Source organism: Klebsiella sp. EMBS2024 (genome assembly GCF_036233805.1).
GTDB lineage: Bacteria > Pseudomonadota > Gammaproteobacteria > Enterobacterales > Enterobacteriaceae > Klebsiella > Klebsiella pneumoniae.
Map to the genome: position 1 here is coordinate 2,298,884 of NZ_JAZARW010000001.1, position 49,414 is coordinate 2,348,297.

General features: G+C 61.8%; 49 protein-coding genes and 3 pseudogenes. 13 read left to right on the forward strand and 39 right to left on the reverse strand.

Features of this window, described 5'->3' with window-relative positions:
- Nucleotides 1-167 precede the first annotated feature (167 nt).
- From VZP09_RS10570 to VZP09_RS10605, 8 genes and pseudogenes are all read right to left on the reverse strand, one after another.
- Complete coding sequence (locus VZP09_RS10570) at nucleotides 168-890, reverse strand: amino acid ABC transporter ATP-binding protein (RefSeq protein WP_002908374.1); 723 nt, start codon at nucleotides 888-890, stop codon at nucleotides 168-170.
- Nucleotides 877-1,641, reverse strand: coding sequence for an amino acid ABC transporter permease (locus VZP09_RS10575; protein ID WP_004151161.1), 765 nt, complete (start codon nucleotides 1,639-1,641; stop codon nucleotides 877-879). Before VZP09_RS10575 ends, VZP09_RS10570 begins: the two co-directional genes overlap by 14 nt.
- A 63-nt stretch (nucleotides 1,642-1,704) precedes the next feature.
- Complete coding sequence (locus tag VZP09_RS10580; protein WP_032421441.1) at nucleotides 1,705-2,472, reverse strand: basic amino acid ABC transporter substrate-binding protein; 768 nt, start codon at nucleotides 2,470-2,472, stop codon at nucleotides 1,705-1,707.
- Between the two features lie 92 nt (nucleotides 2,473-2,564).
- Nucleotides 2,565-3,498: pseudogene (locus tag VZP09_RS10585) on the reverse strand (MurR/RpiR family transcriptional regulator).
- Nucleotides 3,464-4,441 carry an ABC transporter substrate-binding protein gene (locus tag VZP09_RS10590; protein WP_073557710.1) on the reverse strand — a complete coding sequence of 326 codons (978 nt, stop codon included), beginning with the start codon at nucleotides 4,439-4,441 and terminating at the stop codon, nucleotides 3,464-3,466. The pseudogene VZP09_RS10585 and the gene VZP09_RS10590 overlap by 35 nt, the downstream one beginning before the upstream one ends.
- Nucleotides 4,431-5,483, reverse strand: a complete 1,053-nt coding sequence (locus VZP09_RS10595) for a FecCD family ABC transporter permease (protein ID WP_004175715.1) — start codon at nucleotides 5,481-5,483, stop codon at nucleotides 4,431-4,433. Before VZP09_RS10595 ends, VZP09_RS10590 begins: the two co-directional genes overlap by 11 nt.
- The gene (locus tag VZP09_RS10600; protein ID WP_019705831.1) at nucleotides 5,480-6,505 is read right to left on the reverse strand and encodes a FecCD family ABC transporter permease; all 1,026 of its coding nucleotides are present in this window, start codon (nucleotides 6,503-6,505) and stop codon (nucleotides 5,480-5,482) included. The genes VZP09_RS10595 and VZP09_RS10600 overlap by 4 nt, the downstream gene beginning before the upstream one ends.
- Nucleotides 6,502-7,323: an ABC transporter ATP-binding protein gene (locus VZP09_RS10605; RefSeq protein WP_080851153.1), complete on the reverse strand. Its 822-nt coding sequence runs from the start codon at nucleotides 7,321-7,323 to the stop codon at nucleotides 6,502-6,504. Before VZP09_RS10605 ends, VZP09_RS10600 begins: the two co-directional genes overlap by 4 nt.
- A gap of 505 nt (nucleotides 7,324-7,828) precedes the next feature.
- On the opposite strand from VZP09_RS10605, the gene VZP09_RS10610 reads away from it, so the two are divergent.
- Nucleotides 7,829-9,901 (forward strand): TonB-dependent siderophore receptor, encoded by a 2,073-nt coding sequence (locus VZP09_RS10610; RefSeq protein WP_004891261.1) that lies wholly within the window; start codon nucleotides 7,829-7,831, stop codon nucleotides 9,899-9,901.
- Between the two features lie 108 nt (nucleotides 9,902-10,009).
- Here VZP09_RS10610 and VZP09_RS10615 read toward each other — a convergent pair whose 3' ends face one another.
- From VZP09_RS10615 to VZP09_RS10645, 7 genes and pseudogenes are all read right to left on the reverse strand, one after another.
- Nucleotides 10,010-10,783, reverse strand: coding sequence for an ABC transporter ATP-binding protein (locus tag VZP09_RS10615; RefSeq protein ID WP_328795114.1), 774 nt, complete (start codon nucleotides 10,781-10,783; stop codon nucleotides 10,010-10,012).
- Nucleotides 10,777-11,772, reverse strand: coding sequence for an ABC transporter permease (locus VZP09_RS10620; RefSeq protein WP_040225811.1), 996 nt, complete (start codon nucleotides 11,770-11,772; stop codon nucleotides 10,777-10,779). The genes VZP09_RS10615 and VZP09_RS10620 overlap by 7 nt, the downstream gene beginning before the upstream one ends.
- Entirely contained in the window at nucleotides 11,753-12,790 is a 1,038-nt protein-coding gene (locus VZP09_RS10625; protein WP_328795115.1) for an ABC transporter substrate-binding protein, read from the reverse strand. Before VZP09_RS10625 ends, VZP09_RS10620 begins: the two co-directional genes overlap by 20 nt.
- The gene (locus VZP09_RS10630; protein ID WP_328795116.1) at nucleotides 12,787-13,749 is read right to left on the reverse strand and encodes an ABC transporter substrate-binding protein; all 963 of its coding nucleotides are present in this window, start codon (nucleotides 13,747-13,749) and stop codon (nucleotides 12,787-12,789) included. Before VZP09_RS10630 ends, VZP09_RS10625 begins: the two co-directional genes overlap by 4 nt.
- 5 nt (nucleotides 13,750-13,754) lie before the next feature.
- On the reverse strand, nucleotides 13,755-14,906 hold the full coding sequence (locus tag VZP09_RS10635; RefSeq protein WP_032434698.1) for an acyl-CoA dehydrogenase family protein: 1,152 nt from the start codon (nucleotides 14,904-14,906) through the stop codon (nucleotides 13,755-13,757).
- Nucleotides 14,893-15,988, reverse strand: a pseudogene (locus VZP09_RS10640) (LLM class flavin-dependent oxidoreductase). Before VZP09_RS10640 ends, VZP09_RS10635 begins: the two are co-directional and overlap by 14 nt.
- 144 nt (nucleotides 15,989-16,132) lie before the next feature.
- Entirely contained in the window at nucleotides 16,133-17,026 is an 894-nt protein-coding gene (locus tag VZP09_RS10645; protein ID WP_014907422.1) for a LysR family transcriptional regulator, read from the reverse strand.
- Nucleotides 17,027-17,132: 106 nt separating this feature from the next.
- Between VZP09_RS10645 and VZP09_RS10650 the strand changes: the two genes are divergently transcribed.
- Entirely contained in the window at nucleotides 17,133-17,735 is a 603-nt protein-coding gene (locus VZP09_RS10650) for a cysteine dioxygenase (RefSeq protein WP_002908526.1), read from the forward strand.
- A gap of 5 nt (nucleotides 17,736-17,740) precedes the next feature.
- Nucleotides 17,741-19,321 (forward strand): rhodanese homology domain-containing protein, encoded by a 1,581-nt coding sequence (locus VZP09_RS10655; RefSeq protein WP_328795117.1) that lies wholly within the window; start codon nucleotides 17,741-17,743, stop codon nucleotides 19,319-19,321.
- 12 nt (nucleotides 19,322-19,333) lie between these two features.
- Here the strand turns inward: VZP09_RS10655 and VZP09_RS10660 are convergent, their stop codons facing one another.
- The 8 genes from VZP09_RS10660 to VZP09_RS10695 form a co-directional block, all read right to left on the reverse strand.
- The gene (locus VZP09_RS10660) at nucleotides 19,334-20,059 is read right to left on the reverse strand and encodes a polyphenol oxidase family protein (RefSeq protein WP_328795118.1); all 726 of its coding nucleotides are present in this window, start codon (nucleotides 20,057-20,059) and stop codon (nucleotides 19,334-19,336) included.
- Between the two features lie 102 nt (nucleotides 20,060-20,161).
- Entirely contained in the window at nucleotides 20,162-21,358 is a 1,197-nt protein-coding gene (mhpT, locus tag VZP09_RS10665) for a 3-(3-hydroxy-phenyl)propionate transporter MhpT (RefSeq protein ID WP_004148691.1), read from the reverse strand.
- A 75-nt stretch (nucleotides 21,359-21,433) separates the two neighbouring features.
- Nucleotides 21,434-22,450, reverse strand: a complete 1,017-nt coding sequence (gene mhpE, locus VZP09_RS10670) for a 4-hydroxy-2-oxovalerate aldolase (RefSeq protein ID WP_328795119.1) — start codon at nucleotides 22,448-22,450, stop codon at nucleotides 21,434-21,436.
- The gene (gene mhpF, locus VZP09_RS10675) at nucleotides 22,447-23,397 is read right to left on the reverse strand and encodes an acetaldehyde dehydrogenase (protein WP_017879921.1); all 951 of its coding nucleotides are present in this window, start codon (nucleotides 23,395-23,397) and stop codon (nucleotides 22,447-22,449) included. Before mhpF ends, mhpE begins: the two co-directional genes overlap by 4 nt.
- On the reverse strand, nucleotides 23,390-24,196 hold the full coding sequence (gene mhpD, locus VZP09_RS10680; RefSeq protein ID WP_032443910.1) for a 2-keto-4-pentenoate hydratase: 807 nt from the start codon (nucleotides 24,194-24,196) through the stop codon (nucleotides 23,390-23,392). The genes mhpF and mhpD overlap by 8 nt, the downstream gene beginning before the upstream one ends.
- 10 nt (nucleotides 24,197-24,206) lie before the next feature.
- Complete coding sequence (gene mhpC / locus VZP09_RS10685) at nucleotides 24,207-25,073, reverse strand: 2-hydroxy-6-oxonona-2,4-dienedioate hydrolase (protein ID WP_328795121.1); 867 nt, start codon at nucleotides 25,071-25,073, stop codon at nucleotides 24,207-24,209.
- A gap of 17 nt (nucleotides 25,074-25,090) precedes the next feature.
- The gene (gene mhpB, locus VZP09_RS10690; RefSeq protein WP_004184402.1) at nucleotides 25,091-26,035 is read right to left on the reverse strand and encodes a 2,3-dihydroxyphenylpropionate/2,3-dihydroxicinnamic acid 1,2-dioxygenase; all 945 of its coding nucleotides are present in this window, start codon (nucleotides 26,033-26,035) and stop codon (nucleotides 25,091-25,093) included.
- A gap of 1 nt (nucleotide 26,036) precedes the next feature.
- On the reverse strand, nucleotides 26,037-27,701 hold the full coding sequence (locus VZP09_RS10695) for a bifunctional 3-(3-hydroxy-phenyl)propionate/3-hydroxycinnamic acid hydroxylase (protein WP_328795122.1): 1,665 nt from the start codon (nucleotides 27,699-27,701) through the stop codon (nucleotides 26,037-26,039).
- 177 nt (nucleotides 27,702-27,878) lie between these two features.
- Here VZP09_RS10695 and VZP09_RS10700 point away from each other — a divergent pair, with 177 nt between their 5' ends.
- The 4 genes from VZP09_RS10700 (at nucleotide 27,879) to VZP09_RS10715 (ending at nucleotide 31,593) form a co-directional block, all read left to right on the forward strand.
- Entirely contained in the window at nucleotides 27,879-28,691 is an 813-nt protein-coding gene (locus VZP09_RS10700) for a DNA-binding transcriptional regulator (protein ID WP_328795123.1), read from the forward strand.
- 91 nt (nucleotides 28,692-28,782) lie between these two features.
- Nucleotides 28,783-29,841 (forward strand): ABC transporter substrate-binding protein, encoded by a 1,059-nt coding sequence (locus tag VZP09_RS10705; RefSeq protein ID WP_064176862.1) that lies wholly within the window; start codon nucleotides 28,783-28,785, stop codon nucleotides 29,839-29,841.
- Nucleotides 29,831-30,838, forward strand: a complete 1,008-nt coding sequence (locus VZP09_RS10710; protein ID WP_004151840.1) for a FecCD family ABC transporter permease — start codon at nucleotides 29,831-29,833, stop codon at nucleotides 30,836-30,838. Before VZP09_RS10705 ends, VZP09_RS10710 begins: the two co-directional genes overlap by 11 nt.
- Nucleotides 30,835-31,593 (forward strand): ABC transporter ATP-binding protein, encoded by a 759-nt coding sequence (locus tag VZP09_RS10715; protein ID WP_223411798.1) that lies wholly within the window; start codon nucleotides 30,835-30,837, stop codon nucleotides 31,591-31,593. The genes VZP09_RS10710 and VZP09_RS10715 overlap by 4 nt, the downstream gene beginning before the upstream one ends.
- On the opposite strand, the gene VZP09_RS10720 is transcribed toward VZP09_RS10715, so the two are convergent.
- From VZP09_RS10720 to VZP09_RS10735, 4 genes are all read right to left on the reverse strand, one after another.
- Nucleotides 31,568-32,311 carry a substrate-binding domain-containing protein gene (locus tag VZP09_RS10720; protein ID WP_223411797.1) on the reverse strand — a complete coding sequence of 248 codons (744 nt, stop codon included), beginning with the start codon at nucleotides 32,309-32,311 and terminating at the stop codon, nucleotides 31,568-31,570. The two genes, VZP09_RS10715 and VZP09_RS10720, sit on opposite strands and share 26 nt — an antisense overlap.
- Before the next feature lie 56 nt (nucleotides 32,312-32,367).
- Entirely contained in the window at nucleotides 32,368-33,204 is an 837-nt protein-coding gene (locus VZP09_RS10725; RefSeq protein WP_004215272.1) for a shikimate dehydrogenase family protein, read from the reverse strand.
- A gap of 15 nt (nucleotides 33,205-33,219) precedes the next feature.
- Nucleotides 33,220-34,542 carry an MFS transporter gene (locus tag VZP09_RS10730; RefSeq protein WP_328795125.1) on the reverse strand — a complete coding sequence of 441 codons (1,323 nt, stop codon included), beginning with the start codon at nucleotides 34,540-34,542 and terminating at the stop codon, nucleotides 33,220-33,222.
- A gap of 71 nt (nucleotides 34,543-34,613) precedes the next feature.
- Entirely contained in the window at nucleotides 34,614-36,467 is a 1,854-nt protein-coding gene (locus VZP09_RS10735; RefSeq protein ID WP_328795127.1) for a bifunctional sugar phosphate isomerase/epimerase/4-hydroxyphenylpyruvate dioxygenase family protein, read from the reverse strand.
- Between the two features lie 126 nt (nucleotides 36,468-36,593).
- Between VZP09_RS10735 and VZP09_RS10740 the strand changes: the two genes are divergently transcribed.
- Complete coding sequence (locus VZP09_RS10740; RefSeq protein WP_186964737.1) at nucleotides 36,594-37,232, forward strand: TetR family transcriptional regulator; 639 nt, start codon at nucleotides 36,594-36,596, stop codon at nucleotides 37,230-37,232.
- A gap of 17 nt (nucleotides 37,233-37,249) precedes the next feature.
- Here the strand turns inward: VZP09_RS10740 and fumD are convergent, their stop codons facing one another.
- The 3 genes from fumD to VZP09_RS10755 form a co-directional block, all read right to left on the reverse strand.
- A complete protein-coding gene (fumD, locus tag VZP09_RS10745) occupies nucleotides 37,250-37,462 on the reverse strand; it encodes a fumarate hydratase FumD (protein WP_004180357.1) in 213 nt (70 codons plus the stop codon).
- Nucleotides 37,452-37,610, reverse strand: a complete 159-nt coding sequence (locus VZP09_RS10750) for a hypothetical protein (RefSeq protein ID WP_004143246.1) — start codon at nucleotides 37,608-37,610, stop codon at nucleotides 37,452-37,454. The genes fumD and VZP09_RS10750 overlap by 11 nt, the downstream gene beginning before the upstream one ends.
- A gap of 88 nt (nucleotides 37,611-37,698) precedes the next feature.
- Entirely contained in the window at nucleotides 37,699-37,830 is a 132-nt protein-coding gene (locus VZP09_RS10755; RefSeq protein ID WP_227367080.1) for a hypothetical protein, read from the reverse strand.
- Here VZP09_RS10755 and ynhH point away from each other — a divergent pair.
- The 3 genes from ynhH (at nucleotide 37,775) to VZP09_RS10765 (ending at nucleotide 39,929) form a co-directional block, all read left to right on the forward strand.
- A complete protein-coding gene (gene ynhH / locus VZP09_RS24850; protein ID WP_418268519.1) occupies nucleotides 37,775-37,960 on the forward strand; it encodes a protein YnhH in 186 nt (61 codons plus the stop codon). The two genes, VZP09_RS10755 and ynhH, sit on opposite strands and share 56 nt — an antisense overlap.
- A 7-nt stretch (nucleotides 37,961-37,967) precedes the next feature.
- On the forward strand, nucleotides 37,968-39,380 hold the full coding sequence (pykF, locus tag VZP09_RS10760) for a pyruvate kinase PykF (RefSeq protein ID WP_002908859.1): 1,413 nt from the start codon (nucleotides 37,968-37,970) through the stop codon (nucleotides 39,378-39,380).
- A 312-nt stretch (nucleotides 39,381-39,692) separates the two neighbouring features.
- The gene (locus VZP09_RS10765) at nucleotides 39,693-39,929 is read left to right on the forward strand and encodes a major outer membrane lipoprotein (protein WP_002908860.1); all 237 of its coding nucleotides are present in this window, start codon (nucleotides 39,693-39,695) and stop codon (nucleotides 39,927-39,929) included.
- Nucleotides 39,930-39,990: 61 nt separating this feature from the next.
- Here the strand turns inward: VZP09_RS10765 and ldtE are convergent, their stop codons facing one another.
- The 8 genes from ldtE to VZP09_RS10805 form a co-directional block, all read right to left on the reverse strand.
- Entirely contained in the window at nucleotides 39,991-40,977 is a 987-nt protein-coding gene (ldtE, locus tag VZP09_RS10770) for a L,D-transpeptidase LdtE (RefSeq protein WP_223411795.1), read from the reverse strand.
- A 99-nt stretch (nucleotides 40,978-41,076) separates the two neighbouring features.
- A complete protein-coding gene (sufE, locus tag VZP09_RS10775) occupies nucleotides 41,077-41,493 on the reverse strand; it encodes a cysteine desulfuration protein SufE (RefSeq protein WP_002908865.1) in 417 nt (138 codons plus the stop codon).
- An 11-nt stretch (nucleotides 41,494-41,504) separates the two neighbouring features.
- A complete protein-coding gene (gene sufS / locus VZP09_RS10780; protein WP_223411794.1) occupies nucleotides 41,505-42,725 on the reverse strand; it encodes a cysteine desulfurase SufS in 1,221 nt (406 codons plus the stop codon).
- Nucleotides 42,722-43,996, reverse strand: coding sequence for a Fe-S cluster assembly protein SufD (gene sufD, locus VZP09_RS10785; RefSeq protein WP_328795129.1), 1,275 nt, complete (start codon nucleotides 43,994-43,996; stop codon nucleotides 42,722-42,724). Before sufD ends, sufS begins: the two co-directional genes overlap by 4 nt.
- The gene (gene sufC, locus VZP09_RS10790; protein ID WP_002908876.1) at nucleotides 43,971-44,717 is read right to left on the reverse strand and encodes a Fe-S cluster assembly ATPase SufC; all 747 of its coding nucleotides are present in this window, start codon (nucleotides 44,715-44,717) and stop codon (nucleotides 43,971-43,973) included. Before sufC ends, sufD begins: the two co-directional genes overlap by 26 nt.
- Nucleotides 44,718-44,733: 16 nt before the next feature.
- On the reverse strand, nucleotides 44,734-46,221 hold the full coding sequence (gene sufB, locus VZP09_RS10795) for a Fe-S cluster assembly protein SufB (protein ID WP_002908877.1): 1,488 nt from the start codon (nucleotides 46,219-46,221) through the stop codon (nucleotides 44,734-44,736).
- Between the two features lie 2 nt (nucleotides 46,222-46,223).
- Nucleotides 46,224-46,601, reverse strand: coding sequence for a Fe-S cluster assembly scaffold SufA (gene sufA / locus VZP09_RS10800; protein ID WP_004143232.1), 378 nt, complete (start codon nucleotides 46,599-46,601; stop codon nucleotides 46,224-46,226).
- 482 nt (nucleotides 46,602-47,083) lie between these two features.
- Nucleotides 47,084-47,281 (reverse strand): hypothetical protein, encoded by a 198-nt coding sequence (locus VZP09_RS10805; RefSeq protein WP_002908880.1) that lies wholly within the window; start codon nucleotides 47,279-47,281, stop codon nucleotides 47,084-47,086.
- On the opposite strand from VZP09_RS10805, the pseudogene VZP09_RS10810 reads away from it, so the two are divergent.
- Both VZP09_RS10810 and lldD read left to right on the forward strand, forming a co-directional pair.
- Nucleotides 47,280-47,372, forward strand: a pseudogene (locus VZP09_RS10810) (hypothetical protein); the annotation flags it as partial. The gene VZP09_RS10805 and the pseudogene VZP09_RS10810 overlap by 2 nt on opposite strands.
- 288 nt (nucleotides 47,373-47,660) lie before the next feature.
- Nucleotides 47,661-48,845, forward strand: coding sequence for an FMN-dependent L-lactate dehydrogenase LldD (gene lldD / locus VZP09_RS10815; protein ID WP_004151846.1), 1,185 nt, complete (start codon nucleotides 47,661-47,663; stop codon nucleotides 48,843-48,845).
- 55 nt (nucleotides 48,846-48,900) lie between these two features.
- Here the strand turns inward: lldD and VZP09_RS10820 are convergent.
- On the reverse strand, nucleotides 48,901-49,414 hold a 514-nt coding region (locus tag VZP09_RS10820), incomplete at its 5' end, for an efflux RND transporter permease subunit (protein ID WP_328795130.1).

Consider the following 49,414-nt stretch of genomic DNA (forward strand, 5'->3'; position numbering starts at 1 on the left):
AGATTTCCAACGTTATTTTCCTGGAGAAGTCCTAATCGACACCCTGAGATTAACAAAGGGGTTATCGCGGGATATATGAGCCCAGTCAATGTTTGCGCGGATGATTAAAAGCTTCATCAATACACCCGGAATGCTCAGCGGGCTGGCCTGGCGCCAGCCCGCTCGGTTTACAGCACCTTGCTGAGGAACGCGGCGGTGCGTGGGTTGCTCGGCGCGCTAAAGATCTGCCCCGGCTTGCCCTCTTCCTGAATCACGCCCTGGTCGATGAAGATCACCCGGTCGGCCACTTCGCGGGCAAAGCCCATTTCGTGAGTCACGATCACCATGGTCATCCCCTCGCTGGCGAGGTTTTTCATCACCTCCAGCACGTCGCCCACCAGCTCCGGATCCAGCGCCGAAGTGGGCTCATCGAACAGCATAATCGACGGCTTCATCGCCAGCGCNCGGGCGATGGCTACCCGCTGCTGCTGGCCGCCGGACAGGCTCGAGGGCCAGGCGTCGCGCTTATCGCTTAAGCCCACCTTCGCCAGCAAGGCTTCCGCCAGGTCGACCGCCTGCTGGCGCGGCATATTGCGCAGATTCATCGGCGCCATGATCAGGTTTTCCAGCACCGTCATGTGCGGGAACAGGTTAAAGCGCTGGAACACCATGCCGACGCTTTCGCGCATCTTGTTGAGGTCGGTGGTCCGGTCGTGGGCGGCAAAGCCGTTAACCACCACCTCGCCTTCGCTGACCGTCTCCAGGGCGTTCATGCAGCGCAGGAAGGTGCTTTTCCCCGAGCCGGATGGGCCGATGATGCACACCACTTCCTGCGGTTTAATATCGCAGCTGATGCCGCGCAGCACGTGGCTGTCGCCGAAGCGCTTATGTAAGTTATTAATGTGAATCACTTTTGCCAAACCTCTTTTCCAGACGGTTAACAAGCTGCGCCAGCAGGAAGGTGATCACCCAGTAGACCAGAGAGATGGTCAGGTAGGGTTCCCAGTAGGTGGCGTAGGCGCCGGAGACGGTGCGCGCGGCATAGGCCAGATCGGCCAGGCCAATCGCCGAGGCCAGCGACGAGTCTTTGACAATGGCGATGGCGTTATTGCCCAGCGGCGGCAGAATACGGCGAAACGCCTGTGGCAGGATCACCTTGCGCATGGTTTTCCACCACGGCATGCCCAGCGCGCGGGAGGCCTCCATCTGCCCTTTGTCGATCGACTGGATGCCGGCGCGGAAAATCTCCGACACATAGGCCCCGGCGTTAAGGGTGATCGCCACGATGCAGGAGAGGAACGCCCCGTAGCTGGCGCGCAGCTCGCGGGCAAAGTCGGCGCTCATCAGGCCGCTGGTCACCAGCAGGCCGTCGCGCGGGTTGATAAACAGCGGCACCAGCGCAAAGTGCACCACCATAATCTGCACGAACAGCGGCGTGCCGCGGAAGGCGCTGACGTAAAAGCGCACCGGAAACTGCACCAGGTAGCGGAGAATATATTTCCACGGCCCGTGCTCGGCCTTCGCCATCCGCCCGAGACCGAGAGTTAACCCCCACAGCGTCCCGAGGATCACGCAGATAATGGTACATTTAATCGTCATCAGGGCGCCGTCCACAAACAGCGGGCCGTACTCCTCGATGATCTCCCAACGGAATCCCGTCATAGTCCTTCCCTAAAAAATACGGCTATCGCCTGGGCGATAGCCGTGGTCACTGAAAAAGGTGGATTATTGCGCTGGCAGCGTCGGCACGTTGTCGTCGAACCAGGTTTTATAGATTTTGGCGTAAGTCCCGTCAGCAACGATCTTTTGCAGCCCGGCGTTGATTTTGCCCAGCAGTTCACTGTTGCCTTTCGCCACCGCAATACCGAAATACTGACGCTCAAATTTGGCATCCGGCACCAGCTTGAACTGCTTCTCCGGGTGCTGTTTGATGTAGTACTTCACCACCCCGACGTCGCCAACCGCGGCGCTGACGCCGTCCTCAAACAGCTCCTGGAGCATCAGCGGGGTATTGTCGAAGCGCTTGATCGCGGTGCTGTTTTTACCCAGCACCTCAGAAACCACGATATCGCCGGTGCTGGAGTTCACCACCCCGACCTTCTCGTTTTTCAGGGCCGCCAGCGAATCCACCTGCGAGTCCTGGGCGACGACGATAGACTGCTCGGCCGGGAAGTACGGCGCGGAGAAATCGACCATATGTTTGCGTTTATCGGTGATGGTGATCCCGGAGATGATGATGTCGCGGTCGCCGGTGTTCAGCGTGGCGAAGATGCCTTCCCATGGGGTATTGACCAGCTTGACGTCAAAGCCTTCGGCTTTAGCGATGGCTTTGATGATGTCGATGTCGAAACCTTCCAGCTGTTTCTGGCTGTTTTCAAATTCAAACGGCCGGTAGGTGCCGCCGGAGCCGACGGTATAGGTTTCCGCAGCCGCCTGTCCGGCAGCCGTCAGCGCGGCTATCATGCAACACGCTTTGAGCAAATTCTTGACCATGAGACTTCCTTTTTATGCATTTATTTTGCATAAAAATACACACACTCACTTTTATATGCAACCGGAAACCTTCCCGCTGGTGAATTATCTTCTCAATGGCCCCGTTTACCGCCGGATTTACCGATAGCCCGATGCAGATCGTTGATTCGCTTCAGGGATTTCACCGTTTTTTGTGGCGTGGTAGAGGCCACCGACAGGACAATCATCTCGAGACAGACCAGCACCGTACCGTGCAGCGGCATCCGGCTACTGTCCCCGCCGCGCGGGACGTCGATCACCACCTGCGCCTCCTGGCTGAAGCGCGAGTCCACCGCCTGGGTCAGCAGGATGGTCGGAATACCCAGCCGCTTCGCCTCGCGCAGGGTGGTCAATCCTTCACGATGGGGAGATTTTTGCCCCATCATGATCAGCACATCGCCGCGCTGCAGGCCGATAAGCTGTTCGGCAAGGCTAAAGCCCGTGCGGTTCATCACGTACGCCGGCAGGCCAATACGGCTGAACAACCGGGCGGTGTATTCAGCGAGGATCCCCGAGGCGCCGATACCGAAGATCCCCACCTGGCGCGCGTCGCTGAGCAATGCCACCGCCTGAGCCACCGCCGCGCGGTTGTCGGCCCGCGACAGGACCTCGCACACCCGCTGATGGCCTTCAAGCACAAAATCAATACTGGAGTTGACGTCGCTGGAGAGCGCGGTAACCGTCGAGCGCATCTTTTCCGCCGAGGTGACCGAGGTGCCGAACCAGCGCTCCATGGTCTGCTTAAGCTCGCGCAGCCCGGCGAAGCCCAGCGCCTGGATGGCACGCACCACCGTGGCGTCGGAGGTCTGGGTCGCGGTGGCGATCTCCATCGCCGTATGCTCCAGCACCACCTCGCGGTTGTCGTTGATATAGCTGACCACCGCCCGCAGCCGGGGGGAGAGCTGGTGCGCCCGGGCGCGATAGCGTTCGCCGAACAGATCGACTTTGCCCTTCTCTTTTTTTACCGCGCTTTTCATTTGGCCTCCGCCGGGATCGGCCTGCCGGCAATATGCGACTGCACCTGGGCCACCATCAGAGACAGCGCGGCGTAGGAGTTGGAGATCACCTCTTCCCGCGGCAGTAAAATATAGTGCCCGGTGCGGCAGGCGCGCAGAAAGTCGCACCAGCCGGGCATCACGCCTTCCATCGCCTGCAGCTCATCCTGCGGCTTACCGCCGGTATCCGACCGCCAGGTGGCGAAGACAAAATCAGCGTCCAGCTCCGGCAGCTGTTCCGCGCTGACGTCAATGCGCTGACCATCGGGGATCCGCTCAATCAGCGGCGGAAAGCGGAACCCGGCGTCGCGCAGCACCCGGCCCAGCGCATGATACGAATGATGCACCGTGACCTTGCCGTTGTTCGCCTGGATCACTGAGACGCTGTACTGCGGTGGGTTGACCATCGCTTTCAGCTGTTTAATTTGTTCCTGATAGCGGCGCTCGAGGATCGCCAGCCGCGGCTGGGTGCCGGTCAGCTGCGCCAGCTTGCGGTAAATCTCCGGGGCGCTGCCCTGCAGATGGTCGATGCTCACCGTCGGGGCAATCTTCTCCAGTTGCTCCACTGACACGTGGCGGCTGGGCTCGGTGATGATCAGATCCGGCCTGGCGGCGGCTACCGCTTCCAGATCGATATCGGCGGTGCCAATAAAGCGGATATCGCTGTTGTCGAAATCGACGCCGGTGAGCTGGGCGCTGGATCGCAGGTAGTGGCTACCGTCCGGGCGCGTCCGGCCGTGGCTGGCGATCGGCGGCGCCCCGAGCTCAATCAGCGGAATGGTAATATCGAGATCGTGCATCGAAACGATACGCTGCGGATGCAGCGGGACGGTGACGGTGCGGCCTAAATCATCGGTGAAAGTTTGAGTTTGTGGGGCGGCGGCGCTGACGGCCCCCGTCAGCAACAGCAGCAATGAGACGAACCAACGCATACTACCTTCCTGGTTAAAGGGCATCACGGCGACGCCAGAGCAAGACAACGAAGAACGGGCAGCCCACCAGGGCAATGACAATCCCCGCCGGGATCTGCAGCGGGGCAAACGCCAGCCGGCCAAGGGTATCGGTCGCCAGCACCAGCAAGGCGCCAATCAGCGCGCTGCCGCACAGCAGCGATACCTGGCCGCCGCGCAGCACGAAACGCGCCATATGCGGCGCCATCAGGCCCACAAATCCAAGGCTGCCGACGCAGGAGACGCTGGCCGAGGTCAGCAGCACCGGCGCAAAAAAGCGCAGCACCGTCAGCTGCTGCAGACGTACGCCGAGGCCGATGGCGGTCCGGTCGCCCAGCAGCGCCACGTCCGCCGCCCGGGCGGTACAGAACAGGATGATGGCCCCGGGCAGCGCCCAGCAAAAAGCCACCGCCAGCAGCGGCCAGGTGGCGGCCTGCAGGCTGCCCGCCAGCCAGATCATCGCCGTCTGCACGTCGCGTACGTCGGCGGTGGTCATAAAGATGCCGACCGCGGCCGCCAGGCTCCAGGAGACGCCGATGCCAATTAAAATAAAGCGCGGCCGCGAACAGTCGCGGGCCAGCGTCAGGACCAGCAGGGCCACCGCTATGCCGCCGACCATCCCCGCCAGCGGCCGCCAGACCAGGCCTACCGCCGGGAAAAACAGCACCAGCGCCAGGACCACGATGCTGGCCCCCTCTTTGACGCCGATCAGCCCCGGGTCGGCCAGCCCGTTACGGGTGATGCTCTGCATCGCCGCGCCGGCCAGCCCCAGCATGGCCCCGCACAGCAGCGCCATCAGGATCCGCGGCAGGCGGATATCAAACAGAATAAAGCGCGGCTGCTCGCCCATCTCCTGGGGCGCCAGCAGGGCCCGCGCCAGCGTCGACGCGGGCAGCGGATAGCTGCCGCGGCTAAGGCTGTACAGCCCCAGCGCCAGCAGCGTCAGCACTATGCTGGCGGCAATTTTTAACGCCGCCGGGCGCAGCAGCAGATGACGGGAGGCGAAAGCCAGCGGCCGAAAACCGGCCCGGTGAACGGCGCGCGTCATTTAAAAAACCTCGCGGCGATAAAGATAAACAACGGCGCGCCCACCAGGGCGGTCATCGCTCCGGTGGCCAGCTCCTGCGGCGCGACCAGCGTCCGGGCGGCGATATCCGCCAGCACCAGCGCCAGCGCTCCCACCGGCGCAGCCAGGGGCAGCGCCAGGCGGATGTCTTCCGTCACCAGACGGCGCACCACGTGCGGCACCACCAGCCCGACGAAGCCGATCGGCCCGGCCACCGCCACCGCCGCGCCGCAGAGCAGCGCAATCGCCAGCAGACCCAGCAGCCGGGTCTGGACGAGATTAACGCCAAGGCCCAGCGCCACCTTATCCCCCAGCGCCAGCACGTTGAGGCGTGGGGCAATGAGCAGCGCGACGCCAAGGCCGATCAGCGCCGGAACCAGCGCCGTCTGCAGCGTGCTCCAGTTCAGTCCGGCCAGGTCGCCGGCCAGCCAGGTACGCATCGCCAGCAGCGTCTGTTCATCGAGAATCAATATCGCCGCCGTCACCGCCGACGCAAACCCTGACAGCGCCACTCCGCACAACGTGATACGCAGCGGCGTCGCCCCGCCGCGCCCGGCAGAGGCCAGCGCCATCACGCCACCGAACAGCAGCCCCGCGCCGCAGGCGGCGGTCAGCGGGCGCCCGGCGGGGAAAGCGCCGAGAGACAGGCCCAGCGCCGAGGTCGCCACCACCGCCAGCGAGGCGCCGGCGTTGAGGCCGAGAATATGCGGCTCGCCAAGCGGGTTACGGATCACCGTCTGCAGCAGCAGCCCGGCGACGCCGAGCGCCGCGCCGGTCAGCAGTGCCGCCGCCAGCCGCACCAGACGCAGATCGATGATAATCCGCTGCTCAAAGTTGCGCGGATCGTACTCCAGCAGCGCTCGCAGCACCGTCTGCGGGGCGATCCAGCGGGCGCCTAAGCCAAGATGCACCAGCGAGGCGGCGATAAGCAGCAGCGTTAGCAGAAGCAGCGCCAGCCGGGGGCGGGGGCGACGCCGCGCGGAAAGCAGAATGGCCACGCTCATTGTGCCGCTGTCTGGCGGTCGCGAAACGGCATAAAGAAGGGTTTGCCGGTTTGCGGGTTAATCGACATCTGCACGTCAACGTCAAACACGCGTTTAATCAGCTCAGGGCTACAGACATCGTTGTCGCTAATCGTGCCGGCGATGCGCCCCTGTTTAAGGAATACCAGCAGATCGGCGTAGTTCACCGCAAAGTTAAGGTCATGGAGCACTGTCACCACCGTGCGGCCATGTTCGCGGGTGAGGGTCTGGAGCAGCTCGAGGATATCGACCTGATAGCGCAGATCGAGCCAGGTGGTCGGCTCATCGAGCAGAATGGTGGCCGTTTGCTGGGCCAGCGCCATGGCGATCCAGCAGCGCTGACGCTGGCCGCCGGAGAGGCTGTCCACCGGCAGATGGGCGAATTCGGCGGTACCGGTTAAGCGCAGCGCCTCCTCTACCGCCAGCTCATCGGCCTCGGACCACTGGCGCATCAGTCCCTGCCACGGGTAGCGCCCGCGCGAGACCAGCTCGAAAACGGTCAATCCTTCCGGGGTCAACGGCGATTGCGGGAGGATGCCCAGCTGGCGCGAGACGGTCTTCGTCGGCATCTGGTGAATGGCTTGCCCGTCCAGACGCACGCAGCCGCCGAGCGGTTTCAGCATTCTGGCGATGGTCGAGAGCAGCGTGGATTTACCGGATCCGTTCGCCCCGGCCAGCACCGTCATTTTGCCGGTGGGAATGGTCAGGTTGATATCGTCAACGATCAGGGTCTGGCCGTAGCCGGCCGACAGGGCATCCAGTACGATCCCCTGCTCTGCAGGTTTCACCCGCTGTGGCATAACTCGCTCCTGCGCCGCAGCGTTCCAGGCGATAGCTGGACATTCTGCAGTCAAATCAAAATAAATCTCATTCTCTTTTGATCATGACGGGGATGAATGTAGTAGTCAATACTCGCCATCGTCTTCAGACGGGGACGCTGACTACAGCGAGACTATGCCAACGCAATATAATTAAAATAAAATAATATCAGATAGATAACTACAGAACATTCCCTACTGGAGGTGTTTAAAACGTCCTGTTCCTCGCCGCTGAATTTTTATCTTGCATAACGTTTACTACTACATCCCTTCATGATTGAATGATTCTCAATTACACATCTGAAGGCGCATTCAGACGCTAAACAGAGTGCTTTTATTATTCAGGGCAATGATTTTATTGGCTTAATCTGACCGCAAAGGCAGATTCGTTCACGAGAAACAGATAATGACTCAACCCCATGTCGCCTGCAGGACGTTGCCAGGGCGCGCGCTTTTTTCGCTTCTTTTTTTAGCCTCACCGGGATTAATGGCCGCCGACAATCGCGCGGCGAAAAGTACTAACGACGCGGAAGAGACCATCACCGTAGTGGCCGACGGCGCGCAGCAGAGCGCCACCAGCGGCTATCAGCCGCTCAGCTCCGCCACCGCGACGCTAACCTCGATGCCGCTGCTGGATATTCCCCAGGTGGTCAATACCGTCAGCGATCGGGTTCTCGAAGATCAGCACGCCACCTCACTCGATGAGGCGCTGTATAACGTCGCTAACGTGGTGCAGACCAACACCCTCGGCGGTACCCAAGACGCCTTTACCCGCCGCGGCTTCGGCGCCAACCGCGACGGCTCGATCATGACCAACGGCCTGCGCACCGTGCTGCCGCGCAGCTTTAACGCCGCCACCGAACGGGTGGAAGTCCTGAAGGGGCCCGCCTCGACGCTGTACGGTATCCTCGACCCCGGCGGGCTGATCAACGTCATCACTAAACGGCCGGAGCGGCAGTTCTCCGGTTCGGTTTCCGGGACCTCCACCAGCTTTGGCGGCGGCACCGGCAGCGTCGACATCACCGGCCCCATCGAAGGCACAAATCTGGCGTACCGACTGATCGGCGAATATCAGAATGAGGATTACTGGCGCAATTTCGGTAAAAACAAAAGCAGCTTTATCGCCCCTTCCCTGACCTGGTTTGGCGAGCGGGCAACGGTGACCGCGTCCTATTCGCACCGCGACTACAGCGCCCCCTTTGATCGCGGCACTATCTTCGATCTGAATACCGGCCATGCGGTTAACGTCGATCGCAAAACCCGCTTCGATGAAGCGTTTAATATTACCGATGGCTATTCCGATCTCGCTCAGCTCAACGCCGAGTATCGCCTTAACGACGCCTGGACCGCGCGCTTCGATTACAGCTACAGCCAGGATCACTATAACGATAACCAGGCGCGGGTGATGGCCTATGATTCGGCGACCGGCAACCTCACCCGCCGGGTCGATGGTACCCACGGTTCAACGCAGAAGATGCACTCCACCCGCGCCGACCTGCAGGGCAACGTGGTAGTGGGCGGCTTTTATAACGAGCTGCTGACCGGCGTCGCCTATGAGAATTACGATCTGCTGCGCACCGATATGCTGCGCTGTAAGAACGTTAAAGGCTTTAACATCTATCATCCGGTCTACGGCACTCTCGACACCTGTAATACCGTCTCCGCCTCCGACAGCGACCAGCGGATCCAGCAGGAGAGCTATGCCGCATACGTGCAGGACGCGCTGTACCTGACCGACAACTGGATCGCCGTCGCCGGCGTGCGCTACCAGTACTACACCCAGTACGCCGGTAAAGGCCGACCGTTTAACGTCAATACCGACAGCCGCGATGAGAAATGGACGCCGAAAGCCGGCCTGGTCTACAAGGTCACGCCGAACGTCTCCCTGTTCGCCAACGTCGCCCAGTCGTTTATGCCGCAGTCGTCAATCGCCAGCTATATCGGCGAGCTGCCGCCGGAAGAGTCCACCTCTTACGAAGTGGGCGCCAAATTCGACCTGTTAAACGGCATTACCGCCAATATCGCGCTGTTTGATATTCATAAGCGTAACGTGCTGTACACCGAGAGCATTGGCGATGAGACGGTGGCCAAAACGGCGGGCAAAGTGCGTTCCCAGGGCGTGGAAGTGGATCTGGCGGGGTCCATCACCGATAACCTCAGCGTGATCGCCAGCTACGGCTACACCGACGCCAAAGTGCTGGAAGATCCGGATTACGCCGGGAAACCGCTGCCAAACGTACCGAAACATACCGGTTCGCTGTTCCTGACCTATGACATTCATAACGTCTATAACAGCAACACCCTGACCGTCGGCGGCGGCGGCCACGCGGTCAGCAAGCGTTCCGGCACCAACGGCGCGGATTATTATCTGCAGGGGTATGCGGTGGCGGATGTGTTTGCTGCCTATAAGATGAAGCTGCAGTATCCGGTGACGCTGCAGGTGAATGTGAAGAACCTGTTTGATAAGACCTATTACACTTCCTCGATCGGCACCAATAATCTCGGCAACCAGATTGGCGACCCGCGCGAAGTGCAGTTCACGGTGAAGATGGATTTTTAAGCCGGACCATGGCGTCGCGCCGGATATTCATTGCCGGGCGGCGCTGCGCTTGCGCCGGCCTACNTTTCCGTGACATTTGTCGCAGCGCCACCGGGGAATGCGTTCAGCTTACCAGTCCGCCTCCTGGCCGAGGATGCGCAATATATCCTGACGATGCTGCAGCAGCTGCGGGTTATCGCGATGACGGGGAAAAGCCAGCGGCAGCGCAAACTCGGCGATAATCCGCCCCGGACGCGGCGACATCACCAGCACCCGCTCGCACAGCAGCAGCGCCTCTTCGATATCGTGGGTCACCAGCAGGCTGGTATACCCCTGCTGCTGCCAGAGGGCGATCAGCTCCCGCTGCATACTGATGCGGGTCAGCGAATCGAGTTTGCCCAACGGCTCGTCGAGCAGCAGCAGACGCGGTTCGTTCAACAAGGCGCGCGCCAGCGCCGCACGCTGCGCCATCCCCCCGGACAGCTGCCGCGGCCACGCCTCGCTGAAGGCCTGCAGCCCGATGCGGTCAATCAACGCGTCTGCCTTCGCCTCCAGCCCCTTTTTGCCCTGCGCCTGCGGCCCCAGCAGCACGTTCTGCCGCACCGTCAGCCACGGATAGAGCGTCGGATCCTGAAACACCAGAATTCGCTCCGGCCCCGGGGCGCCGGGCGCCGCGCCGTCGATCTGCATCTGTCCGCTCTGCGGCGCTTCCAGCCCCGCCAGCAGCCGCAGCAGGGTTGATTTACCGCAGCCGGAAGGGCCCAGCAGCGCCACGCTTTCCCCCGGGCGCAGCTGCAGGCTAATATTCTCCAGCACCGGTACCGTCTGTTTGCCAAGCGTAAACGCATGATGAANATGGCTGATGGATACCGCCGCGCCGCGCGCTATCGTCTCGGTTACCATTGCATCCCTCCTCGCTGCCAGCTCAGCAGCCGGTCACGCAGCATAAATAATCCGCTTATCAGGCCGGAGCATAACAAGGCCATCACCAGCAGCGCGGCATACATATTAGGATAGGCCGCCCAGCCCTGGGCCCACTGGAGGTAAAAGCCGATCCCCGACTTCACCCCGACCATTTCGGCGACAATCAGCACCGAAAACGACGCGCCGAGCCCCATAAACAGGCCGACAAAGACGTTCGGCAACGCGGCGGGGATCGCCACCCGCAGGATCAGGAAACACTGGCTGGCGCCGAGGGTCCGCGCCACGTCGTACCACGCCTTATCAATGCCCATCACTCCGGACCAGGTCAGCACCGTGACCGGGAACCAGGTGCTCAGCGCGATCAAAAACACGCTGGCGCCGAAGCTCGAGGGAAAAATAAACAGGCACAGCGGCAGCAGCGCGGTGGACGGCACCGGCCCCAGCAGACGTAACACCGGATGCACCCAGTAGCCAATCCGTTGCGACCAGCCGATGGCCAGACCGGTGATGAACCCGCTGCTGGTACCCAGCAGCACACCAAGCCCCAGCAGCCCCAGGGAGTGCAGCAGGCTGTCGAGCAGGCGCGGCCAGTCGTCGTGCAGCACCTCGATCAGCGCCTGCGGCGGCGCGAAGAATGGTACCGGCAGCACGGCAGTTTTGGCGGTCAGCCCTTCCCAGACAGCAAACAGCACCGGCAGCAGCGCCAGCCACTTGCCGGCATGCAGCACACGCGCGCCGCGCGCCCGCCAGTAGCGATAGCTCAGCGCCAGCAGCAACAAGCCGCCGCCGAGGGTGAATTGCGCCAGCGCCCAGCCTTCGCTAAACGGCCAGCGCCGCCCGGCGTCGGGCCAGGTCAGAGTAAACAGACCGCCCAGCAGCCACAGCGTGGCGGCCAGCAGCCCTTCTCCCCACAGCGGCGCGCGGCCGGTGGGGCGCGCCAGAGCCTGCTCAGGCGAATACGTTGGCATAGATACTCTCCGCGAACTGATGGGGATCGGTACCCGGCTTGATCACCTGCACCCGCTGCAGGTCGACCGCATACTGCGTCAGCTCTTTCACGAACGCTTCGCCCACCGCGTGATGGCCGTGGCCCTGCCCGTGGAGGATGCCGCTCACCTCCGCTTCACTGGTATTCAGGGCATGGGCGAGGAAGGATTGCGCCACGCTTTCCGGATGCGCAGCGGCATAGCTGTGCGCCTCAAGGATCGCCTGGGTGAGCGCCGCGGCGGCCGGTTTATGGTCCCGCGCCAGGCTCCCGCTCACCCCCAGCACGCAGCAGCTGAGGTTGGCATAATCTCCGGTCATATTGCTGGCGATCAGCTGATACTTGCCGGTCTCCAGCAGACGATAGCTAAACGGCTCGCTGCCGCTGATGGCGGCGATTTCGCGCTTGTCCAGCGCCACGCTGAGCAGATCCGCCGGGTAGACTTTCCACTGCACGTCGCTGATCGGGTCGATACCGTGGCGCTTAAGCAGAATGGCGAAGAAGTTTTTATCCGGTCCGGCCATGTCGGTGACGCCGATGGTGTGACCCTTCAGGCTCTCGAGGCCGCCGAACGGCGAGTCTTTGGCCGTCAGCAGGTTCAGACAGCCGCCGTGGGTCCCGGCGGTGAGCTTGACGTCAAAGCCCTGCTCCAGCGCCTTCAGCCAGCGCAGCGCCATCCCCACCCCGGCGTCGGCCTTACCGGTGGCGATCGCCTCCAGCAGCACATCGGTGGAGCTGCCGAAGTTAACAAACTCAACGTCGAGGTTGTATTTACTGNATATCTTCTGCTGCTCGGCGACGGCGACCGGNGCGAGGCATACCGCGCTTTTGTTGATCGCCAGCTTGATCTTGTAGGGCTGCGGCAGGCGCAGCGCCGGATGGGCATCGCCGCCGGCCATGTCCGCCATATCATGAGCCCACAGCGGCAGAGAGACCCCGGCCAGCGCCAGGCCGCCGCTGAGCTGTAAAAAACGGCGGCGGGAAAAAGGGGTTCTGGTCATGGCGTCACCTCGGCGGCGGGCACGCTAAAACGGCGGTCAAAGGTCGGCTTCACGTCCAGCCGGGTGCGGATCAGGCCGTTGGCGAGATAAAAGTCCGCCGTTGCCTGCTGCTGGGCCACTGTTTCCTCGGCCAGAGGCTGCCACTGCGACTGGCGGTTGGCAAACTGCGCGCGGGCGATCTCCGCCGGGAAGCGGATGATCTCCCCCAACGTTTTGCCGTAGCTGTCGAGATTGGCGTAGGCCCAGCGCTCGGCGCCGGCCAGGCGCTGGAGATAATCCTGCAGCGCGGCGCGTTTTTGCGGATCGTTAAGCGCGGAATCCGTTGCCGCGAGGAAGGTATTCCCCGGCAGCAGCCCTTTGCCGCTCACCAGGATCTGCCCCTCGTTGGTCTTCACCATTTGGGTTGTGTAGGGCTCCCAGGTCGCCCAGGCGCCCACCGAACCGTTTAGCAACGCCACTTTGGCGTCCACCGGGCCGAGGAACACCCACTGCACCTCCTTCGGTGAAATCCCCGCCTGCTCCAGCGCTTTCAGCGCCACGAAATGACCAATCGACCCTTTACCGGTGGCGATGCGTTTGCCTTTTAAATCAGCGCCGCTTTTTAACGTGCTGCCGGGGGATACCAGCACCGCGGTCCCCGCCGGGTTGCTTTTATCCACGGCAATAGCTTTGACCGGCGCACCGTTGGCCAGGGCGAAGAGCAACGGCGCATCGCCGATGATCCCCGCGTCCACGGCGCCCGCGTTGAGGGCTTCCGCCAGCGGCGCGGCGGCCGGGAACTCGGCCCACTTAATGTCGTAAGGGAGATTTTGCAGGGCGTTGGCCGCCTCCAGCTGCGAACGCATGCCGCCTTTTTGATCGGCGATACGCAGGGTAAGCCGCTCCTGCGCTGTCGCGTAGCCGCCCAGCGCCAGCAGCATCAGCGCGGCCGCCACCCGGCCTGAAAATGATAGACGCATCGTGATTATCCTTGTGATTGAAAGACGAAGTTGCCAGCTGCCAGCCAGGCGCTGTCGCTCTGTGGGGTATGTACCCGTCCGCAGAGCACATTGCGGTAGTGGCGTTCCAGCGGGTTTTGTCGGCTGAGACCATGATTGCCGGTCAGCTCGAGCGCGATATTCACCGCCTGAATGGCGTTGTCGGTGATGGTGACTTTCGCCAGATTGGCCTCGATGGCGGAAAAGCGCAGCGCGGCGGCCTGCTCCAGCAGGCTGCGGTTGACCAGCAGCAGCCCGGCGATCTGCCCGACTTTCTCCTGCACCCGTGGCAGACGAGAGAGCGGATGGCCGAGACCGGCGGGCACCCGCCCCGCCAGCCACCTCACCAGCCAGTCGTGAGCGGCGTGGGCAATGCTGTCATAGATCGCCGCCAGCAGCGCCGTCTGCCGGTTGGCGAACAGGCGAAACGGTTCGGCCTGGGCGGCGGGTGGCGCATCGGCCGGCCAGACATCCACCGCGTGCTCTGCCGCCACCCGAACGTGGTTAAAAATAACTTCATGGCTGCCGGTGGCCCGCATCCCGGCGTGATCCCAGCTCTTCACCACCGTGATACCCGGGCTGTCGCCAGGCACCAGCCAGGTACCCACCAGCGGCGGGTTATCATCGCTTCTGGCCCACACCGCCAGCCAGCGCAGCCCTTCAATGCCGGTGGTATAAATTTTATGGCCGCTGATGTCCCAGCCCTCCGCGCGACGGGTCGCCACGGTGTCCGGCAGGCCGCCCCGCGCTGGGGAGCCCAGCTCCGGCTCGACGCGCAGGCTGTTAATGAGGCCACCGTGTTCGACAGCATCGTGAAAAACCTGCTGGCGCAGCGGCGCGTGCCAGGCGTCATTTTCTGCCAGCCGCAAATGGTGGAGATACTGCATGCAGACGATCAGCGCTGTCGCCGGCTCTCCCCAGGCGATGGCGGCGATGACCTGCTGCAGCTGGGCCAGACTGGCGCCCGCGCCGCCGCAGGATGGCGGCACGGCGAGACTTAACCAGCCCCCCGCACGCAGATGGTCGATATTAGGCCAGGGAAACTCGCCGCTGGCGTCAAGGCTGGCTGCCTGCTCCGCCATCTGCTGGCGGAGCGCCGTCAGCTGCCGGGCCCAGTCGTCGCGCTCAGGATGGATCACGATGCGCGCTCCGCCACCGCACGCCGGGCGGCTTTTTCCCGGGCGATCGGCAGCAGCGCCCGGCCATAGTCGGCCGCGTCGTTCAGCGGATCGAAGCCGCGGATCAGAAAGTTACGCACGCCGAGGTCGTAGTAGTCGAGCAGCGCATCCGCCACCTGCTCCGGGGTGCCCACCAGCGCGGTGGAATTATGTCCGCCGCCCACCAGTTGGGCGATGCCGGTCCACAGACGTTTGTCTACCACTCTGCCCTGCGCCGCGGTGGCCCGCAGCCGCTGGGCGCCGATGCTCTCCGGTTTGGCTTTGAACCCGCCTCCGCGCTGCGCCGCCTGCTCGGTGGCGACGTGCAGGATATGCTCGGCCTTCTCCCAGGCTTCGGCTTCGCTGTCGGCGATAATCGGCCGGAACGAGACGCTGAAGCCGATATCACGCTGGTGTTTCGCCGCTTCGGCGCGCACCCGCTGGATGGTCTCGCCGGTTTGCGCCAGCGACTCGCCCCACAGCGCGAAGACGTCGGCATGTTTGCCGGCGACGGCGATGGCCGCTTCCGACGAGCCGCCGAAGTAGATGGGAAGATGCGGCTTTTGCAGCGGGCGAATGGCGGACCAGGCCTGCTCGGCCTGATAGAAATCGTTGTGAATATCCACCGGCTGCTCGCTGGTCCACACCTGGCGCACGGTGTCGAGGAAGGCGTCGGTGCGGGCGTAGCGCTGGTCGTGGTCGAGATAATCGCCATCCCGGCGCTGCTCGGCATCGTTGCCGCCGCTGATGATATGCACCGCCAAGCGGCCCCCCAGCAGGTGCTCAAGGGTGGCGAATTTGCGCGCGGCAAGGGTTGGGGAAACAAAACCGGGGCGATGGGCCAGCAGGTACTGAATTTTCTGCGTCGACAACCCGGCCAGGGCCGTCACCAGAAAGCCGTCGGGTTGATCGGACCAGTGGCCGACCAGCAGACGATCAAACCCGGCGGCTTCATGGGTTTGCGCAAAGCGAACGATATAGTCGCGGTCAAAGATCGGCCCCACCGGGGCAATCGTTTCGGAAGAGAGGCGGTGGCCAATCATGCCGAGAAACTGAATGCTCATGAACAACTCCTTGCGTCAGGGTAATGGAGTGGCCGCGACAGCGGCGCTGGTCATTACCCTATACAGAGCGTGTTAATGAGCAAAATGCATTTTTATCATATCTTAATATGCTTAATTAGCATTAAACAAAAATGCATAGTGCTTTCAGTCGGATACGGTCAGCTGCTGAACCACTTTGCTGGCAAAAAAGGTCAGCGGCGGCTGCAGGTTCGCCAGATACTGGGCGTGGATCAGCCACAGTGAGACCGCAGGCTGAAAATCGCTGAGGCTGAGGACCGCGACCTCGTCCCGCCACGGGCTGCTGGCCAGCGCCGCCCTCGGCACCAGACCCAGCCCCAGCCCCTGCGCCACCAACGCTATCTGCAGCTGCGCGCCCGCGCTCTCGACGTTGAGCGTCAACCGCAATCCCTGGCTCTGCAGCTCGCGAATGAGCCCGGCGCGCAGGCCACAGCCGTCGGGGTTAAGGATCCAGCCCCGTTCGGCGCACTCCCGCAGGGATGACGCGCGCAAATTCAAACGCCGGCCGACGATCGGCACCACCTCCAGGGGACACAGCAGGCGCCCGCTGTAGCCCTCGGCGAAGCTTTGCTGGGCGGGCCCCATCGCCAGCATGCCGTCCAGCTCGCCGTTTTCCAGCCGGCGCTGCAGCTGTCCGCTCCAGCCGCAGGTGATCTGCGGCGACAGTCCGGGAAACTGCTGGCTCAGCGCCGACAGGGCCGCCGGCAGGGCAATCTCGCTGAGACTCTGCGGCACGCCGAGACGCAGCGCGCCGCGCGGCTCGCCTTCCGGATCCAACAGGCTGTAGAGTTTTTTCGTCTCACGCTTAATGCTCAGACACTGCTCGTACACCCGGTGTCCGGCGGCGGTCAGGGTCAGCGGGCGGGTCTGGCGCTCTAACAGCGTGACGTTCAGCTCCTGTTCCAGACGCTGCAGGCGCCGGGTGATGGCCGACTGGGTGATCCCCAGATATTCCGCAGCCTGATTGAGGGAGGAAAACTGCACCGTGGCCAGCAAAGCGTCGATATCGTCAATGCGCATAGGAACCTTATGTGAAATTTGCATATTAATATATGCGTAAATTGCATTTAAATAATATTAACGCCTCTGTTAGCGTTTTGACCAGTCCCTCTGACAGGAACCGCACATGACTGCACCACGACTGGAAAAATTACGCCATTTCATTCATGAGGTAGACCGCCTGCACCGCGAACACCACCAGACCGCCCCGCTGCTTGACGCCGTGGCGCAGCGGCTGGCGGCGCTGGTGCGTTACGACGACTGGCTGCCGGAAGAGTACACCCTGCCGCATCCGCACCATTACCAGCAGTATCTGCTGCATGCCGACTCCGGGGAGCGCTTCTCGATTGTCAGCTTCGTCTGGGGACCGGGGCAAGCGACGCCGATCCATGACCACCGGGTGTGGGGAGCCATTGGGATGCTGCGCGGCGCGGAGGAAAACCAGCGCTACCAGCTGGATGCCGATGGCATACCGCGCGCGCTGGGCGCCGCCACGCTTCTGGAAGCAGGCCAGGTGGAGAAAGTCTCCGCTGACGATGGCGATATTCATCGCGTCAGCAATGCGCTGGCGGATCGCGTCTCCATCAGCATTCATGTCTACGGCGGCAATATCGGCGCGGTGAAGCGCGCCGTGTATACCCCGGAAGGGCAGCAGAAACCGTTTATCTCCGGCTACTCTAACCGCCATTTACCCAATATCTGGGATTCCTCCCGCGAACATCAAGGATAACCACTATGTCCACCTACGCTTATCGCCAGGCCGCCGGGATCCGCCAGGCGCTGCTCGACCGTCGTGAACTGGCGCTGATCGACGTCCGTGAAGAGGCCGATTTCGCCACCGCTCATCCGCTGTTTGCCGTCAATCTGCCGCTCAGCAAACTGGAGCTGGAGGTCCGCCGGCGGATACCGCGCTTCACCACCCCGCTCACCGTCTACGACAACGGCGAGGGTCTGGCGGAGNTCGCCGTCGAACGGCTGCGGTCCTGGGGCTATCAGGATGTGGCCCTGCTGGCCGAGGGTCTCGCCGGCTGGCGCCGCAGCGGCGGCGAGCTGTTTCAGGACGTCAACTCCGCCAGTAAAGCCTTTGGCGAGCTGGTGGAAAGCGTGCGTCACACACCGTCGCTCAGCGCCCAGGAGGTTCAGGCGCTCATCGACAGCCGGCAGGAGGTGGTGATCGTCGACGCCCGGCGCTTCGATGAGTACCAGACCATGAGCATCCCCGGCAGCATCAGCGTGCCCGGCGGCGAGCTGGCCCTGCGGGTAGAGAGCCTGACGCCCTCCCCGCAGACGCCGGTTATCGTCAACTGCGCCGGACGCACCCGCAGCATCATCGGCACCCAGTCGCTGATCAACGCCGGCGTGCCAAACCCGGTCCATGCCCTGCGCAATGGCACTATCGGCTGGACGCTGGCCGGCCAGACGCTGGCGCACCAGCAGCAGCGGCAATACGATCCCTCCGCCCGCGCCTCCGGCGCCCGGGCCGCTGAGGTGGCGCATCTTGCCGAACGGGCCGGGGTGGCGGTCATCGATGAGGCCACGCTGCAACGCTGGCTGCAGCAGAGCGACCGCACCACCTTCCTGTTTGATGTCCGCAGCCCCGAAGAGTACGCGGCGGGTCACTATCCCGGCAGCCTGAGCGCGCCAGGCGGCCAGCTGGTGCAGGAGACCGACCACTTCGCCAGCGTACGAGGGGCGCGCATTGTGCTGCTGGATGACGATGGCATCCGGGCGGCGATAACCGGCTCGTGGCTGGCGCAGATGGGCTGGGAGACGGCGCGGCTGAGCGCGCTGTCGACCAGCCAGTTGAGCGAACGCGGGGTGCCTGCCGCCGAGGTGCCGCCCGGCCCGCAGGCGGAGGAGATAAGCCCGACGCAGCTGGCGCAACAGCTGGAAGAACCCGGTACGGTGGTGCTCGATTTTACCACCAGCGCCAACTTTGTCGCTCGCCATATCCCCGGCGCGTGGTGGCTAACGCGCTCGCAGCTGCGCCAGGCCCTGGAAGCAATCCCTCCCGCCCAACGTTACGTGGTGACCTGCGGCAGCAGTCTGCTGGCCCGCTACGCGGTGCCGGAGGTGGCGGCCTTGACCGGTAAACCGGTGCAGTTGCTTACCGGCGGGACGCTGGCGTGGATCGCCGCCGGTCTGCCGCTGGCGCATGGCGACAGCGGCCTCGCCGTCGAGCGCCGTGACCGCTATCGTCGTCCGTACGAAGGAACCGATAATTCCGCCGAGGCCATGCAGGCCTATCTGGAGTGGGAGTATGGCCTCGTGGATCAGCTGGCCCGCGACGGCACCCACGGTTTTCGGGTGCTCTAGCGCGAGCCCGCCTCAGGCTTCGCGCATGATCCACGAATACTGAAAGCTCTTCGGCGCCGGAAAATGGGTCCGGCGCCGGTAGGAGCCCAGCGACTGCGGGGTGCAGTAGGTACAACTCCCCAGCCATTCAACGCTCGCCGGCGCCACCCCCGCCTCTGCGAAGATCGCATCGGCAAAGGCGCGCAGATCAAACCACAGATTATCGCTGCCGCGTGCGGCGGCTTTGAGCGGATCGCTGACCGGGCCCGAACGGGAATGGAACAGCCGCTGGCGATGGCGGGCCACTCGGTCACCGCCGGGCTGGTCCAGCAGTTGCTGATAGAATCCGGCGGAGACTTCGTAACAGCAGGGGTGAATATGCGGCCCCACGGCGATGACCAGATCGGCCAATGCCACCCCCTGCTGGCGAAAACAGGCCAGACTGTTGTCGACAATACCGCTGACCAGCCCCTGCCAGCCGGCATGCACGCTGCAGACGTAGCGACCGTCGCGCGAGGCGATCAGCAGCGGCAGACAGTCGGCGGTCACCACCCCCACCTTTTGCCCGGCTACCGCGGTAAACACCGCGTCGGCGTGCGGGCGCGTCGGCAGCGGCTGCTGATAATGATGAATCTCATTACCATGCACCAGCTTCACCGGAGCCAGCTCGGCATAGGGAAAGGCGGCGGTTTCATGGACATCGAGAAAAGCGTGGCGGATGCCAGGGATCGCATTGAGCAAACGGGAGGTGTAAGCCATAGGGACGATAAGCGTCAGGGAATGATGTCTTACCTTAGGCCAGGGGACGCGGACAGGCAAGGCGGCGGCCCGGCATTTTTTTACCAGACCGCCGGATGCATATCAGACCATGGCCGCGCGCTGCTGGCGATGCATCAGCCAGAACACCGCCACGCCGGCCAGCACAATGCCCGGCGCCGAGGCCGCCATCACCCCGACGGTGCCGGTGCCGAGGGCCAGCATCTTGCCGGCCAGCAGCGGGCCGCTCATCGCCCCAAGACGCCCCACCGCCACGGCGGTGCCCACCCCGGTGGCGCGGATGGCCGCGGGATAAAAAAGCGGCGCCAGAGCGTAAAGCACACTTTGTCCGCCGGTGGCGAACAGCCCGGCGACAAACCCCGCCAGCAGCATCCCAGTCAGCGACGACGCGCTGCCCAGCGCCAGCAGCGACGCCAGAATGCCGCTGTAGATCAGGAGCGACATCCGCAGCGGGGTGAGCTTATCCATTAGCGCCCCCAGCAGCAGCGTGCCGCAGGCGGCGCCGATCTGCAGAGAGAACATTACCCCCGCCGCCTGGCTGGCGCGGAATCCCTGGCCCACCAGCAGCATCGGCAGCCAGTTGATCAGCATATAGACCACCAGCAGGGTGAAAAAATAACCCAGCCACAGCAGCAGCGTAGCGGCGGCCTGGCCCGGGGCAAACAGGGTGCGCAGCGGCACGCTGGCCTCCGCGCGCTGAAACGCCTGCGACTCCGGCAGCCAGCGCATCAGCAACGGGATCAGCAGCAGCGGGACCACGCCGCCAATCCAGAAAATAATCTGCCAGGCCGCGGCGAGACCGGAAAAGCCCAGCGCTGCCGCCAGCGCGGCGCCAATGGGTACGCCGCAGTACATCAGGCTTACCGCCCGGCCGCGGAAACGTGAGCCAGCGGCTTCCGAGGTTAAGGCAATCAGGTTCGGCAATGCCGCCCCGAGCCCGACGCCGGTGAGCAGGCGCGCCAGCAGCAGCGTCGGGAAGCTCCATGCCAGCGCGGTGGCCAGCGAGAACAGGCCAAACAGCAGCACCGACCCCAACAGAATGCGCTTACGCCCGTGGCGGTCCGCCAGCATGCCGCCCACCAGCGCGCCGGGCAGCAGGCCGAGGATCCCGGCGCTGAAGATCCAGCCCATCTGCATTTTATCCAGCGCAAAGGCCTGCGCCATGCCGACGGCGGCGATCCCCGCCGCCTGCAGATCCAGCCCTTCCATCAGGGCCACCATAAAACAGAGCCCGATGGTGACCACCAGGCGCGAGGGGGTTGCAGTCGTTATCTTGGTCATAGGGTACCTTGGCGATAGCCGAACAAACGGAGCAGGTGACTGGCGGCTGATGCTTTGTCAGCCGCACGTTCTTAGTTATTTATTGCGGTTAAGCAGATCCAGCGCGACGTCGACGATCATATCCTCCTGGCCGCCGACCATCCGCCGCTTGCCCAGCTCGACGAGAATATCCACCGCGCTGAGGCCATAGCGCTTGGCCGCCGCTTCGCTGTGGCGCAGGAAGCTGGAGTAGACTCCGGCGTAGCCCAGCGCCAGCGTTTCGCGGTCGACACGCACCGGGCGATCCTGCAGCGGCCGCACCAGCTCATCGGCCGCGTTCATCAGGGCGTAGAGATCGGTGCCATGCTGCCAGCCGAGCTTGTCGGCGGCGGCAATAAACACCTCCAGCGGCGCATTGCCCGCCCCCGCCCCCATCCCGGCCAGGCTGGCGTCAATGCGATCGCACCCCTCTTCCACCGCGACGATCGAGTTCGCCACCCCGAGGCTCAGATTATGATGGGCATGCATCCCGGTGGCGGTCTCCGGCTTCAGCACCGCCTTCAGGGCGCGGAAGCGGTCGCGAATGTCGTTCATGTTCATCGCCCCGCCGGAATCCACCACATAGATACAGGTCGCGCCATAAGATTCCATCTTCAACGCCTGCTGCGCCAGCTCCTGCGGGGAGATCATATGGCTCATCATCAGAAAACCGACGGTGTCCATCCCCAGCTCGCGGGCAAAGGCAATATGCTGCGCGGCGAGGTCCGCTTCGCTGCAGTGGGTGGCGACCCGCACCACCCGCGCCCCGGCCTGATGCGCCGCTTTCAGATCGTGCAGCGTGCCGATGCCCGGCAGCAGTAAGGTGGCGATTTTCGCCTGGCTGACCGCCGCCGCCGCCGCTTCAATCCACGCGATGTCGCTGTGGGCGCCAAAGCCATAGTTGAAGCTGGATCCCTGCAGGCCATCGCCATGGGCCACTTCGATGGAGTCGACCCCAGCCTTATCCAGCGCGCCGGCGATCTNCTGCACCTGCGCCAGGGAATACTGGTGACGAATAGCGTGCATACCATCGCGCAGCGTCACGTCCGAGATATAAAGTTTTTTACCGTTCATGCTGTCGCTCCCGCCGCGCTGTGCATTGCCCCGGCCATTTGCTCCGCCGTCGCCAGCGCCGCCGAGGTCATAATATCGAGGTTGCCCGCGTACGCTGGCAGATAGTGCGCCGCCCCTTCCACTTCGAGGTAAACCGCGGTTTTCAGGCCGGAAAAACAGCCGACGCCTGGCAGGTTGACCGGCCTGTCCTCGGGGATAACCTCAAACTGCACCTGCTGCTTCAGCCGGTAGCCTGGGACGTAAGCCTGCACTGCCGCCGCCATTTCGGCGATCGAGGCGGCAATCGCCTCCTGCGACGCCAGCTCGCTCAGGACGTAGACGGTATCGCGCATCATCAGCGGCGGCTCCGCCGGGTTCAGTACAATAATCGCTTTGCCCTTGCCCGCGCCGCCGACTTTTTCAATCGCCTGCGAGGTGGTTTCGGTAAATTCGTCAATATTGGCCCGCGTGCCCGGCCCGGCGGATTGGCTGGCGATCGAGGCCACGATCTCCGCGTAATGCACCTTCGCCACTCGCGAGACCGCGGCGACCATTGGGATGGTCGCCTGCCCGCCGCAGGTCACCATATTGACGTTACCCTGATGGAGATTGTCCGCGAGGTTGACCACCGGTACGCAGTACGGGCCAATCGCCGCCGGCGTCAGGTCGATAACGCGGATCCCCGGCTTCGCTTCGCGCAGCGCGGCATCGTTTTTGATGTGCGCCCCGGCGCTGGTGGCGTCAAAAACAAAATCGATGTCGGCAAATTCCGCCATCTGCATCAGGCCGCCCACCCCTTCGTGAGTGGTCGCAACGCCCAGGCGCCGGGCGCGGGCCAGGCCATCCGACTGCGGGTCGATGCCGACCATCACCGCCATCTCCAGATGCTGGCCGTGGCGCAGGATTTTAATCATTAAATCGGTGCCGATATTCCCGGAGCCGATAATGGCGACTTTACGTTTACGCATCACGATCTCCTTCTCCGGCGGCAACGAAGCGTGCCGCGACTGAGCCAATACCTTCGATATGGGCGACAAAGCTGTCCCCCTCGTTAATCGTCACCATCGGGCCTAACGCCCCGGTCAGCACGATATCCCCCGCCCGCAGCGGTTCGCCGAGACTCGCCAGCTTGCGCGCCAGCCAGACTGCGGCGTTCAGCGGATGCCCCAGACACTCGCTGCCGCGGCCGCTGGAGACCAGCTCCTGGTTGCGGGTCATGTGCATGGCGCACTGCTTCAGATCCAGTCCCGCCGGACGCTGCGCCGGGCCGCCAATGACGTACAGGCCGCAGGAGGCGTTATCGGCGACGGTGTCGACAAAGCCGATTGACCAGTCGCGAATGCGGCTGCCCACCACCTCCAGCGCCGGCAATACCCATTCGATGGCGTTATACAGTTCATCAAAAGTGGTATCGGCATGCGGCAGATCCTGCTTCAGCACCAGGGCGATCTCGGCCTCCACCTTGGGCTGCAGCACGCGGCCAAACGGCACCTCGGCGTTGTCGCCGTAGCACATGTCGGCAAACAGGGTGCCGAAGTCCGGCTGATTGACGCCCAGCTGCTGCTGCACTTTGGGATGGGTCAGGCCCACCTTGCGGCCCACCACCCGCCGGCCATGGGTCACATGGTGCTGGACGTTCAGGCGCTGGATGGCATAGGCGGCGTCGGCATTGTCGACGCCGAGAATATCGCGCAGCGGGGCGATCGCCTGGCCGCTCTGTTCCGCGTCGCGGAGCTGCCGGGCCAGCGCGTCAAGAGAAAAAGTCATCATTTACTCCTTAAGCCCGTGCGAGGAAATTGAGCACCAGCTGATTAAAACTGTCGGCATGTTCCCACTGCGCCCAGTGGCCGCAGTCGCGGTAAATATGCAGTTCCGAACCGGCGATCCCGGCGAGCAGGCGCAACCCGGCGTCCATCGGCACGAAGCGGTCATTGCGTCCCCAGACGATCAGAGTTGGCGCGCTGATTTCGCCCAGCCGCGGGCCAAAGTCAGGAAACTGCTTCGGGTTGGCTTCCAGGCTCTTGACGAAGTTGTCCAGATGGTCGCGGCGCGACAGCATATTGTTGAGACGCGCCTCGAACAGCGCCTCGGTGAGGTCGCGGGTGTCGAAGACGAAGATGCTCATCATCTTTTTGAGGTTTTCAATGGTCGGCTCGCGGTACAGGGCGTTCAGCAGCTTGATGCCCTCGGTCGGCATCGGCGTGAACAGGCTCATGCCGCCGGTCCCCCCGCCCATCAGCACCAGCTTAGCCACCCGCTCCGGCCAGCTCAGGGTGAAGGCCACCGCGCTATGGCCGCCCATCGAGTTGCCCAGCAGATGGACTTTATCGATCCCCAGCTGATCGACCACGCTTTTCAGAATGCGGGCGTTGAGATCCGAACGCGAGCCGCTGTTGACGATAGCATCGCTTTTGCCCCACCCCGGACAGTCGAGGAGCAGCACGCGATAGCCCGCCTCGACCAGCGGGTCAATATTGCGGCTGAAGTTGGCCCAGCCGGTGGCCCCCGGCCCGGAGCCGTGCAGCATGACCACGGTCTCTTTCCCGTCGCCGCAGTCATTGATATGGATACGCAGCGTGCGGCCCCCCTCGTCGACATTGAGGAATCGGCTGGTGGTGGCTTCAGTTTGCGGTTGATAGCTCATGTTAGTCTCCCGGTTAATCAAATCTCGGTGGTGGCGCTCAGCGAGCCGAATCCGGCGATCCACTCGGGGATCGGCCGGTAATAGCGGCCTTCACTGCGCCAGCGGCCAAAAGCGGATAGCGCGGCAAAAGCGGCCACCCAGGTCTTAATTTCGTGCGTCGATTTCCCGGCCATCGCCGACAGCTCGTCATTGCCGATCGCGTCCAGTTCGCTCAGCCGCCCCTGCTCCAGCAGGCTCATAAAGCGGTTGTCCCAGACCGGGTTGAGGGGATGGAGCGAGTGCGGGTCTTCGGTAAACCGTCGGGCGGCGCTGATCACTCGCTGCTGGCGCCGTTCGCGTTCGTCCGGCGGCAGCTGTTTTCCGCCGCCGAGCAGGCGATCGCGCAGATGAGCGTCGGCCTTCGCCAGCTCCGGCACCGGCGGCTGGTGCGAGAGTCCGCCCGAGCCGAGGATCAGCACCCGCTTATTGAGGGTATTGAGAAAGCGGCCCATCGCCTCGCCCAGCAGCCGGGTGCGTTGAAAACCCGGCAGCGGCGCGGCGACGCCGTTAATAAACACCGGCAGCACCGGCACGCGGTCCAGGCCACCAAGCAGAAACTCCAGCGGCTGGGCGAAGCCATGGTCCACCTGCATGTTGTACGACACCGCCAGGTCGATACCGCTGTTGAGGATGGCGTGGGCGCAGGCTTCCGCCAGCTCGGCGGGCACCGGCAGGTCGCCGGCGGCGCTGGCGAAGTCGCCAATCGCGGTGGCGCCGACGCCGAGGCAGAACGGCGGCATCACGTCATAGAAAAAACCGTTGTAGTGATCGGGAGCGAAGAGCACTACCAGCTCGGGATCGAATTCAGCGATCCGCCGCCGGGCGTCGGCAATCACCCGGTTCACTTCATCGAGGACCGCCTGCTCCGGGTCCACGAATCCCACCAGCGGAGTGTGGGAGAGACAGTGCAAATAGGCATGCATATCAGGCCACCTTCTCTTCAGCGTGGGCGGTATCCCCGGTTGCGAGGGTCATTTTTTCCGCCAGAGCGGTCAGCTGCGCGCCGAGGGTTTGCGGGATGGCGAGAGCGGCGACAAAGCGGTCCGGCCTGACCACGGCGATGGCGGTGTTATGCAGTGCAAACCAGCTTTTGAGGCGGTTTTGCGTATCGCCCACCCGCAGCGTGCCGGGGGCGTTATCCTGCTCGCGGTGGATCTGCACCTCCGGCACCACCTGGATAAAGCGCACGCCAATCGCGCGCCAGCGGGCGATCTGCCCGGCGTCGAGCCCCCACTGCGGGTTGCAGCCCCAGCCGATAATGGCGAAATTCGCCCCGATAACCTCGTCGAGCAGCACGCTCTCGCCGCTCTCCAGCGTCACCTGCGGTTGAATAAACATTTTGCCCACCGGCGAGGTCTTGCCGGCGCAGTCCGTCAGCAGCGCCCCCTCGCGGTACTGCGGCATCGGCTTAAAGCGCATCTCGAGGAAGTAGCGTTTCACCGGCGGCAGGTAATTCAGCAGCCAGGAGAGACCGTCGCGCACGGCCCCCTGCCAGCGCTTCGGCGGCGCCAGCACGTGGCCGGCGGTGACCGACAGATCAATCATCGCTTTCGCGTGGTCGCGGCGCTCCTGCTGGTAGCTGTCGAGCAGCGCCTCTCCCGCTTTACCGTTAACCACCAGCGCCAGCTTCCACGCCAGGTTGAAGGCGTCGCGCATGCCGCTGTTATATCCCTGCCCCTGCCAGACCGGCATGATGTGCGCCGCATCGCCGGCCAGCAGCACCCGGTTAATGCGAAAGCGCTCGGCAAGGCGGGCGTTATGCGTATAGACCCGCTGGCGGATCAGCTCGACGCGGTCCGGGTCCGGCAGCACTTTGCTCAGCAGACGGCGCATATTGTGCGGCTCGCTGAGCTGGGCTTCGGTTTCTCCGGGCATCACCATAAATTCAAAGCGGCGCACGCCGTGGGGCAGCGCGGCGGAAACGTAGGGTCGCACCGGGTCGCAGCACAGGTAAACGTGCGGGGTGGCCAGCGGGTCGTTAGCGATATCGATGACGATCCACTGATTCGGCGCGGTCTTACCTTCGAAGGGGATGTTCAGCGTACGACGAATAAAGCTGGCGCCGCCGTCGCAGGCCACCAGCCAGTCCGCGCGCACCGTCTCCCGTTCGCCGTCCGGTCCTTTAAGATTTAACGTGACACTGTCACCGTTCTGGCTAAAGGCTTCCACTTCGCGGGAGAAGAGGCAGCGGACCTGAGGGAAACGCTGCAGACCGTGATACATCACCGCATCGACCTGCGGCTGAATNAAGGCGTTGCGCCGCGACCAGCCAAACTCATCGGTCATCGGCTGGATATCGGCAAAGCAGCGGCCTTTTGGGGTGAGAAAACGCATGGCGTGCCACGGCGTGGTATGCGGCAGCACGTCATTCACCAGCCCCACCGCCTGCATCGCCCGCAGGGATTCATCGTCAATGCCGATGGCCCGCGGGTAATCGATCAGTGTGGCGAGCTTTTCCACCACCAGCACGCTGATGCCCATCTGGCCAAGGTAGTTGGCCATCATCAGACCAACCGGACCGGCGCCAACGATGGCGACCTGAGCGGTATGCTGCACGGCGGGTTGAATATCGGGTGTAGATGTTGTCATTCTCAGCGACCTCACGACTCGGAAACTGCCCGGCTGACAGGCAATTTGTTAATCATGTGTAAACGTTTTTTTATAATGGGCTGAGTATAGGGCGGGGGTTTTCGGCTACAATCAAAACATCATCGAATGTGCACCAGGTGCACCACACTGTTTTTAAAGCATTTTAAGGGAGGGTTTATGCGTGACGATGGGTCCGCAGCGTACAAAACGGTGCGCGGATTAAGCCGGGGTTTATTGTTATTAAAATTGTTAAATAAATTCGACGGCGGCGCGACGCCGGGCCTGCTGGCGGAGTTTAGCGGCCTGCATCGCACCACCGTGCGCCGGCTGCTGGAGACGCTACAGGAGGAGGGTTATGTCCGCCGCAGCCGCTCCGATGACANCTTCCGGTTGACCATTAACGTCCGCCAGCTGAGCGATGGATTTCGTGACGAACATTGGATTTCTGCCCTCGCCACGCCGCTGCTCGGCGAGCTGCTGCGCGAGGTGCAGTGGCCAACGGACATCACCACCCTCGACGTCGACGCCATGGTGGTGCGCGAGACTACCCACCGCTTCAGCCGACTGTCGTTTCACCGCGCGATGGTCGGACGGCGGCTGCCGCTGCTGCTCACCGCCTCCGGACTGACGTGGCTGGCCTTTGCCCCCGACGCGGAACGCGACGCCATCGTCAGCATGCTGGCCGCCCGTCCGGAAGCTGAGTATCAGCTGGCCCGCGAACCGGAACGGCTGGCGGCGATCCTCGCCCGCACCCGCCAGAACGGCTATGGCGAAAACTTCCGCGGCTGGCGGCAGGAGGAGAAAATCGCCTCGATCGCCGTGCCGGTCTGCAGTCAGCAGCGGGTTATCGGCTGCCTGAACCTGGTCTATATCGCCAGCGCAATGACCATTGAGCAGGCGGCGCAGAAGCATCTCCCTGCGCTGCAGAGGGTGGCGAGGCAGATAGAAGCCCGCATGGAGGATGAAGAAGTGTGGTACGAAATGCCTTGATCGCGATGAGGGTAACCGCGATCAACCATTGCGCCCGGCTTCGTTATATAATTTAATACACAACGAATTTTCACGCCATTCGGGCCACACCATGTCAAAACACCCCTTACTGCTGGGCCTGACGCTGCTCAGCGCCAGCCTGTTCACCGGCCAGGCCTTCGCCGACCGCACCGTCACCGACCAGCTGGGTCGCCAGGTCACCCTCCCCGACCACGTCACCCGCGTTGTGGTTCTGCAGCATCAGACGCTCAACCTGCTGGTACAACTGCATGCCGCCGAGGATATCGTCGGCGTCTTAAGCAGCTGGAAGAAACAGCTCGGGCCGCAGTTCGCCCGCTTTATGCCCGAGATCGGGCAACTGGCGACCCCGGGCGATCTCACCCAGGTCAATATTGAAAGCCTGCTGGCGCTGCGTCCGCAGGTGGTTTTCGTCGCCAACTATGCGCCGCCGGCGATGATCGCGCAGATCCAACAGGCCGGGATCCCGGTGGTGGCCATCTCGCTGCGCCACGATGCCGCCGGGGAAAAAAATAAAATGAACCCCACCATGGCTGACGAAGAGCAGGCCTATAACGCCGGGCTGATGGAGGGGATCCGCCTTATCGGCGAGGTGGTCGAGCGCCAGCCCGAGGCCGAGGCGCTGATTCACTACACCTTCGAGGCGCGCAAGCAAGCCAATGCGCCGGTGGCCGATATTCCACCGAACCAGCGGGTGCGGGTGTACATGGCCAACCCCGATCTGAATACCTATGGCGCTGGCAAATACACCGGGCTGATGATGGCGCACGCCGGGGCGCTGAACGTGGCGGCCGCCAGCGTAAAAGGCGCCCGCCAGGTGTCGCTGGAGCAGGTGCTGGAGTGGAATCCACAGGTGATCTTCGTCCAGGACCGTTATCCGCAGGTGGTCAAACAGATAGAGAACGACCCGCAGTGGCAGGCGATCGATGCGGTGAAACATCACCGCGTGTGGCTGATGCCGGAGTATGCCAAAGCCTGGGGTTACCCGATGCCGGAGGCCCTGGCGCTGGGCGAGCTGTGGATGGCGAAAAAACTCTATCCTGCGCGCTACCAGAGCATCGATGTGGACAGTAAAGCCAGGGATTATTATCAGCGTTTTTACCGCGTGGCGTGGACGCCAGATGCCCGCTAACTCTCAGCCCTGGCTGGTGCAGGGAAGCCTGGCGCTGGCGACGCTGGCGATCGCGGTCGCCTCGCTCTGTTTCGGCCAGTACCCGTTAAGCCTGAGCGCCGTTGGCCACACCCTGGTCCATCTGCCGCCAGGAGAAGGGGTGATCGGGCAGATCGTCTGGTCGGTTCGCCTGCCGCGCGTGGTGATGGCCCTGCTGGCCGGGGGCGCGCTGGGGCTGTGCGGCGCCACCTTGCAGGGCGTGTTCCAGAACCCGCTGGTGGACCCGCACATCATCGGGGTGACCGCCGGCTCCGCCTTTGGCGGCACGCTGGCGATCCTGTTGGGCGTCGGCAGTCTGCTGATGATGGCCTCGACCTTTTTCTTCGGCCTCGTCGCGCTGGGGCTGATTTACGCCCTCGCCGCCCTGCAGGGGCGGGACAGCACGCTGGGGCTGATTCTGTCCGGGATCATTCTCAGCGGCTTCTTCGCCGCGCTGGTCAGCTTGATGCAGTACCTCGCCGACAGCGAAGAGACGTTACCGAACATCGTTTTCTGGCTGCTCGGCAGCTTCGCGACCGCCAGCTGGCATAAGGTACTGCTTATGTCCCTGCCCCTGGCGGTGGCTGCCGGGGCGCTGTGGAAGCTGCGCTGGCGTATCAACCTGCTGGCCCTGGAGGAGCGCGATGCCCGCAGTCTTGGCGTTCCGGTGGCCGCGCTGCGTCGCGGCGTGCTGGTTTGCTGCGCTGTGCTGGTGGCAGCCCAGGTGGCGGTCAGCGGCAGCATCGCCTGGATGGGTCTGGTGGTCCCGCACCTCGCCCGTCTGCTGGTAGGGGCTGACCATCGTCGCCTGCTGCCCACCGCCTTCTGGCTCGGCGCCGCGCTGATGCTGGTGGTGGACGATCTGGCGCGTACGCTGACCCAGGCGGAGATCCCGATCGGGATCATCACCGCCCTGCTCGGGGCGCCGCTGTTTACCGTGTTGCTGGTGCAATCCCGACGCCGGAGTACGACCCGATGAACAGCTCATTATCGCTGCAAGCGCTACGCTACGGCCACCGTCAGCCGCTCTTCGCCCCGCTCACGCTGGCCTGCCGGCCCGGTGAGATCTGGGCGGTGCTGGGCGCCAATGGCCGGGGAAAAAGTACCCTGCTGGATACCCTGACCGGCGTGCTGCCGCCGCTGGGCGGCGAGATGCAGTGCGAGGGCGGCGTGGCCCTGGTTCCGCAGTCGTTTCGTCCCGCTTTTCGCTGGCGCGTGAGCGATGTGGTGCTGATGGGCCGGGCCCGTCACGTGGATCTCTTTGCCCAGCCGGACGAGGAGGATGCCCGGCGGGTTGAGCAGGCGCTGGCGCAGCTGGGGATTGCCGCCCTGGCCGAAGATGACTTCGGCGCCCTCTCCGGCGGCCAGCAGCAGCTGGTGTTGATTGCCCGCGCGCTGGTCAGCGCCAGCCAGAATATCCTGCTGGATGAGCCCTGCTCGGCGCTGGACCTCGGTAACCAGCAGGTGGTATTGCAGCTGATCGGCGACCTCGCCCACCGCCAGGCGCGCACCGTCCTGTTCACCACCCATGATCCCAACCACGCCCTACAGGTGGCCAGCCATACGCTGCTTCTGCTGCCGGAGGGCCGGTGGCTGGCGGGCGAGACCGCCGACGTGCTGAGCGAAACGCATCTCCGGCAAGCGTACGGCCTGCCGGTACGCCTGATCCGCCATGCCGCCTCCGCGTTCCCTCTGCTGGCGCCGGGGTTTACGCTGCGTCGCTTAACGGCATAAAACCCGCCTGCCGGAGATACCCCTGGCCAACGTCGTCGAGGATAAAGCGATACAGGGCCAGCGCGGCGGGATCGGCCCTGAGACGCGCCAGCTGGTAATCGCAGCGAATATTCCACGGTGCCGGGATGGTCAGGGTACGCAGATCGTCGCAGGTGGCCAGCGCGGGGCCATAGTGCGCATAGCCGATAAACAGATCCGCCAGATTCTGGCGAATAAGCCACGCGCCGGCTATCTCTCCCGGCGGCACGCTCAGTGAGTCTCTGCCGCCGACCAGCTGCTGCGCCCGCCCGGCCATCGCGTTGCCCAACCCTGGATAGCGTGCCTCAATTCGGGCGAACAGCTGCCAGGTATAATCTCCCGACGGATCGCAGCCCGGCGTGGAGGTCGCCAACCGCAGGCGGGGCGTGCTGAGCAGCGCCAGCCAGTCCAGGCCATCGTTGTCCGGCGACCGCCGGGCCGTCAGCATCAGCTGGTTGCTGGCAAATCCCTGGCATTCCTGCGCCAGACCCGCCTGCAGCAGCGCCTGCGGGTGCGCCGCGTTGGCGGAAGCAAAAACCGCGCACGGCGACCCGGCTTCGATCCGCTCGCGCAGCAGGCCGGCAGGGCCAAACTGCGCATCGACCGCCAGGCCAGTGTGCTGCCGAAAGTGCGCCACCAGCGGCAGGAAGGCGCTTCTCAGGCTTCCCGCCGCCAGCAGCGTGAGAGTGGTATTTGCCATAGGATATCGCTATAAACCGGATAATATAGCGCTATATTACCCGGTTTGCCGTCGCGTCAGTAGCGAATTTCTGCCAGCGCCCGCAGCTGCTCGGGGGTGGCTACCGGTAGGTCAAAAAAGCGCAGATAGGCAGGGATCATTTCAAACAGCATGTCGGTCCCGCGCTGGATGTGGCACTGTCGTGCCTGAGCGGCCCTCAGCAGCGGGGTGTACTCCTGAGTCATGACGACTTCCCCCACCCAGGCGCCTGGCGCCAGACGGTCAACGTCCAGCGGCAGTGGATCGCTGGCCTTCATCCCCAGCGGGGTGGCATTGACCACCAGCTCGTGTCCGGCAGGATCGGGCTGCATCAGGGTGATATCGAGCTGCGGATAGTGCTGATGCAGCCGCCCGGCGAGGGCGTGCGCCACCTCGGGTCGGGTATCGTACAGGGTCAGGGCGCTGACCCCCGCCGCCGCGAGGGAGGCGGCGATAGCCGATCCCACCCCGCCGCTGCCAACCACCAGCGCCCGCGTCCCCTGCGGGTTAAACCCTTTACGACGCAGGCCCAGCACAAATCCCTCGCCATCGAACATGTCTCCGCTCAGGCTACCGTCAGCCTCGCGGCGGATGGCATTGCAGGCGCCAGCGATGGCCGCCGTCGGGCTCAGGCGCTGCACCAGATCGCAGGTGGCGATTTTATGCGGCATCGTCACCAGCGCGCCGATGATGTTGGTCATCGTAAACAGCGGCGGAATAAACGCGGCGTAGTCCTCCGGCCTGACCCCCATCGGCACCACCTTCACGTCCACCTGCTGGTCAACGAACCACGGGTTGTAGATCATCGGCGCCTTAAAACTGGCGGTCGGATAGCCAAGGTGCGCTATCAGCCGCGTATTCCCACTAATCACCATGCCTTGCTCCTTTGCTTACTGCGATAACTCGATACGTTTGACGTCGCCGAGGATAAACAGATAGGCCGCCACGCCCAGCAGCGCGGCGCCGCCGATGTAGATCAAGGCGTAGAAGAAATTGCCGAACCCGGCAACGATAAAGCCGATCACCAGCGGGGTGAGGATCCCCGCGAGGTTGGCGCAGAAGTTAAACAGGCCGCCGGTCAGACCGCCCAGCCCCTTCGGGGCGATATCGGAGATCAGCGTCCAGCCGAGGCCCACCATCCCCTGGCCAAAAAAGGCAAACGACATCACCAGGATCACCGCCAGGTCGCTCTCCAGCCAGTTGGCGGTGATGATGCAGCTGGCCATCAGCAGGCCGGCAACGATCGGCAGCTTACGGCCAAGATTGGCCGACCCGGTGGCCTTGAGCAGTTTGTCGGAGAGCCAGCCGCCAAACATCACCCCGCCGGCGGCGGCGACAAACGGCAGGATGGAGAAGAAGCCAACCTTCAGCCAGGGCATATGCCGCTCGGTGGCCAGCCAGGTGGGGAACCAGGTGAGAAAGAACACCAGCACGGTATTGCCGGCAAACTGGCCGATGCTGGCGCCGATGATCTGCCGTTTGCTCAGCAGCTGGCGGACCAGCGGCCAGCTGAACGCCACCTGCTGGTCGGTCGGGGCGCTGAGGCCGCCGCCGTTTTCGATATGCTCGCGCTCCTGCTGGCTAAGGCGCGGATCTTCATGCGGTTCGCGGTAGCAGCGCCACCACACCAGGGCAAACAGAATGCCGACGGCGCCAACGCTGACGAACAGCACCCGCCAGCCGAAACCGTCCATGATCCAGAACAGCAGCGGCGCAAAGCAGGCCAGCCCGAGATACTCCCCCACGGTGTACACCGCCGTGGCCTTCGCCCGCTCCTGCTGTGGGAACCAGGCGCTGACCACCCGGCTGTTGACCGGAAAGCACGGCGCTTCGCTAATGCCGAGCCCGAAGCGGCACAGCAGCAGCGTCTTCAGCCCCACCGCCATGCCGTGGAACAGGGTAAACAGCGACCACAGGGTCAGTGACAAAAAGTAGGTCACTTTGTTGCCAAAGCGGTCGAGAAACAATCCGCCGGGGATCTGCGCCAGAGCATAGGTCCAGGCGAAGGCGGAGAAGAGGATTCCCATGATCGCCGGGTCGATCCCCAGCTCAGCGGTGAGCTTTGGGGCGGCGATCCCCAGTACGGTGCGATCGAGATAGTTGATCATGGTGCCAATGGCCAACAGCGCAAGAATGCCGATACGCCGCCGGGAGCGGCGCACGGTGACGGCTGGCTGGGCGGCAGCCGTCGGGTTAGGGCTATATGAGCTCATAGTCGGTTCCTGTCTCGGGTACAGAGGGTGTTGTTATTGTGTTTAACGCATAATGAACCATTTGATTCAGGCTAACAATACTGCATCGCCGCCAGACGGACGGCCGCATTCGCTGCGCCATAGAGCGCATAGCCAGCCCGGCGCTCGGTTAACTCAAAGAAAAAGCGGCCGGCGGTAAACGGCCGGGTGTAAAGGTGCAGGAAATCTCCCCCCTGCGGATCGCGGTCATAGAGGAGCTGCTGGCGCTGAAGCTGCCCGACGTCCAGCTCGCCGCCAAAGCGCGCCAGCAGATCGTCATAATAATTGGCCGGGATCGGCAGCGTATGGCGGGCAACCTCGGCAAGCTGGTCGCAGGCGGCCGGCAGATCGCGGCAGGCAAAGGCGGCATGCTGCAGCCCCGNNNNCTGGTAGCAAGCGACGGAGCGGGCGATCTGCGTCGCCCGGCTCTGCGAAATATTCAGCGCCAGACGGATATCGCCCTGCGGGCTGCGCACCGCCAGGCTGCGCACCAGTCCATACGGGTCCGGCAGCGTCTGCTCATGCTCAAGGGAAAAACCAAACACCGTACGGAAGAACATCACCCAGTTATCGCGGCTGTCGGCCTCCATTCCCAGCGCCAGATGATCGATACCGAGATAGTCCTCGCGCACCGTCACGCCATCACGCAGATGAAAATCGCGCTCGTAGATAGCCTCCCCGGCGTCGATGAGATAGATAAGGCTGCCGTCGGGGGCGCAGATCGCCGGGATCGGCGTTTCGTTCGGCCCGGCGTCGCCCTGCCAGGTGGCATACCCCAGCGCGCGGGCGCGGGCGACAAGCGACGCGCTGTGCTCGACCCGCAGCGCCATCGCGCAGAGCGATACCCCGTGGCGTTGATAAAAATGGTCGGCCCAGCTGTGCGGCTGATGGTTGATGACGATCCGCGCCCCGCCGTTGCGCCACAGCGTCACCTGTCTGGAGCGGTGGCTTCCCTCGTGCTGAAAACCCAGCGCCTGCAGATGTTGCCCCAGGCGCTGCGCCTCGGCGGCGCTGGCGGCAAACTCGATAAACTCCAGCCCGTGATAGACCGGCAGCGGCGGCGGTGAAAACAGATCGGCATCGCACGTCGGGAGCCGACGGCGGGTTTGCTCCTCCAGCCACAGCAGCGAACGATAACCATCTTTGGCCGTCGCGCCGTTCGGCGAGGCGCGAAAACCGTCATTAAAGATCTCCAGCGACCAGGGGCCGCGGTAGCCACAGCGGGTGATCTGCTCGGCAAACGCCTCCAGCGGCAGCTCCCCCTGTCCGGGAAAGCAGCGGAAGTGGCGGCTCCACTCCAGCAAATCCATTTTCATATACGGCGCATCGGCGAGCTGTACAAAGGTGATTTTCTCCACCGGCACCGACGGTAGCGCGTCCAGCGTGTCGCCGCGGGCCAGAATATGGAAGCTGTCGAGCACCAGGCCCAACGCCGGGCTGTCCACCCGCCGCACCCGCTCCCAGGCCTGCTGCCAGCGGTTCACATGGGTTCCCCAGGCCAGGGCCTCATAGCCGATAGCGATCCCCTCCTCTTCCGCCAGCGTGGCCAGCGCCCGCAGGTCCGCGACCTGCAATTCGCTATCCGCCGAGCAGTCCGGCTGTACATTGCTGCACAACAGCAGCGTCTCGCAGCCCAGCTCGCGCATCAGAGCAAACTTGCGCCGAGCGCGGGCCATATTCGCCGCAAACTGCGCCCGACTGGCGCCTTCAAAATCGCGAAAGGGTTGAAAAAGCGTGATTTTTAACCCTAAATCGGCGGCAAGCTGGCGGATTTCCGCCGGCGTCCCCGTATAATAGAGCAGATCGTTCTCGAAAATTTCCACCCCCTGATACCCCGCCGCCGCAATAGCGTGCAGCTTCTCAGGCAGGGTGCCGGAAATCGAAACGGTGGCGATAGAGCGCAGCATAAGGTCCTCGGGTCAACAGCTGACGTAAGCCTTGAATATGTATCATTTGGTTCATTTGCGCCATACTAGGTTGCTAAATTGTGATCATTATGTGTATTTTTTGTCACCCAAGAAAAAGGAGTTGCCATGACCGTCGTTGCCCATGATGAAGCACAATCCCTGAAGGCGCGGATTTTCAGCGCCGCTATCGCTGTCTTTGCTGAACACGGGCTGTCAGGCGCCCGCATGGAGCAGATCGCCACCGAGGCGCAGACCACCAAACGCATGGTGGTTTACTACTTCAAAAGCAAAGAACAGCTCTATCAGGAGGTGCTGCAGCATGTGTATGCGCGGATCCGCGAAACCGAGCAGCAGCTGGGGCTGGAGAATGTGCCGCCGGTGGAGGCGCTGGTGCAGCTGGTGCGCTGGAGCGTGCGCTATCACGCCACCCATGCGGACTATATGCGCGTCATTTGCATGGAGAATATGCAGCGCGGCAAGTGGTTAAAAAGCTCGGGTGAACTGAAGCCGCTGAATCGTACCGCCCTGTCGATTCTGGAAGACATTTTACTGCGCGGCCAGCAGCAGGGCGTCTTTCAGGCGGGGCTCGACGCGCGCGATGTCCACCGGTTAATCAGCAGCTTCAGCTTTTATCAGGTGTCGAACTTCTACACCTTCAGCAGCCTGTATCTTGACGATCCGCTACCCGCCATCGACGATGAAGCGATGGTGGCTCACCATTGTGACATTGCCGTCAGGGCGGTGATCCGCTTCGTGATTTCCTGACCCGCCGGCGTAAGGGTTCAGTGCCCGGAAAGCGCATGAATGACTTTCTCCATGGCCTCCACGGTGAGCGGCGAACGCTGGATTTTGCGGTTCGCCAGCGAGGTGCGCAGCACACCGGCAATGACAATGTGTTTCGGCTCCTGACCCAGGTCACGCATTTCCAGCACGACTTTACCCACCACGCGGCACATTTCCTGGTACAGGTCGTCGTCTTTCGCTTTATTTCCCATAGAATTTAGCTCGTATTTTATCATTATCAATCAAATCATTATTGATAGATTTCCCGCACAACGCAAACCATCGCCACTTTAAAGGTTCAATGACGCATTTTACCGGCTCATGATGGCGAAATAATCCATTTCTTTTACCCTTTTTCATAGCCGGTGACGAAAAAGTGTGTTGCGTAGATTTTTGCATAACGTGCCGGTTTTGTTACGCGCTTTGTCCATAATTTGAAACGAGGTTTTTATTTTCCTTTTTGATTTCGGCAGCGTATAATGCGCTTCGATTCTTTATTGAATGGTTTCAGCGCATTGGACTGCATGATAAAACGCATAACACCTTGCCACATTTCATGGGCTGAACCGCCAGCACACATTCTTCTGCACGCTCCGGGGTTGTCACCTATCCTTAGGGCGTGGCTTAGCAACTTTCGTAATACAGGTTTGGCTCCCCGGCAGTGCGCCCGCGGAGCGAGAATTCCATATCCTTCACAACTTAAAGACTAAAACTGTCATGAAAAAGACCAAAATTGTTTGCACCATCGGTCCGAAAACCGAATCTGAAGAGATGCTGACCAAAATGCTGGAAGCCGGCATGAATGTGATGCGTCTGAACTTCTCCCACGGTGACTATGCGGAACACGGTCAGCGCATCCAGAACCTGCGCAATGTGATGAGCAAAACCGGTAAGAAAGCCGCTATTCTGCTGGACACTAAAGGGCCGGAAATTCGTACCATCAAGCTGGAAGGCGGCAACGACGTCTCCCTGAAAGCAGGCCAGACCTTCACCTTCACTACCGATAAATCCGTCATCGGCAACAACGAAATCGTTGCGGTAACCTATGAAGGCTTCACCTCCGACCTCGCCGTCGGCAACACCGTCCTGGTGGACGATGGCCTGATCGGCATGGAAGTCACGGCTATCGAAGGCAACAAAGTTATCTGTAAAGTGCTGAACAATGGCGACCTCGGCGAGAACAAAGGCGTTAACCTGCCGGGCGTCTCCATCGCCCTGCCGGCGCTGGCTGAGAAAGACAAACAGGATCTGATCTTCGGTTGCGAACAGGGCGTGGACTTCGTCGCGGCCTCCTTCATCCGTAAACGTTCCGACGTCGTCGAGATCCGTGAGCACCTGAAAGCCCACGGCGGCGAAAACATCCAGATCATCTCCAAAATCGAAAACCAGGAAGGCCTGAACAACTTCGACGAAATCCTCGAAGCGTCTGACGGCATCATGGTTGCGCGTGGCGACATGGGCGTGGAGATCCCGGTTGAAGAAGTTATCTTCGCCCAGAAAATGATCATCGAAAAATGTATCCGCGCGCGTAAAGTGGTTATCACCGCCACCCAGATGCTGGACTCCATGATCAAGAATCCGCGTCCGACCCGCGCTGAAGCCGGCGACGTGGCTAACGCCATCCTCGACGGCACCGATGCGGTGATGCTGTCCGGCGAATCCGCGAAAGGTAAATACCCGCTGGAAGCGGTCACCATCATGGCGACCATTTGCGAACGTACCGACCGCGTGATGACCAGCCGTCTGGACTTCAACAACGACAACCGTAAACTGCGCATCACCGAAGCGGTGTGCCGCGGCGCGGTAGAAACCGCTGAGAAACTGGAAGCGCCGCTGATCGTGGTCGCCACCCAGGGCGGTAAATCCGCACGCGCTGTGCGCAAATACTTCCCGGATGCCACCATCCTGGCGCTGACCACCAACGAAACCACCGCTCGTCAGCTGGTGCTGAGCAAAGGCGTGGTACCGCAGCTGGTGGAAGAGATTGCCTCTACCGATGATTTCTATCATCTGGGCAAAGACCTGGCGCTGAAGAGCGGCCTCGCGCGTAAAGGCGACGTAGTGGTGATGGTTTCCGGCGCATTAGTGCCGAGCGGCACGACTAATACCGCTTCCGTACACGTGCTGTAATAATTTACAGGTTAATTGGTTTTTTTTAATAAAGCGCCTCGCGGGGCGCTTTTTTTTATTCATTGATTAGCTCTTCCTATTAAAAATGCAAATCGGAATTTACTATTTAATAAGGGATTATCTAAGATGAATCCGATGGAAGCGCGCTGTTTTCACTCGCCTTTTTCAGCGATTCTGAGCAATTCGATGCTTCTTTGAGCGAACGATCAAAAATAAGTGCGTTCAGGTAAAAAAAATATTCTCATCCCAAAAAACTTTGTGTAATACTTGTAACGCTACATGGAGATTAACTCAATCTAGAGGGTATTAATAATGAATCGTACTAAACTGGTACTGGGCGCGGTAATCCTGGGTTCTACTCTGCTGGCTGGTTGCTCCAGCAATGCTAAAATCGATCAGCTGTCTTCTGACGTTCAGACTCTGAACGCTAAAGTTGACCAGCTGAGCAACGACGTGAACGCAATGCGTTCCGACGTTCAGGCTGCTAAAGACGACGCAGCTCGCGCTAACCAGCGTCTGGACAACCAGGCTCACTCTTACCGTAAGTAAGAGTTCTGGTAATAAAAATGGCGCACTCTGTGCGCCATTTTTTTTGCCCTCAGCATGAGGGCTATTGGGTAAGCAGACCGTTGTCAGACGAACTATTCTGCGCCGACAGCGACGTCGCCGTGCTACCTGCCCCCGCCGACACCACCACCGGATACCCCGCCCTTCTCGACATCGCTTTTTTCAACTGCAGGTCATCCACTGCTTTATCCTCTGCGAAGGCGTGAAACGCCGCTGGCAGCGTGTAAGCGATGGTCCGGGTGTTTTCCCCTTCGGTCTGCGAAAGCGGCCTGTGGACTTCGACATAGCGTTTACCATCCGGCTCGACGGCAAACTTCACCGGCTGATTGATAATCCGTACCGGCGTCCCGGTTTTCACCTGGCTGAACAGCGCTTTGATGTCATCAGCGTTCATCCGCATACAGCCCGAGCTGACGCGCAGACCAACGCTGTCTGGGGCGTTAGTTCCGTGGATGAGATATTCACCGTTACCGTAGGCCAGACGCAGCGCATAGCGGCCCAGGGGATTGTTCGGTCCGGCCGGGACCACCGCTGGCAGCGTCACCCCTTTCTCCAGCGAGCGCGCGCGGATGCCGGCGGTAGGCGTCCAGGTAGGGTTAGGGATCTTCTGCCCCACGTGGGTGGTCATCTCCGGCGTTTCCAGACCTAACTGGCCAATGCCCAGCGGATAGACCTGCACCTGATTCTCTCCCGGCGGGAAGTAATACAGCCGCAGTTCGGCGAGGTTGACGACAATGCCCTCCCTCGGCACGTCGGGCAGCAGCATCTGAGAAGGGATAAGGACCTGAGTGCCGGGCTTCGGCTGCACCGGCGCAATCGTATCGTTGGCTTCGAGGATCAGCATCGCCGCGGTATCGAAATGGCGCGCAATTGCCTGCAGGTTGCGATCTCCCTCCTGTACCGTCCAGTACTGATTCTGACCAATCAGCCGACTGTTGGCGGGAGGGAGCGGATAATCAACGGCCCAGGCGGCCGAGGAGGCGCCAAGGGCGCTGAGAAGGGCTAAGGTGATCATCGTTTTGCGTTTCATACTGAGATTCCTTCTTTCGCTGATAAAACGCCAGGAGACTGAACGGCGGCAGGGTCAGCGCCCAGCCGGACGTAACAGAATGAAATCTACCTGTTTATTCTAGCTAATATTTGCCGCTTTCGCGCGTATCGCGCGGATCATGGCTTCGAGGCCTTGCGAGCGGGAGGGGGTGAGATGCTGGGTGAGCGCCATTTTTTCAAACCACGGACGCACGTCGAACTCGGTGATGTCCTGAGCGGTCATCCGGTCATAGAGGATAAACACCACCGCTATCAGACCCTTGACGATCGCCGCATCGCTATCGCCGCGCAGGGTGATCACGCCTGTGGGATCCTGGTCCATCACGATCCAGACCTGGCTTTGACAGCCCTGAATAATGTTCTGCACGCTATGTTCTTCCGGGCTTAGCGGCGCCAGACGCTGGCCAAGCTCGATGATATAGAGATACTTCTCTTCCCAGTTGGCGCAACGGCTAAAGTTACGCAACAGTTTGTCTTTGTCCGGTAGTGCCGCCATTGTCCCGTCCTTTACCCTAACAGTTTGCGGATCCGCTGGAGGCCGGCCACCAGGCGGTCCACCTCTTCCGTGGTATTGTACATCGCCAGCGATGCCCGACACATAGCCGGTACCTGATACCGGGCCATCAACGGCATCGCGCAGTGGTGTCCGGTCCGCACGGCGATCCCGTAGTTATCGAGGAAGCTGCCGACGTCATAGGCGTGATGCTGACCGAGGTTGAAAGCAATTACCCCTTTACGCTGCGCCGGGCCGTAAAGGATCAGATCCGGTACCGCGCGCAGGGCATCGAGCGCGTAGCGCATCAGCGTCTGCTCATACTCGGCAATCTGCGTCAGTCCCAGCTGGGTGACGTAGGTCAGCGCCGCGCCGAGGCCAATGATCCCCCCGGTATTCGGCGTGCCGGCCTCAAAGCGCCACGGCGCCTGATTCCAGGTGGTGCCCTCCGTCAGGCTGACGGTGGCGATCATCGACCCGCCCCCTTCCCAAGGCGCCATCGTCTGCAGCAGCTCGGACCGGGCGTAGAGCACGCCGATCCCGGTCGGCCCATACAGCTTGTGGGCGGAGAAAACATAAAAATCGCAGCCCAGCGCCTGGACGTCCACCGGGTGGTGCATCACCGCCTGGGCGCCATCCACCAGCACTTTCGCGCCATGCAGATGCGCAAGAGCAATCAGCGCCGCCAGCGGGTTTTCCGTCCCCAGCACGTTGGAGACCTCGGTTATCGCCAGCAGGCGGGTGCGCGGGTCAAACAGTCCCGGGACAACATCCAGTTGCAGCGTACCGTCCGGGTTCAGGGGGATCACCCGCAGCTCAGCCCCGACGCGGGCGCAGAGCATCTGCCACGGCACAATATTGGCGTGGTGCTCCATTTCGCTGATGATAATGTTATCCCCGGCGCCGACGTTGGCGTTTCCCCAGCTGTTGGCCACCAGGTTGATACCCTCGGTGGTGCCGCGGACGAACACCACTTCCTCCGCCGACCCGGCGTTAAGGAAGGTGGCCGCCTGCTGACGCACGGCTTCCATCCGCGCGGTGGCTTCCGCGCTGAGGGTATGGATGCCGCGGTGCACCGCCGCGTAGCCGTGGCGATAGAATTCCGCTTCGGCGCCGATCACTGCCTCCGGCTTCTGGGCGCTGGCGGCGCTGTCGAGATAGACCAGCGGCTGACCGTTGACCTCCCGGTTCAGTACCGGAAAATCGGCGCGAACCTGTTCTACTGAAAATGTCATACAGTGCCTCCCGGCAAACGCTGTCCAATACGCGCCAGCACCTGCTCTCTGAGCGCGTCGCTGCGGATAGCCTCGGTGAGCTCGGCGGCGAAGGCGTAGAGGATCATCTGCTGCGCCGCCTGCTGTTCGATACCGCGCGAGCGCAGATAGAACAGCTGCTCTTCGTCAATGCGCCCCACCGTCGCCCCGTGGCTGCATTTCACGTCATCGGCGTAAATTTCCAGCTGCGGTTTGGTGTCGACCTCCGCCAGCCGCCCGAGCAGCAGATTATTGTTGGTCATCTGACCGTCGGTTTTCAGCGCGAGCGGCGCGACGTTGATCAGCCCGTTAAACACCGCCCGCCCCTTATCGCTGACGATGGTTTTGTGCAGCTGGCGGCTGGTGCAGTAGCCGACCTGATGGTCGAGCCAGGTGCGGCTATCGCAGACCTCATTTTTCACCGGCATCGCCAGCGAATTGAGGCGCAGGTTGCTGTTTTCGCCGCCCAGGCGGGTGCTGGTCTGGTGACGCAGCACCTGGCCGCCAAGCAGGAAACTGCTGCTGAAGGCCGAGGCGTCGCGGCCCAGCAGCAGGTCGTTATGGGCGAAGTGATAGCTGCGGGCATTCTCAAATGCCAGCTTGATATGCTGGAGGTGCGCGTTATCGGCCACCGTCATGGTCAATCGCCCGCCGGTGAAATGCGGCTGCTCATTGAGGCTCAGGTAATGCTCGACAATCGTCGCCTCCGCCCCGCTCTCCAGCGCCAGGTGATGGCGATAGTGGGCGGTATTCAGCGCATCGCCGGCCAGGCCACTGGTGATATGCATCAGCAGCAGCGGTTTATCCAGGCGGCCGTTGCGCGGCACGCGAATGCGGGTCACCGTCTGGGCCAGGCTTTCGGTCAGATGGAGAAACACCTCCGGCTGCAGGGCATCCGGCAGATGCTGGCGCTGATTATCGACACTGACCTCCACGCCGCTGGCGGCAAGATCGTCGCTCAGCTGAGGATGATAGCGGCCATCGATAAACACCAGCCGCCAGGCGTCCAGCGGCAGCGCCAGCGCATCACGCTGTTCAGCACTGAGAGAGGCCCCCTCATCGGCGACAAAGCGACCGTTAAGTAGGGCATCCAGCGGAGTGTATTTCCAGTCCTCGTGCTTGCGCGTCGGCAGCCCAAGGCGCAGCAGCTGCTGCAGATGCTGACTGGCCTCCGGGGTACGCGGGCCGCCCTGCGCTTCAAACAGATGGTGCCACTGCTGCAGCGCGTTACTGCTGTTCGGTAAGCCAGCCATAGCCCTGCTCCTCCAGCTGTTTGACCAGAGAGAAATCGCCCGACTTCACAATCCGCCCCTGATACAACACATGGACATAGTCCGGCTTGATATAGTCAAGGATGCGCTGATAGTGGGTGACAATGATAAAGGCGCGTTTGCCGTCGCGCAGGGCATTCACTCCCTGCGAGACGATTTTCAGGGCATCGATATCCAACCCCGAATCCGATTCATCGAGAATGCACAGCTCCGGCTCAAGCACCGCCATTTGCAGAATATCGTTGCGCTTTTTCTCACCGCCGGAGAAGCCAACGTTCACCGAGCGGGTCAGGAGATCTTCCGGCATCTGCAGAAGCTTGATCTTTTCTTCCATTAAGTCCTGGAAATCGAAACGATCCAGCGCCTCCTGGCCACGATAATTGCGCACGGCATTCAGCGCAGTCTGCAGGAAAAACTGGTTGCTGACGCCGGGGATCTCTACCGGATACTGGAAGGCCATAAAGATACCTTCCCCGGCGCGATCTTCCGCAGCGAGTTCGAGCAGGTTTTTGCCCTTAAATTCGACGCGACCGCCAGTCACCTCATAATCTTCACGCCCGGCCAGGGTGGCCGAAAGCGTACTTTTGCCTGAGCCGTTCGGCCCCATAATGGCGTGGACCTCTCCCGGGCGCACCTCAAGGTTCAGCCCGCGCAGGATCGCTTTATCTTCGACGGCGACGTGTAAATCTTGAATACTTAACATCTTTTTTCCTTAATTATCAGCCGACGCTATGTTCAAGGCTAATGGCCAGCAATTTTTGCGCCTCTACAGCGAACTCCAGCGGCAGCTCGGAGAAGACGTCTTTACAGAAACCGTTGACGATCATCGAGATGGCATCGTCTTCGCTGATCCCGCGCTGCAGGCAGTAGAACAATTGATCTTCGCCAATCCGCGAGGTGGTCGCCTCGTGCTCCAGCTGGGCGCTGTTGTTGCGGCATTCTACATACGGGAAGGTATGCGCCCCGCAGTCCGGGCCGATCAGCATCGAATCGCACTGGGTATAGTTGCGGGCGTTGGTGGCGGTCGGCATGATTTTGACCAGCCCGCGATAGCTGTTCTGACTATGTCCGGCGGAGATCCCTTTCGAGATGATGGTCGAGCGGGTATTCTTGCCGATATGGATCATTTTGGTGCCGGTGTCCGCCTGCTGATGGCCGCTGGTCAGCGCCACCGAAAAGAATTCGCCGATCGAGTTATCGCCGCGCAGGATGCAGCTGGGGTATTTCCAGGTGATGGCCGAGCCGGTTTCCGACTGGGTCCATGACATTTTGCTGTTCTCCCCTTCGCACAGGGCGCGCTTGGTGACGAAGTTGAGGATCCCGCCGGTGTTGTTATCGCCGGGGAACCAGTTCTGCACCGTGGAGTATTTCACTTCCGCGTCTTTATGGATGATGACTTCAACGACCGCGGCATGCAGCTGATAGCTGTCGCGCACCGGCGCCGAGCAGCCTTCAATATAGCTGACGTAGCTGCCTTCATCGGCCACCAGAATGGTGCGTTCAAACTGCCCGGTCTTTTCGGCGTTGATGCGGAAATAGGTCGACAGCTCCATCGGGCAGCGGACGCCCTTCGGCACATAGATAAAGGTGCCGTCCGAAGCCACNGCGGCGTTCAGCGCGGCAAAGAAGTTGTCATTCCCCGGCACTACGGTGCCCAGATACTTTTTCACCAGTTCCGGATGGTCGTGGATCGCCTCGCCGAAAGAACAGAAGATGATCCCCTGCTCGGCCAGCTTTTCTCGGTAGGTAGTCGCCACCGACACCGAGTCAAATATCGCGTCCACCGCCACCTCGCGCCCTTCGCGTACCGGCACGCCCAGCTGGTTAAAGGCTTCTTCCACCTCGCTGGTCAGAAAGGTATTGGCCCCGGTCTGCTGCACCGCGCCAGGCTCGGAGGCGCAGGTCTCATCGCAGTTGCCGCAGGAGGGCGCGGAATAGTAGCTGTAATCCTGATAATTCAGCTTATCGTAATGCGCTTTCAGCCAGTGCGGCTCCTCCATTTCCAGCCACGCCCGGTAGGCATTCAGACGAAACTCCAACATCCACTGCGGCTCATTGCGGCGAGCCGAGATAGCCCGAACGACTTCTTCATTAATGCCTTTGGCCAGCTCATCGGTTTGCAGGCGAGTAAAAAAGCCCTCTTTGTAGTTGAGCGGGCCGCCGGTCCAGGTTTTGACATCGTCAGTTGCTTCAGTATTACGCGACATAGTTACTCCGCCTGCACCCCAAAACTTTCGCCGCAGCCGCACTCATGCTGCGCTTTCGGGTTATGAAATTTAAAGATTTCATTTAAACCTTCCCGGACATAATCCAGCTCGGTGCCGTCGATGAACGGCATCGCCTGCAGCGGCGCAAACAGCTTCGCCCCGTCAGATTCAAAGAGCAGATCGTCGGGCGCCGGCTCGGCAATCATTTCGAGCACATAGCCAAAACCAGCGCAGCCGCTGGTTTTAATGCCCAGCCGCAGCCCTTTCTTATCCGGCTGCTTGCGCATCAGATCGCGGATATGCGCGGCAGCGGCCGGCGTCATGGTCAGTCCCTGCCAGCTGAAATCGGCGGGATTAAAAGTTCCTGCTTGTACTTCCATCGATAGACCTCCAGGTTGGCGCCATCAAGGCATACCGCCATGTTAGTGATAATGATTATCACTTCAACCCTTCTGCAGCAGGGGTATTGCCTCATTTAGTGCTTTTTATAAGCATAGACCCTCGCCCGGGGATTTTCAGGGCGTGCAAATAGAACTTAATCTATTGATTTATAATATGTTATTTTGAAATCATTCTATCTCCGCACGCAATGGCAAAGATGTATCGAAAATACCGATTTATGCAATAGCGGCAGACCACCTTGCTGGTTATCGCTTGCAGGCGAGCATAAAGTGACAACGTAACAGAAAGACCATGCCAGCGCGGGGCGCGGCCCCGGCCATGCGCTAGAAAAAAGCGGGTAGTGAAAGCGCCCGCCGGTAACGCTTCAGGAAAGGAATAAGCGCCGCTCGCCTGGCCGCGTTCGGGAAATNANACCAAAATAAAACGGGCAAACGGGGCTGCCAGGCGGGATACCGGCTGGCTAGGTGCCTTTACTCACCAGCCGGGCGGCCTGGACAAAGACCTCATCCTCTACCCCGTCCCCCTTCTGTCTGCCCAGCCTCACCAGTTCATCCACGATACTCCCCTGATTAATCTGCTTTTGTGTAGCCACTAAGCTAATGACCGCCGCGCCGATGGCCATGCCAATCAATGCCGTTTGTTCATCTTTATCTTTCATGGTGTCGCTCCGTCTGCCCTCCTCAGAAAGGCTAGCAAAAGATACCATCTGCTCAATTTCAAATTCATCTTCTTTACACCTCCCGGAAAACGCAGGCGCCGCACTGACCTCTCCTTCCCCCTGGTGGCGATGGCGCAAAGCGCTGTCGCCTCATACCGGGTCTTTATTTTGCCAGCTTCACGTTGCGCGGAAATAAATAAAAATAACGCGCGCGCCGAAGAGTAAAAAAAGGAAATAGCAGCCTCAGCGATAAAACCAGATTATTCCAGCAGGGAATAGCTGGAATGCTAATATTTCATTTCCTCGCCGGTTTTTAGAGGCCTATAGTTTTTTTACCTGCAGAACATCCACTAAGGTTAAAAAACATAAGGACATAATAATGATTGTTTCAGCCCCCAGCGATTATCGCGAAGCCGCTCGTCGTCGTCTGCCCCGCTTCCTTTTCGATTATATTGACGGTGGCGCGGTGGCGGAAAACACCATGAACGCCAACGCCGCCGAGCTTGCCTCGGTAGCTCTTCGCCAGCGTGTACTGTGCGGGGCCGGCGAACCGACGCTGGCGACCACGATCCTTGATGCCCCATGGGCGATGCCCGTGGCGCTGGGGCCCGTCGGCGCCACCGGGATGTACGCCCGCCGCGGCGAAGTCCAGGCGGCCCGCGCCGCCTCCCGCGCCGGGATCCCGTACACCTTATCCACCGTGTCGGTCTGCTCGATTGAAGAGGTGGCGAGCCACGCCAGCGGCGCGCTCTGGTCCCAGCTGTACGTACTCAAAGATCGCGGCTATATGCGTAACGCGCTGGAGCGGGCCTGGGCCGCTGGCATGAAAACCCTGGTATTTACCGTCGATATGCCAATCCCCGGCTCGCGGTATCGCGATAACCGCTCAGGGATGTCCGGGCCGCACGCCACCCTGCGACAATATCTCCAGGCTTGCACCCATCCGCGCTGGGCGATGAACGTCGGGCTGGCGGGCAGACCCCTGTCGTTTGGTAATATCGAAGCCTACACCGGCCACAAAATGACCATGGACGACTATATGGGGTTCATCAGCAACAACTTCGACCCGTCCATCGCCTGGCACGATCTGGAGTGGATCCGCGACAGCTGGCAAGGAAAATTAATCATCAAAGGGATCCTCGATGCCGACGATGCGCGCAATGCCGTGCGGCTGGGCGCCGATGGTATTGTGGTGTCAAATCATGGCGGCAGACAGCTCGATGGCGCCATCCCCACCGCCCGGGCGCTGCCCAGGGTGGTGGATGCGGTCGGCGACGATCTGACAGTGCTTGCCGATTCCGGGGTGCGCTCCGGCGTGGACGTTATACGTCTGCTGGCCCTCGGCGCGAAAGGCGTGCTGCTCGGTCGGGCCTATATTTATGCCCTGGCCGCGGCGGGCGAAGCGGGCGTGGCGCATCTGCTGCGCTTATTTGCCGAGGATATGAAGGTTACCATGACCCTCACCGGCGCGACCTCGCCATCGGCCATCAGCCTCGATTGCCTTGATCGCCTCGAACAGGATCAACACCGCACTCATGCGGTGCCGGTATCCTTACCCGCCTGACGCTGCCCGGGACCTGGCCTGGCCATGTGCCTCGCCCAGGTCCGGCAAAGTGGAATTACCTCTGAAGGTGCAACTCTGTCTGTTGTAGCGTGTTCTCCGGACGGATGCGGAACCAGATCGCGTACATGGCCGGCAGGAAGATAAGGGTCATGATGGTTCCCCCCAGCGTCCCGCCAATCAGCGTATAGGCGAGCGTTCCCCAGAAGACCGAATGAGTGAGCGGAATGAACGCCAGGATCGCCGCCAGCGCGGTCAGCAGAACCGGGCGGGCGCGCTGCACCGTCGCCTCCACCACCGCGTGGAACGGATCGAGCCCCGCCTGTTGGTTATGATGGATTTGGCCAATCAGGATCAGCGTATTGCGCATCAGGATCCCCGACAGGGCGATCAGGCCCACCAGGGCATTGATGCCAAACGGCTGATTGAACAGCAGCAGCGTCGGGACCACGCCAATCAGCCCCAGCGGCGCGGTCAGGAAAACCATGACCATCGCCGACAGCGAACGCACCTGCAGGATAATGATCAGCAGCGTGAGGGCGATCATTATCGGAAATAACGGCACCATCGCC

Excerpts from the sequence above, each read along its gene's own strand:
- VZP09_RS10590 (WP_073557710.1), bottom strand. The coding sequence starts at position 4,441 with ATGCCCTTTAACCAGGAAGGTAGTATGCGTTGGTTCGTCTCATTGCTG.
- VZP09_RS10580 (WP_032421441.1), bottom strand. The coding sequence starts at position 2,472 with ATGGTCAAGAATTTGCTCAAAGCGTGTTGCATGATAGCCGCGCTGACG.
- sufC (WP_002908876.1), bottom strand. The coding sequence starts at position 44,717 with ATGTTAAGTATTCAAGATTTACACGTCGCCGTCGAAGATAAAGCGATC.
- fumD (WP_004180357.1), bottom strand. The coding sequence starts at position 37,462 with ATGGGAAATAAAGCGAAAGACGACGACCTGTACCAGGAAATGTGCCGC.
- mhpD (WP_032443910.1), bottom strand. The coding sequence starts at position 24,196 with ATGACTTTTTCTCTTGACGCGCTGGCCCGGCAGCTCCGCGACGCGGAA.
- sufD (WP_328795129.1), bottom strand. The coding sequence starts at position 43,996 with ATGGCTGGCTTACCGAACAGCAGTAACGCGCTGCAGCAGTGGCACCAT.
- VZP09_RS10575 (WP_004151161.1), bottom strand. The coding sequence starts at position 1,641 with ATGACGGGATTCCGTTGGGAGATCATCGAGGAGTACGGCCCGCTGTTT.
- VZP09_RS10610 (WP_004891261.1), top strand. The coding sequence starts at position 7,829 with ATGGCCGCCGACAATCGCGCGGCGAAAAGTACTAACGACGCGGAAGAG.
- VZP09_RS10595 (WP_004175715.1), bottom strand. The coding sequence starts at position 5,483 with ATGACGCGCGCCGTTCACCGGGCCGGTTTTCGGCCGCTGGCTTTCGCC.
- VZP09_RS10725 (WP_004215272.1), bottom strand. The coding sequence starts at position 33,204 with ATGGTGATTAGTGGGAATACGCGGCTGATAGCGCACCTTGGCTATCCG.
- VZP09_RS10620 (WP_040225811.1), bottom strand. The coding sequence starts at position 11,772 with ATGCCAACGTATTCGCCTGAGCAGGCTCTGGCGCGCCCCACCGGCCGC.
- VZP09_RS10660 (WP_328795118.1), bottom strand. The coding sequence starts at position 20,059 with ATGGCTTACACCTCCCGTTTGCTCAATGCGATCCCTGGCATCCGCCAC.
- VZP09_RS10730 (WP_328795125.1), bottom strand. The coding sequence starts at position 34,542 with ATGAGCTCATATAGCCCTAACCCGACGGCTGCCGCCCAGCCAGCCGTC.
- VZP09_RS10630 (WP_328795116.1), bottom strand. The coding sequence starts at position 13,749 with ATGCGTCTATCATTTTCAGGCCGGGTGGCGGCCGCGCTGATGCTGCTG.
- ynhH (WP_418268519.1), top strand. The coding sequence starts at position 37,775 with ATGATAAAACGCATAACACCTTGCCACATTTCATGGGCTGAACCGCCA.
- ldtE (WP_223411795.1), bottom strand. The coding sequence starts at position 40,977 with ATGAAACGCAAAACGATGATCACCTTAGCCCTTCTCAGCGCCCTTGGC.
- VZP09_RS10755 (WP_227367080.1), bottom strand. The coding sequence starts at position 37,830 with ATGTGTGCTGGCGGTTCAGCCCATGAAATGTGGCAAGGTGTTATGCGT.
- VZP09_RS10600 (WP_019705831.1), bottom strand. The coding sequence starts at position 6,505 with ATGAGCGTGGCCATTCTGCTTTCCGCGCGGCGTCGCCCCCGCCCCCGG.
- sufE (WP_002908865.1), bottom strand. The coding sequence starts at position 41,493 with ATGGCGGCACTACCGGACAAAGACAAACTGTTGCGTAACTTTAGCCGT.
- mhpB (WP_004184402.1), bottom strand. The coding sequence starts at position 26,035 with ATGCATGCCTATTTGCACTGTCTCTCCCACACTCCGCTGGTGGGATTC.
- mhpT (WP_004148691.1), bottom strand. The coding sequence starts at position 21,358 with ATGACCAAGATAACGACTGCAACCCCCTCGCGCCTGGTGGTCACCATC.
- VZP09_RS10710 (WP_004151840.1), top strand. The coding sequence starts at position 29,831 with ATGCCCGCTAACTCTCAGCCCTGGCTGGTGCAGGGAAGCCTGGCGCTG.
- mhpF (WP_017879921.1), bottom strand. The coding sequence starts at position 23,397 with ATGCGTAAACGTAAAGTCGCCATTATCGGCTCCGGGAATATCGGCACC.
- pykF (WP_002908859.1), top strand. The coding sequence starts at position 37,968 with ATGAAAAAGACCAAAATTGTTTGCACCATCGGTCCGAAAACCGAATCT.
- VZP09_RS10645 (WP_014907422.1), bottom strand. The coding sequence starts at position 17,026 with ATGCGCATTGACGATATCGACGCTTTGCTGGCCACGGTGCAGTTTTCC.
- VZP09_RS10705 (WP_064176862.1), top strand. The coding sequence starts at position 28,783 with ATGTCAAAACACCCCTTACTGCTGGGCCTGACGCTGCTCAGCGCCAGC.
- lldD (WP_004151846.1), top strand. The coding sequence starts at position 47,661 with ATGATTGTTTCAGCCCCCAGCGATTATCGCGAAGCCGCTCGTCGTCGT.
- VZP09_RS10765 (WP_002908860.1), top strand. The coding sequence starts at position 39,693 with ATGAATCGTACTAAACTGGTACTGGGCGCGGTAATCCTGGGTTCTACT.
- VZP09_RS10720 (WP_223411797.1), bottom strand. The coding sequence starts at position 32,311 with ATGGCAAATACCACTCTCACGCTGCTGGCGGCGGGAAGCCTGAGAAGC.
- VZP09_RS10650 (WP_002908526.1), top strand. The coding sequence starts at position 17,133 with ATGACTGCACCACGACTGGAAAAATTACGCCATTTCATTCATGAGGTA.
- VZP09_RS10715 (WP_223411798.1), top strand. The coding sequence starts at position 30,835 with ATGAACAGCTCATTATCGCTGCAAGCGCTACGCTACGGCCACCGTCAG.
- VZP09_RS10605 (WP_080851153.1), bottom strand. The coding sequence starts at position 7,323 with ATGCCACAGCGGGTGAAACCTGCAGAGCAGGGGATCGTACTGGATGCC.
- sufS (WP_223411794.1), bottom strand. The coding sequence starts at position 42,725 with ATGACATTTTCAGTAGAACAGGTTCGCGCCGATTTTCCGGTACTGAAC.
- VZP09_RS10740 (WP_186964737.1), top strand. The coding sequence starts at position 36,594 with ATGACCGTCGTTGCCCATGATGAAGCACAATCCCTGAAGGCGCGGATT.
- VZP09_RS10750 (WP_004143246.1), bottom strand. The coding sequence starts at position 37,610 with ATGAAAAAGGGTAAAAGAAATGGATTATTTCGCCATCATGAGCCGGTA.
- VZP09_RS10805 (WP_002908880.1), bottom strand. The coding sequence starts at position 47,281 with ATGAAAGATAAAGATGAACAAACGGCATTGATTGGCATGGCCATCGGC.
- mhpC (WP_328795121.1), bottom strand. The coding sequence starts at position 25,073 with ATGAGCTATCAACCGCAAACTGAAGCCACCACCAGCCGATTCCTCAAT.
- sufA (WP_004143232.1), bottom strand. The coding sequence starts at position 46,601 with ATGGAAGTACAAGCAGGAACTTTTAATCCCGCCGATTTCAGCTGGCAG.